This is a genomic window from Streptomyces hilarionis, assembly GCF_024539675.1.
GTDB classification, from domain to species: domain Bacteria; phylum Actinomycetota; class Actinomycetes; order Streptomycetales; family Streptomycetaceae; genus Streptomyces; species Streptomyces hilarionis.
On record NZ_JAHHIT010000051.1, the window covers coordinates 13,146 to 69,531 of the forward strand.

Genomic DNA, 56,386 nt, shown 5'->3' on the forward strand with positions numbered 1-56,386 from the left:
AGATGTGTATAAGGAGACAGTGAGTACGCGTACTCACGCGCGGCGGGCGGCTCGGTCCAAGACTTGGCGCATGACGCGAACCTCGCCCCAGGGCACCTCGGTTGCGGGCCTCCCCCGCCGCTCACTCACGCTCGTGACCACGGCTGTCGCCGCGCTGGGCCTCGCGGCCTGCGGCGCCGAGAAGACGCACACCGACGGGTCGCCGAGCAGGCCCGCAGCCGTCGCAGGGGCCGCCGGGGCGCGGACCGACCCGGCCTTCACGGCGATGCTGGACGAGGTCGCGCGGTCGTGTCCCCCCAGCGCCCCGCCCGAGGCGCCCCCGTCCGGTCCGGCGCACACCCTGCCGCCCGGCTCGGCCGTGACGCCGGACGTCGAACCCGTCGCCCCCACGGCAGGTCCGGAGGTCGAGTTGAACGCCCGCGACTGGTGCGCCGGCGCCCTCCACGAAGAGCGCCTCACCCAGGCGCTGTGGAATCTGGCCGATCCCACCCCGACCAAGGTCAGAAGGATTCTCCACGACCTCGGCTATGTCGACGCGCGCATCCACGACCTCGAGCAGTCCGGCGCCACCACGCGGTTCTTCCTCGACCTGCGGGACAGGGGCGGACGGCTCTGCCTGGAAGGCTCGGCCGCCGGCGAGGACACCGTCGTCGACAGGTGCGTGGCCCCCGCCGCCGGCCCTTTCACGGCCGGCGAGCGGCTGCGGTGAGGTCGTGAGCGGACCGGCCGGGCCGGCGCCCGAAGGCGTGCACCGGCCGGGCCGGAGCCGCGGTCGGAACCCCGGTCGGTCAGGCCGGGATCACGGGCGCCTGCAGCTCCGTCACCCAGTCGTCGCGATCGTCCGGGCACTCCAGGTTGACCTCCCGCGGATATCCCGTCGACCGGCAGCCGTTGGCGTCGATCCAGTGGGCCAGGGCCTGGGCGGTGGGGAGCACGGTGTCCATCGAGCCGTGGTGCACGATGGTGGCCGCCCGGTCGACGGCCGGCAGGTCGAGGATGCGCACGGCGCCGTCCTGGAGCGGGGCGGAGACCTGGACGGCGGCGTGGACGCTGATCCTGCCCGCGCCCTCGGGGGCGTCCTCGTAGTACGCGACGCCGGGACCCGTGGGGGTGATGCCGGCCGCGTCCAGGCGCCGGAACAACTCGTCGTAGAGCGGCCCGATGACCGGGCCGATGTCCTCGGGCTGGTAACTCGCGGCGGTCGCGGTCAGCTCCGCCACCCGGACGGAGGGGAGACTCTTGAGGACGACGTCGTTGGTGGGCATGTGCCCCTCGCTCTCGATCGCTCGGAGCCTCGCCTCGACCTGGGTCAGCCGTGCGCCCGCCGCCGCGATCGCGCTCTCCAGTTCGGCCCGCCGCAGCCGCAGCATCCCGCGCAGCTCCTCGGGGCCGACCTTGTCGTCCACGATGGCGTGGACCTGCTGGAGGGTGAAGCCGAGGTCCTTGAGCGCGATGATGCGGTTGAGGCGGGCCAGTTGGGCCGCGGTGTAGTGGCGGTAGCCGGTGGCGGGGTCGACGTGGGCCGGGTGCAGCAGTCCGGTCGCGTCGTAGTGACGCAGCATCCGGACCGAGACGCGGCCGTGCCGGGCGAAGTCTCCGATGGTGAACATGATGTCTCCGAGTCGACCGCCTGACACGGTGTGAGGGTCAAGAGCCGTCCCGTCCGGCCGGCGGGGCTGTGGGTGGATCGTCTCGCCGGAGGCCGCCCACGCCGTCGCGGGCGTCGGCTCCTCCCCGTCTAGCCGAGTTCGCCGCGTCGGAAGGCGTCCCTCATCTCGTGGAGCCTCGCGGTCGTCGCCGGGGTCGGCTCCGGTGCTCGTTCGGCGAGCCGGAGGGCAGCGTCGATCTCGCTGAGCTTCCTGGAGGACAGCACGGCCGCCCGCTCCACCAGGTCGTCCCGGGACACGACGGTCAGCCACGTGCACGGGGTGAACCCCGGACGTGGGAACGCGAGCCGCAGCACGCCTTCGAGCGGCAGCCCGTCACGGGCGCCGACCGTCACTTCGATGCCCAGACCGCTGATGTCGACGCCCGACGGAGCGACGACCTGCATCACCTGGAACCCGGTCGTGGCGTCTCCTGACAGCAGGACGACCAACCTCCGCTCGTCGAACCGGACCCACCAGACTTCGCCACGTTGCACAAGCCCTCCGATGCGCGGGACAGCAGCCGGACGCTCCGCGACCTGACGTGGTGGGGAGACGGGTGCGGCCACCGTTGATCATCGGCGTGCGCGGGCAAACGATCATGGGGTGGCCCCGGGTCACAGCGTAGACCCCGCCTGCCGTCGGGAGGCGGACAGGCGTGAAGCCGCTCGCGCAGGACGATCACGATCCACGGCCGGGGTGCTGGACGGCGGAAGGGCCGTCCGTGCGCAGGGCGGCGCGCAGTGCGGAGCGCACGCCGGTGGTGACCACGGTGATCAGGCACAGGGCGATGACCGTCTCGGCCCACAGGAAGGCGAACCAGTCCAGCACACAGCCGATCGGAGGCGTGCCGGGCGCGGTGTTGCGGAACGCCGCGAGGGCGAACAGCGTGGCGGCCATCCAGGCGAGGGCGGGCCAGACCAGGCCCTCGCCACGGCTGGTCAGATACCAGGCGCCGAGCAGCACGGACGCCGCCAACGCCCACATCACCGCCATCATGAAGACGGCGAAGACGAGAAGGCTCGCCGACCGGGACAGCCGCAGCGCCACGACGGCCTCGGGGCCCGACCCGGAAGACGTCGTGGAGGCGGCGAAGAGCGTGGCGTTGTTGGAGAAGTGCATCCGCACCGGCACCTGTTCGCCGCCCAGCACCGCCCAGAACTCGATGTCGGTCTCGTAGGAGTCGAAGGGGTAGTCGCTGATCGAACCGCCCGTGAGCGCGACCTGCACGTTCTTCGGCGCGAGTCGCTCGTGCGCCGGGAACGTCAGGTCGTCGAGGGTCGCCGTGGACGTCTGAAGGCCGAGGTCGGCCACCGGGGCGGTTCCCGCCTCCTCGCCGAACGCCCCGCGCGGAGTGACCCGGACCCGCAGGTCGAGTTCCCTGGCCGCCGCGTCGACGCCCTGCACGACGGCCTCCACGTCCACCCTGTCGGCCGCCTGCGATCCGACCGCGTGGACCGTGTCGTTCGCCTCCCGCTCGGTGTACTGCAACCACGACCCCACGGACACCGCCGTCAGGATCAGGGCCGCGATGGCCAGCAGGGCCGGCAGGATCGACGCCCCGAAGCGGCGGGGGCGACGCGGTCGGGGCGAGCCCGGGGGAGCGGCCAAGGTGACTCCGGCGAAGGGACGAGGGCGGGACGGCTCCCGCCGCTGCGCCGGGAACGGTCCCGTTCGCCCGCGCGGTGTGCGGGGGAGTGCCGGTCCACGGACGGGCACGGCTGCGCAGGAAGCTACGCTCCGGTCGCAGGCACCTACTGTAGGTGTTCGCCGGCCTGCCGCCGGGGAGGCGGTGAGCGCCGTCCGGGGCGTTCTCGCGGGCCGTCCTACGGGCCGCCCCACAACAGGCCGTCGTCGTCCGGGCGGCCGGTGTCCCTCAGCGTGGGGCCGAGGGCGCGGTGCAGGTCCCACGACGCGGTCCCGTCGAGCACCGTCACGCGGAGTCGGCCGTCGTCGGTGAGGGCCAGCGTCGCGTAGTGGCCCTGGGAGGCCGCAGTGGTGACCTCCTCGTAGGAGAAGGCGATCGAGTCCTCGGGGTAGTCGGCCGCGATCCTGCGGATCAGGGGTGTCAGCCGGTCGTCGGCCATGATGTCGTCGGCGAACACGACGGCGAGCCGGCCGGGGGCCAGGCGCCAGACGCGCAGCTGCACGGCGAGCCGGGGTTCGTCGGGAGGCCAGGGGTCCTCGATGCGGATCAGCTCGGGGGTCCCCCCGGTCGTGCCGTGATCGTCCGCCTGCGTCATGTCGTCTCGTCTCCCGTTCGGCCGGCCGTCAGAAGGGGCGGTGCCCGCGCCGCGGGCTGCCTACGCGTGCGGGCCGCGCAGGGTTCGGGCCGTGTTTCCGGCGGGAGCTTCGGTCCTCCGGGCTCCGTGCTCGTGAGCGCGGGCCCCGTGCCATGATCTTGAGGCGCCCGCCCCGGGGCGCCACGGCCCGGACCACCGGGTCCACGGAGAAGGAGACGACGGCCGATGACCGATACCGCTGCGGACGAGATCCTCGCCGACGTCCGCCGGGGCGTCGGCCGGATCCTCCTGAACCGGCCCAGGGCGCTCAACGCCCTGACGACGGACATGGTCGTCGCCCTCGACCGTGTGCTCGCCGAGTGGGAGCACACCCCGCTGACCGCCGTGGTGCTCGCGAGCACCGGCGCGAAGGCGTTCTGCGCCGGCGGAGACATCCGCACGATCCGCGAGCACAGCCTCGCCGGGGATGCCGGGGCCAGCGAGCGGTTCTTCGCCTCCGAGTACCGGCTCAACGCCCGCATCGCCGGGTACCGCGTGCCGTTCGTGTCGCTCGTCGACGGCCTGTGCATGGGCGGCGGTCTCGGACTCTCCGTCCACGGCGCCTTCCGGGTCGTCACCGAGCGCGCTGTGCTGGCGATGCCCGAGACGGGGATCGGGTTCTTCCCGGACGTCGGGGCCAGCCACTTCCTGCCGAGGCTGCCCGGCGCGATCGGCATGTACCTGGGCCTCACCGGGAGCCGGCTCGACGCGGCCGACGCCCTGTACACGGGCCTGGCCACGCACTTCGTGCCCGCCGACGGAGTCGAGGCGGTCGCGGACGCCCTGGCCGACGCACCGGGTGAACCGGTCGACGTGGTCCTGAACCGCCTCGCCGGCCGTTCCCCGGTGGCGGAGAGCGGGCTGGCCGCCGTGCGCGGGGACCTGGACCGGGCGTTCGGCGCGGCGACCCTCGGCGAGATCGAGAAACGCCTGCGCGGCCTCGGCACCCCCTGGGCGACCGCCGCCCTGGCCGCCCTGGAGGCGGCTTCGCCGCAGAGCCTGGAGATCACGCACGACCTGCTGGCCCGGGGCAGGCAGCGCACGTTGCGCGAATGCCTCGACGCCGAACTCGCCCTCACCCGCACGACTATCCGCACGCCGGACTTCCTGGAAGGCGTGCGAGCGGCCCTGGTCGACAAGGACCGCGCTCCTGTCTGGCAGCGGTCACGTCCGTCGCCCGCCGGAGGGACGCACCCGGCCTGAGGAGGCTCGCGGTGCCCGTCCCGGCGGGCGTCGGCAGGCGCGTGACGGCACGGCCGCGTTGGCGTCAGGCGGGCTGCGGGGCGTGCGCTGGCCCCGTGGCCGTGGCCTTGCGGGTCTCGCGCAGGAGCAGCAGACCGTTGACCGTCATCAGCGACGCGGTCAGGCCGTGGACGCCGAACGCGGTGGCCACGGAGCCGTGGTGGCCCAGCACCGTGGCCATGTCGCCGTACGCGGCGAGGGCCTCCACCAGCAGTGCCAGGCCCAGCGCCCGGCGGTGGCCCGTCACCAGCAGGACGCCCAGGACCAGCGCCAGGACGACGTCGCGGATTCCCTTGACGACGAGGAAGCCGTCGCCGTCGCCGGACGGCCATCTCGGCAGGCCGAAGCCGGGCGCCGTCGTCTGCGGGCTCAGGACGAACTCCGTCCCGAACCAGAGGATGAAGAGGATGAAGCCGGTGGCCAGAACGGTGTTGAGCGTCTTGAGGGGCATGGTTCGTCTCCTTGCGGGTCTTCGTCGACGTCGTGCGCTGCGGGGAGCCTGCTGAGCCGTGCCGGGTCCGGTCGGCCGTGCGGGCGCGGCCGACCGCGGGAGGGGTCACGTGAGGGCGGCGACCAGCAGGGCGAAGGCGCCGACGATGACGGCGACGCGGACGTAGTGCCAGCGCTCCCACCGGTTCAGCTGCTCCTTCCAGTCCGCGGGCCGGTTCTCGGGCGTCCAGGTCTTGTTCCGGTTGTTGATCGGGACGAGCAGCAGGACCGACATGATCACGCTGAGGAGCAGCAGTGCGGCGGAGGCCACGACCAGGCCGGCGCCGTCGTGGTGCCGTCCGGCGGCGGCCCAGACCGCCACGAGGGCGAGCGAGCCGATGTACCAGACCGGCATGACGGCGCCGAGCATCCGGCCCCCGTGGGCCTTGCCGAGCTGACCGGCGTCGCCGGGGAGGGCGTCGAAGATCGGGTTCATGACGAAGGCGACGGCGAACTCGACCCCCACCATCACACCGACGACCACGACGGTGAACACCTCAAGTGCGTTGAACATGACGGTCCTTCCGGATATCTAGCGTTGCTAGCTGTCGAGGTAACGCTAGTACTGCTGCCGCTCAGTTGTCTAGCGGTGCTAGGATCGAATCATGTCGGTACAGGAACGCAAGGAACGCGAGCGGGCGGCCCGCGAGCGCCTCATCGTGGCCACGGCCCGCGAACTCGCCGAGCAGCAGGGCTGGGACGCGGTCACCACGCGCCGGCTCGCCGAGCGCATCGAGTACAGCCAGCCCGTGCTCTACAGCCACTTCCGCGGCAAGCGCGAGATCATCGGCGCCGTCGCCCTCCAGGGCGCCGCCGAGCTGGCCGTCGCGCTGCGCGCCGCGACCTCCGCCGCGGACGGTCGCCGCGCCCGGGTCACCGCCCTCGCCCGCGCCTACCTCGACTTCGCCGAGCGCCATCCGGCGGTCTACGACGCCCTGTTCCAGCTCGACGGCGGCCTCGCCTACGCACGGGAGGACACCCCCGAACCGCTCAAGGACGCCTTCGCCGCCCTGCTGGAATGCCTCGGCGAGGTCGCCGGGGACGGCGTCCACCCGGGGGTCTTCACCGAGGTGGTCTGGGCGTCGCTGCACGGGATCGCGACCCTCACCCGTGCGGGTCGCCTGCCTCCGGAACTGGCCGCGCAGCGGGTGGAGCTGCTGGTGGACCGTCTCCCCGTGCTCTGACACGGCACTCCGGCGCCGTGCTCGGACACGGCGCTCCGCCCCCCCCCGCCCGCGGGGCCGCGCCGGCGGCCGGAGGACCGGATCCCTCGGACGAGTGCGGCTCAGGCCGCGGTCGGGTCCGCCTCCAGGCGGCATCGCTAGCGTCGGTGGCCAGCGACGATCGCGCGCGTGACGCCCATGCCCGTGCGGCCCGCCCGTGGACCCGCGTGAAGCGTACGGCCGGCCGTGCCATGAACGAACCGAGGAGTCCGATGTCCACCAGCGGATACACGTACCTGTGCCGGATCGAGGCGCTTCAGGAGGGGGTTCCCCGGCGGTTCGAGGCGCAGGGGGTGCCCGTGTCGTTGGTGCTGACGGGTGGCGAGGTGTTCGCGATCCACGACCTGTGCTCGCATGCCGCCGTCTCGCTGTCGGAGGGGGAGGTGGAGGACTGCGCGGTCGAGTGCTGGCTGCACGGTTCCCGCTTCGACCTGCGCAGCGGAGAGCCCCTCGATCCGCCGGCGACCCGGCCCGTCCCGGTGTATCCCGTGACCGTGGAGGACGGATCGGTCCACGTCGACGTCCGCGACAGCGTGCTGTCGCCTCAACTGGACGGCGGCGCACAGCAGTAGGAGCGGCCCGGGCGGCGAACGCGTCCCGGGTGGGCGGCGGCGCGATGCCCTGCTTCCTCACGGGGCCGAGCATCACCGTCCCACGGGACGTGTCCATGCCGCACGGCAACGGCCTCGCCCAGGTGGACAAGGCCGCCGACGAACCGCGCGAGGCCGGGCCCCGGACGAGGTCGCGTCGTCCGCGCACGCGGTCATCGGCCTGCCCGGCGATGCCGCCGACGCCGCGGCCTCGCCGGGCCGCCCGCCGGCCGTCGACCGCGGGCCGGGCAACCGGACCCACACCGTGCCGCCAGGCCCGGCAGGACCGCCTGCGGCGGACTCCGAAGCGATGGCCGCCACCGTGGCCTGTGCCGTCGCTCTCCGCGGCGACCGGGGAGAGCCTGCCGACCCCGGAAGAACCCAGGCGGTCGACTGCCCCGGCGCCCCGGCCGTGCCCGCCCCGGCCGTGCCCGCCCCGATCCGCCGGGGCGGCTCTCAGCTCTCGGGGGCGCCCGCCCCACGGGACGGTGCCAGGGTTCGCAGGACGTCGAACTCGTTGCCCTCGGGGTCGGTCATGACCACCCAGCTCTGACCGGGTTCCCAGCCCACGGGGGCCCTGGCGGCGCCGAGGCCGAGCAGTCCGGCCACCTCGTCGTCGGTGCTGCCGTCGATCGGGCTGACGTCCAGGTGGAGCCGGTTCTTCACGGTCTTGCCTTCGGGCACCTGGACGAAGAGCAGGGCGGGCGGCATCTGGCGGGCCCGGAGGGCCGGACCTCCTCGGCGGTCGGCTCCCGCGAGCCGATCTCGACCTTGCCCTCACTCCGGTCGATCACCTCGAAGCCCAGGACCGCACACCAGAAGGCCGCGAGTCGCTCCGGATCGTGGGAGGGCCTTGCCGGTGTCCTCCGTCGCACCGGCGATTCTTGTGCGGTCTTGGTGCCGCCTGGTAGGACTGTGACACGCCGTCACCGTCACATGTTCGATTCTGCGGGGGTTGCATGTGGCCGCCACGGCCTTGACTTCTTCGCCTCGGCCACGCCCGGGCGCCCCGCGCCCTCCTCGACGGCGGCTGCCCGCCGCGGTCAGGCGGGCCGCACAGCACGGGCCGGCGCTGGCCGCCGTCTCGCTGACCGTGCTGCTGTGCGCCACCGCGCTGGCCGCGCTCGCGGCCCTGGCCGGGAGTTCCGTGCAGGCAGGCGCCGTGCGGAGGCTGGCCGGCCACCTCGACGCGCAGGTGAACGTCACCGCGTCCTTCCGGGCCGGCGGAATGGCCGCCGCCGACCGGGACGTCCGGGCCGCCGCCGAGCGGGTGTTCGCCGGGGCGCCGCAGCGGACCTACGTCGGCCTGCTGGGCGTCTCGCCGGTCTCGGTGACGGGGATCGGCGACCGGGCCGACCCGCCGCGCGCTCCCGGAGCCGGTGGGCTGCACCCCGTCGCCGTCCAGAGCGCCGGCACGTTCGGCCGGCTGGTCGCCGGGCGATGGCCGGCCGGTACGGCCGACGCGCCGAGCGCCGCGTTCACCTCCCTTCCCGCCGTCAGGGTCGCCACCGGATCCACCGCCCCGGTCGACGCGGCCGTGCCCGACGCGCTGGCCCGGCGTCTGGGCGTCGGGCCCGGTAGCGCCGTGCGGGTGGAGGACGCCTTCGGGCGCGCCATGACCGTACGGATCACCGGCGTCTTCCGGGCACGCGGCGCCGTCGGGTTCTGGCCTGCCATGGCCGGTGACCTGACCCCCGGCGAAACCGCCGACCAGAGCCTGCTCGTGGTGTCGGCGCAGGCCCTCAACGGCAGCGCCGTCCTGAACGGACACCTGACGGCCCGCTGGAGCGTGCAGCCCGACTTCCCCCGGATCGACGCGGACAGCCTCCCCGGGCTCCACGAACGGCTGCGCGCGTTCTCCGGGAGCCGCAGTCGCGTCTCGGTGTTCGGCGGACGGCAGCCGTCGCTGGACGACCTGACCGTGGTCTCCGGCCTGCCGCGAGCGATCGACGACCTGACGGTGCCCACGGTCGCGGCCCGCTCCTCGCTGTACCTGCCGAGCGTGATGCTGGCGGCCCTCGCCCTGGCCACCCTGGTCCTGGCCGCACGTCAGCTGACGGTGCGCCGGCGCGACGAACTGGCTCTCCAGCGGGCCAGGGGCGCCGGCGCCGCGCGGCTCCTGGCGGGCGCCGCGGCGGAGTGGGCGCTCACCGGCGTCCCGGCCGCTGTCGCCGCGCCCTTCCTCGCCGGACTGCTGCACCCCGGCGCCCGGGGCACGGGCGCGTGGGCGGCGGTGGGGCTGACCCTGCTGGTGCATGCCGCGGCGGTGCTGCTGCCCGTACTGCCGTCGACACGGCAGCGGCCGGCCCGGGGCGCGCGGGCCGCCGCCGCGCAGCGACTGGGCGCCGACCTGGCCCTGGCGGCCGTCGCCGTCCTGGGGTATCTGGAACTGCGGCGGCGCCACTCGCTGCTGGCGGGCTCGGGGACCGGCGGCGCGGCCGCGGACCCGGTGCTGGTCCTGGTGCCGACCCTGGTGGCGGGCGCCGCGGCGCTTGTGCTGTTACGGCTGCTGCCGCTGGGCTCCCTTGCGCTGGACGCGTTCGGACGTCGTAGCCGGGGCCTCGTCCTCGCGCTGGCCGGCTGGCAGCTGGGCCGGCGGGCCGCGCGCAACGCGGGACCGGTGGTGCTGATGTGCCTCGCCGTGTCGGTGAGCGCCTTCGCGACCACCGCCCTGGCCTGCCTCGGCGCCCTGGCCCACGAGGAGGCCGCGTTCACCGTCGGCGCGGACCTGCGGATCGCGCCTTCGGCGGCCGGCACCTACCCCTCCTCCGTCCTGGGCGCCGCCTATCGCGCGCTGCCGGCGGTGACCGCCGTGACGCCGGTGACGCGGTCGACGGTGAACCTGCCCGGCGGCGCCACCGAGGACCTGGTCGGCATGATCGGCGGACCCGCGCCCCGCACCCCGTCGCCGGACGTCCACGGCATACGGCTGCCCGGGCGTCCGACCGCGCTCCTGCTGGACGAGCGGCTGAGCAGCGACGGCGACCGGGCCGCGCCGGGCATCGAGCTGACCGTGCAGGACGCCTCCGGTCTCGTGAGCACGGCGACCGCGCACCTGCCCCCCGCCGACGGAGCCCGGCACACCGTCGTCGTCCCCCTCGCGGTGGCGCTGAGCGGCGGCCACCCCAGGCAATACCCGCTGACGGTGACCGCCGTCGGCCTCAGCCCGCAGCCCGACACCCGCCCCGCCCGACTGGACCTGGAACTCCTCCGGTTGGGCGCGCGCGGCGCCGTGGACGCCTGGGTGGCCCGGCTGCCCCGTGGACAGGCCTGGGCCGACGGCACGGACCACGCCGCCGACTCCACCTCGGGCGCATGCGCGGGAAAGCCCACCGGCGGCTACGAGCCCGGCACCCCCGGGGTGTGCTCCGTCGGTCCCGCCGGCTCCGACGTGCTGCGGACCACCGTCAGCACCGGTGTCAGGCCCTCCCGTGCCGTCGACGACGCCCTCGGCGGCGGCCTGACCGACAGCGACTACGACACCCGGCCCGCCGGCCGGGTACGGCTCGTCGCCGGCCCGGCCGGCCGGCCCGCGCCGCTGCCGGTGCGCGCCGACGCCACGACGCTGAGCGCCGCGCGCCTGAGCGTGGGCGCCACCACCACCCTGGATCTGGGAAGCGCCCGCATCACGGCCGAGGTGGTGGGCCGCGTCGAGTCACCGCCCGGACTCGGGCGCGGACAGGGGCATCTGATCGCCGACCAGCGTCAGCTCGCCGCCGCGATGACGCGGGCCGGCGCCGACCCGGTGGATCCCGCGTTCTGGTGGCTGAGCAGCACCGACAGCGCGCGCACGGCCGCCGCCGCCGAGGCGCGGCCCGCGCTGGGCCGCGTCACCACCACAGCGCGTACCGCAGCCGCACTGCAGGCGGACCCGTTCCGCGGCGGACTGCGCCGGGTGCTGGAACTCGTCCGCTTCATGGCCCCCGGCTTCGCGGTCATCGCCTTCACCGTGCACGCCGTGGTCTCCACCCGGCAGCGCCGCAAGGAGTTCGCCCTGCTGCGGGCGATCGGCGTCCGCGCCGGAAGCCTGTCCGCGCTGCTGGGCGCCGAGCAACTGGGCCTCGCCCTGTTCGCGGTGGTCCCGGGGGCGCTGATGGGCATGGCCCTCGCGTCGGCGGTGCTGCCGCTCGTCACCGTGGACGACACCGGACAGGCGCCCTATCCGCCGCTGCCCCTGGTCATGCCCTGGGCGACCGTGGCGCTCGTCGCGGTGGCCACCGCCGTCGCCATCGGCGCGGTCGTGCCGGCGCTGGCCCGGCTGCTGTCACGGGTGGACCTGGTGCGGGTGCTGCGAGCGGGGGAGGACCGATGAGTCCGCGGCCCGACACGACGCACGGGGACGGCCCCGGGCACGACCGGAGAAGCGAGGACGGCCTCGGACACGGCCGGAAGGGACGTACCGTGACGGGAACCGCGGGCGCGGGCGCGGCGGTGACGCGGCGTCTGATACGCAGGGAGACCCGCGGCGATCTGCCGCTGCTGGCCTGCCTGGCGGCCGTCGTCCTGGCCCTCTCGGCGCTCTGCGCGTGGGCCCCCGCCTACGCGGGCGGCCAGGAGGACCGGGCACTGCGGCAGCGCGTCGACGCCTCGCAGGCACAAGCTCCCCTGATCAGCCTGAGCACCACACCCGAGGTCTTCGACACCGTGCCGCCCGCGCTGGACGCGGCCGGCCTGCTGCGCGCCGGCGCCACCCTCACCGAGCAGCTCACCGGTCCCGCCGCGCGTCACGTGAGCGTCATCGGCGGCAGCTACGACTACGACCAGGCGTCCCTCATCTCCCCGCGGCCCCCGGGTCCGGCGAACACCGGCACCCGGCTGGGGCTCACCTACCTGCCGTCCGCTCGCGCCCACCTGCACTACGTCAGCGGCCACCCGCCGGCCGACCGCACGCCGTTGGGCACGGCGCCCCAGATCGGGTTGTCGCAGGCCTCCGCCCGGGCGCTCGGGGTGCGGGCGGGCAGCCGGCTGACCGTCGAGTTCGCCAGGACCCTCGGCGTGCAGGACGCACCGCCCCACGCGACGCTGCTCGTGAGCGGCGTCTACCTCGCCACGGCCGCCGGTGACGACTTCTGGTCGGGCCGCGAGACACTGGACCAGCCGTCACGCTACCCGGCCGAGCACTCCGCCGGCACGGTGCTCGCCGTGCGCGGACTCGTCGGCCTCGACGCGGCCGACCTGCTGGCCGGCGCCGGAGTCGGCGGCCCCCGGACGACCTGGCAGCTGCGCGCCGACCTGTCCGGGCCGGCGCTCGAGCGGGCCCGCGCACTGACCGGCCCGCTGTCCCACTACAGCGCGGACCTGAGCGCGGCCCTGTGCCAGGGAGCCGACCCCGTCACCGGCGAGCTCGGCTGCCACGTCGGCGGCCAGGCCACCGGCCCCCTCCTGGTCGTCGACTCCCTGACACCGCTGCTCGCCGCCTTCACCGCGCAGGACCGACAGGCCAGAGACCTGGCGACGTTCGCCGTCGACGCGCTGGCCGCGGTCGCCCTGGCCACCGTCACCGTCGCGGTACGGCTGCTGCTGCGCCGGAGGCAGGCGCATCTGCGACTCCAGCGCGCGCGGGGCGCGTCCACCGTGCGGCTGGTGCTGCTGCGCTGCGCCGTCGCCTGGCCGGTCGTCGCGGTCGCCGCACTGCTCGGCTGGGCGGCCGGAGAGGCCCTCGCACCCGGCGGCACGTCCGGATCGCCACAGCCGGCGACGGCCGCCCTCGTCGCCTCGACGGTGGCGCTGACGGTGCCGCTGATGACCTGGCTCGCGGTCCGCGAACCGCGCAGAACCGCCCGACCGCGCCGCTCACGCCCGAACATCGCCGTCGGCCGGCGCGTGGTCCTGGAACTGACCGTGCTGATCGCGACGGCGGCGGGCGTGGTCGCGCTGCGCTCGCAGGGCCCCGACGGCATTCTCGGCGCCGTGCCGGTCCTGGTGGCGCTGACCGTCGTCCTCGCCCTGCTGCGGTGCTACCCGTTCGTGCTGCGCCTGGTGCTGCGGCAGGCCCGGCGCAGCCGGGGCACCGTGGGCTTCATCGGGGCGGCCCGGGCCGCCCACGACGCCCCGGCGACCGGGCTGGCCCTGTTCGTCCTGGTCCTGACCCTGGGGACGGCCGTGTTCGGCGGCCTCGTGCACCGTACGGTCGACGACGGTCTGGCCACGGGAGCGGCCTGGACCACCGGCGCCGACGCGAGCGCGACCGTGGCCGGGACCGTCACGCCCGCATCGGACACCCGCGCCGCCGGAACACGCACCGCCCTCCAGCATCTGTACACCCTGAGCCTGGCGGGCCGGGCGGACGGCGCGGTGATCTCACCGGTCGCCGTGGTCGCGGTGGACCCGGAGCAACTGGCCGCCGTCGCCCCGAAGTCACCGCTGGCCGCCACCCTGCGGGCCCGGCTGACCACGGGCGCCCGAGCCGACGAGAACGCGCCCCTGCCCGCCCTCCTCTCGCCCGACCTGCGGGCGAGCGAGCCCACCGGAGGCTTCACCGGCACGGTCGTGCCCGACGGACAGCGCCCGAGGGACCTGACCTTCACGCCGGTCGGCACCCTCGGTACCGCCGCACTGCACGACCCGCTCCTGGGGCCGGTCACGGCTCAGATCCCCGCCGGGACACCCCTGCTGATCACCACCGCCGGAGCCGCACGCCTGATGCCCCCACAGCCCTCGGGGAGCACCGTCCTGCTCCTCGAGGGCGACACACCCGCCGCCGCGCGACCCGCCGCGCTGCGGTCGGCGGCGGCCAGGGCGCTGGGGCCCCAGGCCCGCATCCGCGTCCGCTCCGAGACGCTGAGCGCTCTGCGCGAGGACGGCCTGACGCGGGGACTCGGCACGGTCTACACGGCCGGCTCGATCCTCGCCGCCCTGGCGGGCCTGCTCGCGCTCGTCCTGGAACTGACCCTCACCTCGCACGAGCGCAGCCGCACGACCTCCTTCCTGCGCACCCTCGGACTCGGCGCAGGGGAGGCCGGGATCCTGCACTTCCTGCAACTGCTGCCGCTGGCGCTCGCCTCGGCGGTGGGCGGCACCCTGCTCGGACTGCTCGAACCACGTCTCCTGGCGCAGACGTTGGACCTGCGGCAGTTCACCGGCGGGCCGGCCCAACCGGCACTGCACACCGACTACTCACTGACCGTCGTCCTCATCGCCGGCGTGACCGTGCTGATCCTCGCCGCCGCGGTCACCGAGGCCTTCGTGGCCCGTCGACGCGGGCTCGGAGCCGTACTGCGCCTCGCGTGACGCCACGGGCGGTGACGCCCGCCGGACCGCCCGCCCCGGCGCGCTCACCGACCGGAGCCACCGCCCGCCGCGACGTCCTGCGCGTCCAGCGCCTCCTGTGCGTCCGACGCCTCCTGCGCCTGTGCCCGCGCCCGTCGCGCGGCCTCGTCGGGCCACACCCCCACGTGGTCGCTCTCCAGCACGAGCCGCACCCGCTTGCGCAGGTGCAGCCGCTCGGTGAACTCGCCCGGCAACTGGAGCCGGCCGCTGCCGTCCAGCACCGCGTACTCCTGCGCGGTGCGCACCTCGACGCCGTCCTCACCGGTGGCGACCCGGCGCAGCACCTCGGTCGACGTGCGCCCGTCGCGGATCCGCACGGTGCGCTGCACCTGCTCGGACACGAGTGCGTCATGGGTGACCACGACCACGGTCACGCCCAGCTCCTCGTTGGCCCGGCGCAGCGCGGCGAACACCTCGTCGCTGGTGGCGGTGTCGAGTTCACCCGTGGGTTCGTCGGCGAACAGGACCCGCGGCTCGTTGGCGTTGGCGACGGCGATGGCGACCCGCTGCTGCTCGCCGCCCGAGAGCGTGTCGGGAGTGCGGTCCCGGCAGTGGCCCACGGACAACAGGTCGAGCAGTTCCTCCGCCCGGGCCCGGCGCCGGGAGCGCCTGATCCCGGCGTACGTCATCGGAAGCATCACGTTCTCGGCCGCCGAGAGGTACGGCAGGAGGTTGCGGGAGGTCTGCTGCCAGACGAAGCCCACCGTGCGCCGCCGGTAGTCGAGCCGCGCCCTGCGCTTCATCGTCAGCAGGTCGTGCCCGGCGACCTCGGCGCCGCCCGCGGTGGGCACGTCCTGGCCGGAGAGTATGCCCAGCAGGGTCGACTTGCCCGAACCGGATGCGCCGACCACCGCGATCATCTCGCCCTCGGCCACGGTCAGGTCGAGGCCCTGGAGGGCCTGCACCTCGACGCCCTCGCTCCGGTAGATCCGCACCAGGTTCTCGCACACGACGAGTCCCGCCTCGCGCCGCGGGGCGGCGGCCACGGCCCGCCGCCGTAGCTCGTCCAAGTCCGTTGCCCCGGTGGGGTGTTCGTGAACCGGCACACGGCCCTCCGGGGTAGGTGAGATCTGTGGACAACGCTGTCGGGCAGTGGTCAGGGTAGTGCGGAAGCCGGCACGAGGGGCCGGATCGGCCGGTTCGGTGGCGTGCGCGCCGATCACGCGGCACGCCGGGCCGCTGCCGGAGCCGACGAGCCGAGCGGCGTCCACGCGGACACCCTCCGCACGTGGAGCAGCGGCCGTCCTGGCTCGGCGAGACGACGTCGACGTGCGCCCGGCCCCGCTTCGGTCGTTCGTCGGCGCGCAGGTGGTCAGGCGTCCTCGACGATGCGGCCGTCGCGGAGTTCGAGCACGCGGTCCGCCAGTGCCAGGAGCTGCGTGTCATGGGTGGCGACGAGGGCGGTGACGGATTCGCTGCGGACGACGGCGCGCAGCAGGTTCATCACCGTGAGGCCGGTGTCGGCGTCGAGCTGGCCGGTGGGCTCGTCGGCGATGATCAGGGCCGGGTTGTTGGCGAGCGCCCGGGCCACCGCCACCCGCTGCTGCTGACCCCCGGAGAGCTCGCCGGGCCGCTGGCCGGCATGCTCAAGGAGGCCGACCAGGGAGAGCAGCAGGCTCACGCGGGCCTCGCGTTCGCGGGCCGGGACCTTCCGCAGACGCAACGGAACCCCGACGTTCTCCGCGGCGGTCAGCACAGGGATGAGACCGAAGGACTGGAAGACGAAGCCGATGCGGTCGCGGCGCAACGCCAGCAGGCCGTCCTCGCCGAGCCCGGCCACGTCGGTGCCGTCCACGGTGATCCGGCCGCCGTCCGGAGCGTCGAGGCCGCCGACGAGGTTGAGGACGGTGGTCTTGCCCGAGCCTGAACGCCCCCTCAGAGCGACGAGTTCGCCGCGCGCAACCGTGAACGACACACCGCGCAGGGCGTGTACGGCGGTGTCGCCGCTGCCGTAGGTACGGCGCAGGTCCTCGACCACCACCATGTCCCCGGCCGGCTCCCTGACGCCCGACGCGGCGCCGTGTCCGCTCGGTTGCTCGCGCATGTGCCCTCTCCCGCCCCGCCACGATCGGGGCGGTCCTGGATCCGCACCGTAGGCCATGCCGGGCCTCCGCCGGAAGGCCGAGCAGTGACACACCGCCGGGGGACGCCGCCTCGTCAGTCGCGGGCGGTCCGCTCCCGCATGGCGTCGAGGAGGTGGCGGGCGCCCCACATCGGTCCGCGCCGGCGGACCTCGCGGGAAAGCCGCGTGACCGCCGGACGGGTGGCGGCCAGTGCGTCCAGGGCGGCCGGGACATCGCCGGGGGCCAGCGCGTTGGGATCGGCGACGACGCCCACGCCGGCGCGTTCGGCGTCGCGCGCCACCGCGAACTGATCGCTGGAGAACGGCAGGACGAGCGCCGGGACTCCCGCTCGGACGCACTCGGTGAACGAGTTGTTGCCGCCGTGATGCACCATGGCGTCCACATGCTCCAGGAGCGCCTGCTGCGGGACGACGGGCTCCACCACGGCCCGGTCCCCGACGAGGTCGTGCAGCCGGTCGCTCCGCCCGCCCGCCGCGGCGATGACGGCCGTGTCCTTCGTGCCGTCCAGGACGCCGGCGACGATCGCGCGCAGCACGTCGTCCCGTGCGGACAGGAACGTGCCCAGGGCGACCAGGACGACGCGCTCGTAGCGGCCGCGCAGCCGCTCGACACGCGCGCGCCACCCGGCGTCCAGGGCGGCAGGGGCGAGGACGGTGTGCCCGGTGTACAGCGCCCGTGGGCCCGGGGGCGGCCCGGGCAGCCAGGGCAGCCGCGGATACGCGTAGACGACGGCATGCGGCGAGGTCAGGGCGAAGGCCCGCCCGGGCGGGGGAGCGGTCGGCGCGTGCACGCGTGCGAAGTCCTCGAACAGGGCGGTGAACGCCCGGTCGTTCGCCCGGGCCGCCGCCAGCACGGCGGCACGGTCCTGAGGGCTCGGGCGGAGGGCACGAGGCCAGTCGTAGGGCACGCCGAAGTACGCCTCGTCGTCGGAGAGGACGTAGCTGGGATGACCGGGGCAGAAACTGGCGTGGCGAAGGCGCAGGCAGTGCAGCGCCAGGGTGACGGCGTAGCTCAGCTGGTCGACGACGTACCAGTCGGGACGCACGCGTTCGTGCAGCTCCGCGATGCCGCGGAGCACCCCTTCGGGGTCCGCGAGCATGTCGCGTCGGCGGTGACGGGCCTGGGTGAGCAGCGCGGCAGTGGCGCTGACACGCGTGGCGTCGAGGAACTCGGCCAGGCGGGCCTCCTCCTCGCTCTCCTGCCGCGTCGCCTCGGCCACCCCCGTGTTCGCGTTGCGTGTCACGACGAGCGGTTCGAAGGCGACGCCCGCCTCGTGGGCGAGGCCGGCGAAATCCGGGGCGCACGCGAAGTGCACCGCGGCCCCGTTCTCGCGCAGCGCCGCCGCCAGTGCCGCCAGCGGCCGGGCATGCGACAGGAAGGGAGGGCTGACCACCACGATGCGCTCCACGGCGTCCTTTCGTCCGGCGGCCCGCGTCGCCGTCCCGGGGCCGGGACGGCAGGCGCATCGTAGCCGCGCCGACGGCTCGCCCGCGCGTGGCGTCGGACACCCCCGCGAGGTGCATCCGGACCGCGGCCGGATGACGAATACCCACGTCATCCGTACCCGTGCCGACAGGAGTGCACCGTGTCTCCCGCCGCCTTCGCCGACGGTGCCGCGCCCGCGTACGCAGGGGCGACGGCCGACCGCGATCTTCTGGACGCCGACCCCCTGATCGCCGCCCGCGCAGCGTTCTTCGTCCACGACCGGCACACCGCCCCCCGCGGCCCGCGCACGGACCAGGGCCTGCCGTCCGCCACCGAGCGCGACGAGCTGACATGCCTGCTACAGGCCGAGTACGGCCCTCGCCGTCCGACGCCGTGCGACCGTGCCGACGCGGTCGGACGCGAGGACGCGGCGGTCGCCGTCCTGCGCCGGGCGTGCCGTATGGCGCTGCCCCTGCCCGCCGAATCGCTGCTCGCCCATGTGCCGTGCGGCCCGCGGCTGACCGCCGTCCTGACCGAGATGTGGCCCGAGACCGTGCACTGGCACGGCCCCCGGCACGCACAGACGCTCCTTCGCGCTGCGCTCACGAAGACGCCCGGCGCACCGTCCACCGCTCTCCTGCTCGACCTGGCCACCTCGTCCCGGCTGCTTCCGCTGACCGCCGCCGAGGCCGCGGCCCTGGCCGCCGACGCGCACGACCGCGCGGTACGGCACGCCGCCTGGCGCTACCTGCACGCGGTCCCCGGCGGCGCCCGACACCTGCCCGCGCCGACACAGGCCGCCGACGTCTACGAACGCCTGCTGCTCAGCCCGCCCCGGCCCCACATGGATCACGCCGACGCCGGCACGGGCCTGACCGTCGCCCAGGGCATGCTCCTGGGCGCTCTGGAGACGCCGGGCCAGGGGCTCAGCGGAGGGCTCTCGGTGCTGCTCGGCGGCCTGGGGGACCGGCTGGCCCGGACCGACGGCATCGACGCCGTCGTCACCGTGGTCACGGCGGGGCTCACGGAACTCGAGCGGGACCCCGCACCGGTGTACCGGCGCGGGCCCGGACACTGGGTGCTGCGCCTGCCCGTGGACAGCCGGGAACCCCTGCAGCAGACGGACATGCACCGTCACCGGGCGGCGCTGACATGGTGGACCGTGCGCATGTTCGCGGCCATGCCGCGACCCCTCGACGTGCTGCACGTGCGCTACGCCGACGACGGGAGCATGGCCCTCGCCGACGCCGCCGCCCGGCTGGGCGCCCGCCTGGTCTTCACCGCGACCCCCGACCCCCACCGGCAGCTGGCGGACCGCTACGCGCTCGCCGCTCCCCCCGAGGCGTCGCAAGGGCTGCGTGACGACCTGCACCGCGTGTTCCTCGCGGACAGGCTCGTCGACCGCGCCGACACGGTGGTCGGCATTCCCGCCCGCGGGGGCAACCGTGAACTCGTCCGGCACTTTCCCGCACTGGCCCGCCTCAACGACGGCTCCGGTCCGGCCGTGCCGCCCGAGGGCATCGCCGCGTACCGGCCCGCCGCGGACGAAGGGGACCGCCGCCGAGCGCTCCTGGCCCGGCTGTTCGCGGGCGGCGACGCACCGGACGCCCTCGACCCCGGCGACCGGCGTCTCCCGCTGCTGCTCACCGTGGGCAGACTGCATCCGCTCAAACAGCAGGACGTCCTGGTGGAGGCATGGCTCGCGGCCGGGCTGCACACCTCGACGACCTTGGCGGTCATAGGAGGAGGACCGGGAGAGGGGAACGCGAGCGAGTCCCGGGTGCGGCGGCGCATGGAGGAACTGCTGGACCCGCACCCGGAAGCCCGGACACGCATCGCCCTTCTGCCCGCGCTGCCCAACGACTCGGTGAGGCGTCTGCAGCGGGCTCTGGCGGACCCGGAGCACGCCCTGCGCGCCTGGTACGTCTGCCCCAGCCTCAAGGAAGAGTTCGGCATCGCCGTCCTGGAGGCGATGGAGGCCGGTCTGCCTGCCGTCGGACCCCGACTCGGCGGAGTCGGTCACTACCTGCGCGACGGCGTCAACGGCCTGCTCTGGGACACCTCGGGCCCCGACCGGATGGCGCACGGACTGCGCCGGATCATGAACGTTCCGGAGGCACGGCGGCGACGCTTCGCGCGGGCCGGCAGCACGCTGGTGAAGGAGAAGTACTCGGTGGCGGGAATGGCCGAAGCGCTGGCCGCGCAGTACGCGGCGCCGGCCCGCCGACCGCGTTCGCTCGCCCCCTGACTCCCGTCTCATCGCATGCCCGAAGGAGCAGGGGACCGCACGGCCGCCCACCGCAGACCGCACGCCCCCGGCAAAAGGCGCGTCGGCCTGTGCCGCGTGGCCGCGACCCGGACGGCCTCCGACCGGCTCGTCGGGGAAGAGGAAGGAGCATGACAGTGACCAGCGAGCAGACACCTGCCGGAACGTCCCCGTCCTGGCGCTTCTACGCGGCCACCGGCGCCGCCGTCGCCGCCACGGCCGTGGTCGGCGGCAAGGCGGTCGACGCCGACAGCGTCTGGTACAAAACGCTCGACAAGCCGTCGTGGCAGCCGCCCGGCTGGGCCTTCGGCGTCGTCTGGACACCGTTGTACGCCTCCGTGGCCTGGGCCGCGGGTCGCGCCCTGGCGAAGTCGCGGGGTGCGGCGCGTCGTCGTCTGGTGACCGACCTGGCGACGGACCTGGCGCTGAACGCGGGGTGGAACCTGGCCTTCTTCGGGCTGCGGAGCCCGTCCGCAGGCGTGGCGGGCACACTGGCCCTGGACGCCGCCAACGTGCGGCTCCTGCGCACGGTCGCCCAGGTGGACAAGGCGGCCGGCCGGGCGCTCGTTCCGTACACCGTGTGGTGCGGTTTCGCCACCGCCCTGAACGCGTCCATCGCCCGCCGCAACAGCGCCGGGCGTCGTTCGTGTCCGTGATCTCAGCACGAGCGACGTAGGGGTGCGCGGGCGGTGTTCGCCCACCCGGGGACCTGTCCGGCGGCCGGCGCGGCTGCCCTCGCCCGCCGAGGAGCGCCGTACGGGCGCGCGCCGGGCCGGGTGCGCGGCCCGTCCTGTGGTCACCGGCCCGTCCGCTCCGGACGCCTTCACCCTGATCGCTTGCGCCCGTGAAGGACCGGTGGGCGTCCGCTCGTAGTGCGGACCGGGCCCCGACGCCGCCGCGTGCGGGACCCGGGAGCGCCACGCCTCCCGTATCCCTCGCGCGGCGGGCACTCGAACGGGAACGAGTCCCGAACCCTCACCGCCTCTTCGCAGGTAAGAGGCACACCGGATGCACCCGGAGAGAAGATGTCGCGCACCGGTCCGCGAAGCGGCGCGCCTGGCCGGCATCGCTCGAAAGAAGGCGGTGCGAGAAGCGGTCAACGGGACACTCATGACTGCATGAGCGATCGCAACGACGGCCCCGACGCCTCCCACCGCCGACCGGACGGCGTGTCCGACACCACCGTGGAGGCCCTCGGGGCCCTGTCCAAGGCCCTGGAGACGACCGAACGCGCCCGCGGCCACCTCTACGCCTTCCACCAGCTGACCGGCACCGCCGACCTCGAACTGGACCGCGCTGTCGAGCTCCTGCGCGAGGCCGGACACGCGGACTGGGCGGGGCGCGTCCAGGAGGAGATCCTGGGCCGCAACGTCATCCCCGGCCACTGGACCTTCCAGATCGTCGAGTCCTACAACGACACCTACTACGAGCCGTTCAAAGGCCTCGAGAAGAAGGCCCGCCAGGACCTCGCCGAAGGCAAGGACCACCTGTACGAGGCGGAGCTGAAGGAGGAACGCAGGACCACCGGACATCCGCACCACACCGCCACGCCGGACGACTCCGCCACGTAGGGCCTGTCGTTCGGATCAGGTCGGCGTCGCGAAGCGCAGGTCCTTTCGGCCGACCTGATCCGAACGAAAGACCCTGGCCGCGCCCGGGCTCGTCACGGGTGGAAACGCCACCGGCCCTCGGAGACGACGTTCACCTCGCCGTCGCGGACGCGAAGAGCCGTGTCGTCGTCGATGAAGTAGAGCGGGAAATCCGCTCGTGCGGCGATGCGATCGGCCCAGGCGTCGTCCCGCTCGGGGAAGTCCGGCGAGTGCAGATGAGGCTTGAGGTACCAGTCGAAGAGGCCGAACGGCGGCTCCACGGTCGTCGCGCCGAGTAGGTGGAGGTCCGCGGTGTCCCCGATGACGTCGGCGGAGTGGGCGGTGAGGTGACGGCTGAAGATCATCGATCCGGCGCTGACTCCCACGTAGACGCGCTCCTCCAGCGCCTTCAGGAAGCCGTCGGCCAGCCCGTTGCCGGTGATGCTGCGCGCGAGGTGGTAGTGGTTGCCGCCCTCGACATGGATGACGTCCGCGTGCAGCAGTCGGTCGAGGACCACCTGCCGGGGCAGTCCGTTCAGTTCCAGGACGTCGAACTCCCGCCAGCCCAGGCCGTGCACCCGGTTCATGTTCGCGACGAACCACCCGTGGTCCCCGGGCTCGGCGACCGACGCCGTGGGAACGTACACGATGTTCGCCGATCCGAACGGTTTTCCCAGCATGTCCCGCAGGGACTCCCGCAGTGTCTCGTTGCGCAGGCCGCTCGCCGTCAGCAGAAGGTTCATCGGGCGAGCCAAGCACGGCCCGGCGGGTGCGTGCAACGGACCTCGAACCCTGCGGATCCCCCACGGCCCACCTGCTCGCCGAGGCCCTGGTGCGCGCGGTGGCGGCCGGGCAGGCTAGCTTGCTCGGATGAGTCTCCTTGATGACGTGGCCGAGCGCGACGGCTGGCGGTGCTGGGTGTGCGACGAGCCGGTCGACCCCGACAAGTCCGTGAACGATCCGCGAGGGCCGAGCGTCGACAGCCGGACCGCCGACCGGAAGGCGAAGGTCCCCGAGCGGCTCGCGCACCGCGCCTGCAACACCCGCAAGGGTGCGGTCACGCCGGTCATCGCCTGGCCGGACCACCTGTACGTGGTCGAGCCCGCGCCGCTGCTCACCGTGGCGGGCAGGCTGGAGCGCAAGGGGGGCCGCGAGATGGTGGGCCGCTGCCCGACCCGCCAGGACGCCCAGGAGACGGCGGACTGGCTCGTGGACCGGTTCTCCCGGCTGGCCCCGGGGCTGCCGGTGACCGCGGCCGTCGAGGCGGGCGGCGGCCAGTTCCTCGTCGTCCTGTCCGCCGGACGCCGCTGACCGGGCGGGGCCACCGCGCGCGGGCGACGACCTCGTCGGTCCCGTCCGGCGGATCGGCCGGGCGACGCGGCCCGGTCGGTCCGCCTCCGTCGGCGGGGGATGATGGGGAGGGAACGACGGCACGCGAGATCAGGAGCTCCGATGGCGAAGCGGGTTCACCAGCCCCGTGAGGACGCGGAGTTCGACTTCGTCCTCCGGATGAGCGCAGCTCCGGTCCTCGCGTACTTCATCGGCGCCTGGCCCAAGGCGATCGAGCCCTGTCGGGTGATGGACCGCGTGGTGGCCGCCGTCGCCGACGAGTACACGGGCCGTCTGACGGCCGTCCGCACCGACATCACGCGTTGTCCGGCCGCGACGGAGCGGTACGGGATCACCGGAGCCCCGTCGTACGTCCTGTTGACGGAGGGCGAGGAGGTGGCGCGCGGCGCGGGGCCCGTGACCGTCGCCGACCTCCGGGACCTCCTCGCCGGCCACCTCTGAGCCGCCGCCTCGACCCGCTCCTCGGCGCGGACGAGACGCCACGGGGGAGGGGCTAGGGAACCCCCAGTTCGAAGAGGGCGTACCCGGCGTACGAGCCCGATGCGACCGCCGTGAGGGCGAGCAGTGCCGTCAGGGTGGGCAGGCCGAGCCCGCGCAGTTTGACGGCCAGGGGGATGAACAGGGGGAAGGCGGGGAGCAGGTAGCGCGAGACGTTGCCGAAGATCTGCTGGCTGCCCAGGACCAGGGCGAAGGTCAGGATCGTGTACACGGTCAGGACGGCCGGCGGGCGCAGCCGGATCAGGAGAGGGAGCAGGAGCAGGCCCAGCAGCACGGTCATCGCGCCGATCATGTCCTCGACCGGGCAGGGGAAGAGGTAGTCGGAGCGGCCGACGGCGAGTGAGGTGAAGACGTCGATCGTCTGCTTCCCGAAGTCGAAGGTGTGGGCCCAGGCGCCCTTCTGAAGGATGAAGTAGCCTCTGAGATCGCCCATGTGGTCGCCCACCCACAGCAGATAGCCGACGAGCCCGAGCGGAGCGATCAGGATCGCGGTCCACGGGCGGGCGAAATCCCCTCGGCGGCGGTGGAGCGAGAGCAGCGCGGCGACGGTGAGCGCGGCGATGAGTGCGACGGCGGTGGGGCGGCCCAGTCCGGCGGCGAAGACGAGGACGCCGGCGGTGAGCCAGCGGTCGCTCATGACGGCGTGGCAGGCCCAGACGGCGAGGGCGACGTAGAGGGACTCCGAGTAGCCCGACCATTCCGTGCCGGAGCCGGGCCACACGGCCCACAGTCCGGCCGCGGCGAGACCGGCCCGGCTGCCGCCGAACCGGGCGGTGACGGCGTGGACGCCGAGGGCCGCCGCGAACGACGCGACGACCGAGACGAGCATGCCCGAGCCGTACAGGCCGAGTCCCGTGCAGTCGGAGACCAGTCGCATCGTCGCCGGGTAGAGGGGGAAGAAGGCCGCCGAGTTGCCTTCCAGGGTGATCAGGCCCCTGCCGTTGGGATCCGTGACCAGCGCGGGGGTGTAGCCGTGCGCGGCGATCTGCTGGTACCACCAGCCGTCCCAGCTGGCCAGCACGTCCCAGGTGTGGGCGCCCCCGCCGAAGCGCGGGTGTTTATGCCGGAAGTCCCCGGCGGAGTCCAGCAGGTACATGAAGACCGAGAAGCCGATGAGCTTGAGTCCGCCGTACAGAGCCAGTACCGGCGCGTAGTGAGCGACGGCGCGGCGCAGCCGCGGGCGACGGTCCGTCCCGGGCCCGCGGGGGCGGAGTGCGAGGGGGCCGGCGTCGACGCCGGTACCGGTGTCGACGCCGGCGCCGGAAGGGGCGCTCGGCGGGGCGGGGTGGTTCATGCGGTGACGTCTCCCGTCCGGCGTCGGCGAACGGCGGGGAACACCCAGGCCCGCAGGAGCAGGAAACGCAGGAGGGTCGCCGCGAGGTTGGCGGTGACGAGGATCCCGACCTCCGCGCCGTGCGAGGCCCCGGGCGCGGCGTGATGCAGGGCGGCAAGGGATCCGCTGGTCAGGGCCAGGCCGATCACGAAGACCAGGAGACCCTTGGTCTGGTGGCGCAGCGCACCGTCGCGGCCGCGCAGCCCGAAGGTGAGCCGCCGGTTCGCGGCGGTGTTGGCCAGGGCGCAGGCCAGCAGCGCCAGCGCGTTCGCGCCCTGGGATCCGGCGGCCGGGCGCAGCACCGTGTAGAGCAGGACATGGACGACGGTGCTCACGGCGCCCACGGCGGCGAAGCGCAGCAACTGCCCGGCCAGCCCTGCGCGCACCGGGACGGCGGCGCGTCGGCGCAGTCCGGCTGCCGGAAGGGCGCCACGGCCCAGGTCGCGGCCGATGCGTGCGATGCCGCGCAGGTCGGCCAGCGCCGTGGCCATGAGGTCCACGCGGCTGTCGGGATCGTCCACCCAGTCGACCGGCACCTCGTGGATGCGCAGCCCGGCCCGCTCGGCGATCACCAGCAGTTCGGTGTCGAAGAACCACCCCGAGTCCTTCACGAGGGGCAGCAGCCGCTCGGCGACGTCGCGCCGCACGGCCTTGAAGCCGCACTGGGCGTCGGAGAAGCCCACGGCGAGGGTGGAGCGCAACAGGGCGTTGTAGCAGCGGGAGATGACCTCACGTCGGGGGCCCCGCACCACCCGGGAGCCGCGTGCCAGGCGGGTGCCGATGGCGATGTCGGAGTGCCCGGAGATCAGCGGCGCGACCAGCGGCAGCAGGGCCGCCAGGTCGGTCGACAGGTCGACGTCCAGGTAGGCGAGGACCGGCGCCGGTGAGGCGGACCATGCGGTGCGCAGCGCCCGCCCGCGCCCCTTCTCGGCCAGCCGCACGCACTGGACCTCGGGCAGCTCGGCGGCCAGCCGGGCCGCGATCACGGGGGTGGCGTCGGTACTGGCGTTGTCCGCGACGGTGATCCGGAACGGGTAGGGAAAGGTCTCGCGCAGATGGGTGCGCAGCCGCAGGACGCTCGGCTCCAGGTCTCTCTCCTCGTTGAACACCGGCACGACCACGTCGAGGACGGGCTCGTGGTGATGCGCTTTCACCGGTGTGCGCAGGGGGAGGGGGGTCACCGATTTTGTCACGTTCTCTCCACTTTCGTGTCCTGCCTCGGGGCAGGCTGCGGTCACTCACGGCAGGGGGCTCACCGGATCGGGGTCCGCTGCCGGACGGAGGGGGAGCGGGCGCTGCCGCGCCTACCCGGAGCCGGCGGCTGTCGCGTTCGACGTGGTGTCCGTCGTCGGGCTGGTGGTCGTCGGCGCCGGCGGCGCCGTGGCCGGTGCGTCCGGTGTTCCGGTGCCGGAGGGGAGCGCCGTGCCGGTCCCGGTCGCGGTCGGCTCCGACGTCAGGCGCGAACTGCCGGGCGAGGCCGGTGCCGTGGACGAGGCGGCGGTCCCGCCGGGGCTCGCGGAGGCGGGGGCGCTCGACGAGGCTTCCGGCGTCGGCGACGGGGGCGTCCGCGGGGACGTCGGGCTGACCGCGGGCCGGGGGAGGGGGGCCTGCGGCCGGGTCTCGGCGGAGTCGTGGGGCAGGAGGAGGAAGCCGAGGCCGAGTCCGGCCACGGCCAGCACCGAACCGACGGCCTTCTGGACCGCGCGGGCACGCCGTCGGGCCCGCACACGGGTGTGGAGGCGCACTTGGCGCTCCGGCCCGAAGGGGGTGTGCTCCTGGGAGTCGCGCATCATCCGCGCCAGCTCCTGCTCGAAATGGTCCATGGCCCTCCCCCTCATCCGACCGGTTCGATGACGTCGCCCAGAATCCGGCGCAGCCGCGCCACACCGCGCGACGCGTGCGAGCGTGCGGTGCCGACGGGGCATCCCAGCGCCTCCGCGACCTGCTTCTCCGGCAGGTCCTGGTAGTAGCGCAGCACGACCGCGGCCCGCTGCCGCGGCGGCAACTGGGCCAACGCGGCCTCCAGCCGCGTGCGTTCGGCGACGGAGGCGGACACGTCGCCCACCTCCGTCACGTCGGGCAGTTGCTCGACGGGGCGCTCGCCCCACCACCGCCGCCGCGCCGACCGGGCCGCCGCTCGGGCCAGCACCTTGCGCACGTAGGCCTCGGGGGCCTCCTCGGCGATGCGGGGCCAGACGAACCAGAGCTTGACCAGGGCCTCCTGCAACAGGTCCTCGGCCCGGTGCCGATCGCCTCCCACGAGCAGACGGGCCAGGTGGAACAACGCCGACCAGCGGGCTGCCACGAACCCGTCGAACCCCTCGGCTCGACTCTGCTCCATCCCCACCGTCCTCGCTCCGGCCGTCCCCCTACACCTGGAGAAAGACGCCGGCCCCCCTGCCACGCTGCACTCGCTGGGCATGATCCAGGTCACATCTGCCTGCCACGCACACTCCGTTGCGCCGCCGCCCGCACCGCCGCCGTGAAGGGCCACCCGGCCGGCCTCGCACCTCCGCGTCCGAGGCAGCCATGCTCGATTCCCTCGCTCACACGCTTGATTCGAGCGTAGGAATCGGGCATGGTGCTCGAAACGAACATCTGCTGTGCCGACCGCGCGGAGAGGGCTGCGGCTTCATGGACGACATCGACCGGGCCATCCTGCGCGAGTTGCAGGTCGACGGCCGCATCCCCTATGCCGAGTTGGGTCCCAAGGTGGGGCTCTCGCCCTCGGCCGCGCGGCTGCGGCTCCAGCGACTGATCGACGCCAAGGCGGTCCAGGTCGTCGGCGTGACCGACCCGATGGCCATGAGCCGCCAGGCGATGGCGCTCCTGGGCCTCAACACCGGGGGCGATTCCCGGGCCGTGGCCGACGAACTGGCCGGACACGACGAGGTCGTCTACACGGTCCTGACCTCCGGCCGCTACGACCTGTTCGCCGAGGTGGTGTGCGCCGGACCCGGTGACCTGCTGGACTTCGTCAACGACGTCGTGCGGGCCGTCGAGGGCGTCACGGCGGTGGAGAGCTTCCCCTACTTCGCCATCCACACCCACCGCTTCCTCTGGGACGTCGACTAACGCCCCGCGCACGGATCGGCCCGTAGGGCACCGGCGGCCCGCACCGCACCGCCCCGGCCTCCGGCCCGCCGGCTCACGCGTGCCGCCCGCCGACCCTCGCCGCCCTCCGCCGTCCCCCGCACGCCCGCTCACCCAGCCCGAGGACTTCCGCATGCCGCACGACGAGCACCGCACCGTCGACTTCTTCGCCCGGGACGCCCTTCCCGCGCCCGAGGTGACCGTCGCCCAGGCCGAGGGGCTCGCCGACCGGCACCTCGGCGTCGCCGCTCGCGCGACGGCGCTGGGAAGCCAGCAGGACGCCAACTTCCTGCTGCGCCCGCACGACGGAACCGGCCCGGTGATCCTCAAGATCGCCAACCCGGCCTTCGGCCTCGTCGAGATCGAGGCACAGGACACCGCGGCCGACCTGATCGCCGCGGCCCACCCGGAACTGCGCGTCGCGACGGTCCTGCGTCGGGCCGACGGCTCCCCGCGGCGCGCGACGGTGGACACCGGCGACGGCCCGGCCGTCGCCCGGCTGCTGCGCCACCTGCCGGGCGGCTCCCTCACCGGACCACGGCACCTGTCCCCGGCCGTGGTCGCGGCCATGGGGACGATCGCGGCGAAGGTGAGCACCGCGCTGCGGGACTTCCGCCACCGCGGCCTCGACCGCGTCCTCCAGTGGGACCTGCGGCACGCTTCGCGCGTGGTCGCCGCCCTCGCCGAGTACGTCGACGAGCCCGACCGGCGCGCCGCCGTCCGCGCCGCGACCGCCGAGGCCCGGGCGCGCGTCCAGGAGGTGGCGGACGCGCTGCCCTTTCAGGCCGTGCACCTCGACCTCACCGACGACAACCTGATCCGCTCGCCCGGCGCCCGCCCGCCACTGCCCGACGGCGTCATCGACTTCGGCGATCTGACGACGACCTGGGCGGTGAGCGAACTCGCCGTGTCGCTGTCCTCGATGCTCCACCACGACGGCGTCGAGCCGCACCACGTGCTGCCCGCCGTCCGCGCCTTCCACGCCCTGCGGCCGCTGTCCGCCGAGGAGGCGGAGGCGTTGTGGCCGCTCGTCGTACTGCGCGCCGCGGGCCTGGTGGTCAGCGGACGTCACCAGGCCCGAGTGGACGAGGACAACGCCTACGCCAAGGCCGCCCTCGCGCGCGAGTGGCGCGTGTTCGAGCAGGCCACCCGCCTGCCGCAGCGGGTGATGACCCACCTCGTGAAGGAAGCGGCCGGCCTCGGCGCCGCACCGGCGGCGGCCGGGCCGCCGGAGTGCTCCGTGCTGCGCGGCGTCGCCGCCGCCGACATCGCCCTCCTCGACCTGTCCGCCGACGCGGACTCCATGGACCACGGCGCCTGGCTCCGGCCGGGCGTCGAGGACCGGCTCGCGGCCCGCGCGCTCGAGACCGGCGTGGCCGCGGTGGCCACCCGGTACGCGCAGGCCCGGCTCACCCGCACTCCCTCCCTGTCGGCCGAGTCGCCCGCCACCGTGCCCACCGGCGTCGACCTGTGGCTCGGCCGGGACGTCGTGGCGCAGGCCCCCGCCGGGGGCGAGGTCCTGGCGGCGGCGCCCGGAATCCTGAGCATCGCCCTGGGCGGCCGCGTGCTGACGCTGACCATGCCCGCCACCGTCACTCCGCGGGTCCGCACCGGAACGGCGGTGCGCGCGGGCGAGGACCTCGCCGAGGTGCCCGCCGGGGCCGCGCTGCACCTCGCGCTGCTCGACGCCGACGGGCCCGCCGCCCCGCGCCTGGTCCGTCCCGAGTACGCCGCCGGCTGGCTCGCGCTCAGCGCGGACCCAGCCCCGCTCGTCGGACTCCCGGCCGCGCCCCCCGCGCGCCCCGACGACCTGCTCCGGCGGCGTGCGGCCGTGTTCGCGCCCGTGCAGGAGCACTACTACGCCGACCCGCCCCGCATCGAACGCGGCTGGCGCCACCACCTGCTCTCCGCCGACGGCCGCTCCTATCTGGACATCGTCAACAACGTGACGCCGCTCGGCCACGCCCACCCCCGGGTGGAGGAGGCCGTCGCCCGGCAGTTGCGGCGGCTCAACACCAACTCGCGCTTCCACTACGCCTCGGTGGTGGAGTTCACCGAACGTCTCGCCGGCCTCCTCCCCGAGCCGCTGGACACGGTGTTCCTCGTCAACTCCGGTTCCGAGGCGGTGGATCTCGGTCTGCGCCTGGCCATCGGGGCCACCGGCCGGCACGACGTCGTCGCGCTGCGCGAGGCCTACCACGGCTGGACGTACGCGTCCGACGCGGTGTCGACCTCGCTCCAGGACAACCCCAACGCCCTGACCACCCGGCCGGACTGGGTGCACACGGTGGACTCGCCCAACCCCTACCGGGGCAGGCACCGCGGGGCGGACGCGGCACGCTACGCGCCCGAGGCCGTCGCGGTGATCGACGCGCTGGCCGCCTCGGGCCGCCCGGCCGGCGCCTTCGTCGGCGAGACCTTCTACGGCAACGCCGGGGGAGTGGCCCTGCCCGACGGCTATCTCGCCGAGGTGTACGCGGCGGTCCGCCGGCACGGCGGCGTGACCGTCGCCGACGAGGTCCAGGTCGGGTACGGCCGGCTGGGCCACTGGTTCTGGGGTTTCGAGCAGCAGGGCGTCGTGCCCGACGTCGTCTGCGTGGCCAAGGCCATGGGCAACGGCCATCCCCTCGGCGCGGTCATCACCTCCCGGGCGCTCGCCGACCGGTACCGCGACCAGGGCTACTTCTTCTCCTCCACCGGCGGTAGTCCGGTCTCCAGCGTGGTGGGCCTCACGGTCCTGGACACCCTGCGCGACGAGGACCTCCAGGGCAACGCGACGCGTGTCGGCGGCCGGTTGAAAGGCCTGCTGGAGGAACTGGCGTCCCGCCACGCCGTGATCGGCGCCGTCCACGGCTCGGGCCTCTACCTGGGCCTGGAACTCGTGCGCGACCGCGGCACGCTGGAGCCCGCCACCGAGGAGACCGCCGAGCTGTGCGACCGGATGCTCGACCTCGGTGTCGTCGTCCAGCCGACCGGCGACCACCTGAACATCCTCAAGATCAAGCCCCCCTTGTGCATCGACGCCGACGCGGTCGACTTCTTCGCCGCCATGCTGGACCTGGCGCTGACGCAACTCGCCGACGACCGATAGGTCCTGAACGGACGACCGTGCGCGTGCCGCTCGCACGGGACCCGCACTCCGGTCGGGGGCCCGTGGGGGCGGCGGACCGCAGGGCGGACCGGACGGGTCCCCGACACGCGGCGCAGGGCGCCGACCCCTCACAGGGCACGAGTGCGCGGCACGGGGCACGAGGCACGGCAACGGGGGTACACGGAGCAGCGACCTGGCAACGGCACACGGCTGAAGGCGGCGCTCCATGCAGTTCGACGACAACGCCTCCCTGGACACCTCCGAGGTGCGGGACGAGCGCGGCAGCCGGATCCCCGGTGGCGGTGCGACCGTCGGCGGCGGAATCGTCGGGATCGTCGTCCTGGTCGTGGGACTCGTGTTCGGCATCGGCCCCGACCAGTTGGGTCTTTCCTCCGGCGGCGACGGGTCGGCGCCGTCCTCGTCCTCCGCCGCCGGGGTCGAGCAGGCCTGCCGCACCGGACGGGACGCCGACACCAAGGACGACTGCCGCGTCGTGGCCGTGGTCAACAGCGTCCAGGACTTCTGGGCCCAGGAGTCGGGACGCCGCCACGTCGCCTACACCAAGGCGCCGACGGTGCTCTTCACCGGGCGGGTGAACACGGCGTGCGGCGACGCCACGTCGGAGGTGGGGCCCTTCTACTGCCCCGCGGACCGCACCGTCTACCTCGACCTCGGCTTCTTCGGCGACCTGCGGACGAAGTTCGGAGCGAGCGCAGGGCCCTTCGCGCAGGCGTATGTGGTGGCCCACGAGTACGGGCACCACGTCCAGGACCTGCAGGGGACGCTGGGCAGGTCCCAGAACGGGCTGACCGGTGCCGACAGCGCCTCGGTGAAGACCGAACTGCAGGCCGACTGCTACGCGGGCGTGTGGGCGCACCACGCGACGACGGTGAAGGACGAGTCCACGGGCCGGCCGCTGATCACCAGCCTCACGGAGGCGGACGTCCGGGACGGACTGGACGCGGCCGCGGCGGTCGGCGACGACCGCATCCAGGAGGAGTTCCAGGGCCGGGTCACCCCCGACACCTGGACCCACGGGTCGTCCGCACAGCGGCAGCAGTGGTTCGGCGTGGGCTACCGCACCGGCGACATGGCCCGGTGCGACACCTTCCGCTGAGCGCCGCCCCGAGGCCGGAGCCGGAGCCGCGCCCCACGCCTCGCCGATCCCTGCCCCGGGACCGCGCCCCGGTCAGCCGCGCGGCGGGCCGGAGGGCAGGTCGTACCGTACGAGTGACCGCGCGAAGGGCTCACCGCTGCGCCGGGCGTACGTCATCCGCTCGCGCACCTCCCGCAGGCTGCGCGGACGGTATCCGGGGCCGCCGCAACAGCTCTTGTGGAAGCGGACACCGGCGTTGAGCAGCACGGAGAGTGTCCGCCAGGCCGCGGTGTCCCGGCGGCGGGGCGGGGCGAAGGCGGAGCCCACGTGGACGAGCGGTCGCGTGCAGCGGGGGCAGGTCCGGTCCCTGTCCGCGTCGTGGGGCTGCTTGTACGACGCCCGGCAGGGCAGGCAGACGTACGAGGTCTTTCCGTGGGCCATGGCAGCAGAGTAGGTCCCGTCCGTGCGGAACTCGACGGGATTTCGGGTCCGTGGGGGCCGAGTGGTCCCTGCGGTCGACGCCTCGGTTCCCCGGCGCCGGTGAGGTGCGGGTTCGGCCCGGCCGTCCCTGCCCTCACCCGGCCGGACGCCCGACCTCCTCGATGCGGGTGGGGCGGCCCGCGTCCGGCGGTCGTCCCCACGGCGCTCATCGGGCGGCTCGTGATCCGGGTGCTCGGACGCCCGGCGGTTCCGGCTCGGGCAGCAGCTTGTGCGACGTCGTTCGTTCGTCCGGCGCCAGCGCGTGCAGGACCCGCGGAGTCGGGTCGACGACGGGGGGCGGGCCGTCGCCCGCAGGGTCGAGGGCCGCCCGCAGGGCGCGGAAGTCATGGGGCCGGCCGGCCGCCACGACTCCCACGGGGCGCCCGCGGGCGGTGGCCAGGGCGGCGAAGTCGAAACCGGCGAGGTCGCCCCGCACCGTCAGGGAGTCGGCGTCGGTGAACCGGCCGGCCGTTTGCAGCATGACGCCGTACTGCTCGGTCCACGACCAGGGGTCCGCCGTGAAGGGGACCCGGGCGCCGATCATGTTCCTGGCCACCGCGGCGGCGTGCTGCTGGGCGTGGTTCCACTGTTCCACGCGTACCCGTCGGCCCGGAACCCGGTCGGGGCGCAGAGCCACGTCTCCCGCCGCGAAGACGCACGGATCGCTGGAGGCGCCCAGGGCGTCGACGACGATGCCGTCCCCCACGGCCAAGCCCGCCCGGGCGGCCAGTTCGACGTCGGGCCGTATGCCGACGGCGACCAGCACCGTGCGGGCCTGCCAGCTCCTCCCGTCCCGGGCGGTCGCCACGAGCGCGCCGCCCCGCGGGGCGAGTGCCGTGAGCGTGACGCCGGTGTGCACCCGAGTGCCGTGGCTCCGGTGGAGTTCCAGGACCGCGCGGCGCAGCGGGGCGGGCAGCACGCGCCGCAAGGGCTCCGCGCCGGATTCCAGGACGGTGACGTCGAGGCCCTTCGCGCGGGCGCTCGCCGCGACCTCCAGGCCGAGGAGTCCCGCACCGACGACCAGCAGGGGGCCGCCGGACTCCAGGTCGGCGCGGAGTGCGGGCACGTCACCGAGGCCGCGCAGGGTGTGGACGTGATCGTGTCCGGCGGCGTACGGCAGGCGGCGCGCGCGTCCTCCGGTGGCCAACAGCAGCCGGTCGTACGGCACTCGGCTTCCGTCGGAGCACTCCAGGACGCCGTCGGCGATGTCCGTGACCTTCGTGCCGGCACGCAGTTCGATCCCCAGTTCCTCCCAGGCCGTCGGCGGTTTCAGACGGAGCCGTTCGGGCGTCGGGCGGCCCTTGAGGAGGTCCTTGGACAGCGGCGGCCGCCGGTACGGGGGGTGGGGGTCGTCGCCGACCAGGAGGAGGCGGCCGTCGAAGCCCTCCTGGCGCAGGGTGAGCGCCGCGGTCGCGCCGGCGACGCCGGTGCCGACGACGGCGATCGTGCGCGGCGCGGTCTCAGGCACGGGAGGCCTCGACCATCCGGAAGTCGGCCTTGGCGGCCCCGCAGTCGGGGCAGGACCAGTCGTCCGGGATGTCCTCCCAGCGGGTGCCGGGGGCGATGCCCTCGTCGGGCCAGCCCTGCGCCTCGTCGTAGACGAGACCGCACACCAGGCATTCCCAGACCTTCATGCCGGCTCCTCGAAGTCGATCTTCTCGCGGACCCCGCAGTCCGGGCAGGGCCAGTCGTCGGGCACGTCCGTCCAGGACGTGCCGGCGGGGAAGCCCTCGCGCGGGGCGCCCGCCCGTTCCTCGTACACGTAGCCGCAGACAGGACACGCGTAGCGGCTCATGTGCGGCTCCCGCGGCGGGCGAGGAGTCCGGCCCCGGTGCGCGGGTGGACGTTGGCCCGGGTGAGGTCGCCGTCGTAGTGGGCGAGGAGTCTGGGGTCCATCACCCGCCGCCACAGCGGCGGCACGACGGCGAGCAGGATCATGCCCGCGTAGCCGGTGGGCAGTTGCGGGGACTCCTCGAAATGGCGCAGGGCCTGGTAGCGGCGGGTGGGGTTGGCGTGATGATCGCTGTGCCGTTGCAGGTGGTAGAGGAAGATGTTGGAGGCGATGTCGTCGCTGTTCCAGCTGTGCTGCGGGGTGCAGCGCTCGTAGCGGCCCGAGGCGGTCCTCCGGCGCAGGAGTCCGTAGTGCTCCAGGTAGTTGACGACCTCCAGCAGGCAGAAGCCGATGACCGCCTGGGCGGCGAGATACGGCAGCACGCCCGGGCCGAACGCGGCGGTGAGCGCGGCGAAGAGGACCGCTGACATCGCCCACGCGCCGAGCACGTCGTTGTGCGGGGTCCACGGGCCCCTGCCCAGGCGTCCGAGCCGCTGCTTCTCCAGATGCCAGGCGGAGCGGGCGCTGCCGTGGACCGAGCGGGGCAGGAAGCGCCAGAAGGACTGGCCGAGGCGGGAGCTCGCGGGATCCTCGGGAGTGGCGACCCGGACGTGGTGGCCGCGGTTGTGCTCGACGAAGAAGTGCCCGTAGCAGGTCTGGGCGAGGGCGATCCGGGCCAGCAGCCGTTCCAGATGCTCCTTCTTGTGGCCCAGTTCGTGGGCGGTGTTGATGCCGAACCCGGCGACGATGCCGACGGTGAGGGTCAGCCCCGCCCGGTCCGCAACCGACAGACCGCCGTGGGACCACAGCCGGCAGGCGAGCACCAGCCCGGCGTACTGGAGGGGCAGGAACAGGTAGGTGCACCAGCGGTAGTACCGGTCGGACTCGAGCCGCGCGAGGACGCTGTCGGGCGGGTTGTCGGAATCCTTGCCGATCAGCAGGTCCAGCACCGGGATCAGGCCGAAGACGACCGGCGGCAGGAGCCACCAGAAGAAGCCCCGGCCCGTCAGGGTCGCCAGGCCCCACGCCGCGAACGGGAAGACGGGCAACACCAGTCCGAGCAACCACAGGTAGCGCTTGCCGTCGCGCCACGCCGCCTGCGGCGACGGCGCTCCGGGCGGATACGAGGTCTCTGCCATGCCCCACCTCTACTGGACACTATGACGGTGAACTGTCCAGAAACTAGACAGTGACCGTGTTCTCCGTCAAGACGTGGGGTGCGGCTCGTTAGGATGGGCGCCGATGACGCGCTATCGAGAGTCGGTCCGTTCCCTGCTCAAGGAACGGATCCTGGACGCCGCCCACGAGCGGGTCGCGGCCGACGGCTGGGACCGGCTGAAGATGACCCACATCGCCACCGCCGCCGGAGTGAGCCGGCAGACCGTCTACACCGAGTACGGCTCCAAGGCGGCCATCGGACAGGCGCTCGTCATGCGCGAGGTGGAACGCTTCCTCACCGGCATACAGGACCAACTCCTCGCCCATCCGCAGGACATGAGGGCCGCCATCACGGCCGCCATCGGGTACACCCTGCGCACGGCGGCCGACAACTCCCTGCTCAAGGCCATCCTGACCAGCAGCCGGGGCGGTGACGAGGACCTGCTCACCCACCTGACGACCCGCTCCGAGCCCCTGCTGGACACCGCCATCGGCATGCTGACCGCCTACGTGGCGCAGGCCTGGCCCGAGATCGACGCCCACTCGCGGGGCCTGGCCGTCGAGGCGGTGGTGCGCCTGACGGTCAGCCACCTCGTCCAGCCGGTCCTGCCTCCCGACCTCTGCGCCGAGCGCATCGCCGAGGTCACCATGCGCGTCGCACAAGCGTGAACGGCGCGCACCGGGAACGCTTTTCGCGCGCGCTCGCCGCTACCGCGCCGGCGCCGGCGCGTCGCGCGCGGTCCTGTGACGGGCCAGCACGCGCGTGGTGCTTCCGTCCTCCTCGGTGACGTCCCGGACATGCGCGAAACCGAGCCTGTCCAGCAGCGCCAGTGACGCCGTGTTCGGCGCGGCGACGGTGGCGTACACCTCGCTCAGCCCGAGGGCCCCGAAACCATGGGCGACGACCGCCTCCGCCACCTCGGTCCCGAGGCCGGAGCCCCATGCCGCCGGGGCCAGGGCGTAGATGATCTCGTGGCCCGCGACGACGTCCGTCGGCTTGATCTCCGCATGCCCGACCAGGAGCCCGTCCCGACGGACGGCCCACACGTCGAACAGGTCCCGGGCGTAGACCTTCGTGAAGATCCGCCCGAACAGAGCCCGGTCCTCGGCTTCGGATGCGGAACCGTCCCCCATCCACCGCGACACCCTGGCGTCCTGGAACAGGGCGACGAAGTCCTCTTCGTCCTCGGGGACGTACGGCTCCAGCAGGAGGCGCTCGGTGCGCAGGGTCGGGGTCACGCACAGCGACGCTACCCACCCGGCCTGCGGGTCGGCAAACGCATTACGGCCCCGTGCGGCGGCGCGGATCCGCGCCGCCGTCGGCGGTGCGATCCCGAGAACGGCTGACGCGCCCCGCCGGCCCGCCACGCGACGAGGGCGGGGCCGGCCGGCGCCGGACCCGGGGCCGAACGGCCCCCGGGCGGCCCCATGCAGCCCATGGGCCTCCGCGCCGCCGCGCAGGACGATCGAGGCGTCGAGGAGCCACGGAGGAGACCTGCGATGACGGACGACCTGCTCGACCGGCCCACGGTCCACGCCCTGCTCGCGGACGGCGCCACGGTCCGCATCCGGCCGGCGGCTCCGGGCGACCACGAACAACTCCAGGGGTTCTACGAGGAGATGTCCGCCGAGAACCTGCGTCTGCGGTTCTTCGCGCCCAGCCGGCGCTCGGCGGTCCAGGCGGCCGACCGGGCGTGCGCCCGCCCCCACCCCGGCTACCGGGCGCTGCTGGCCGAGGCGGACGGCCGGGTGATCGGCATCGCCGAGTACGACACCGGCGGGGAGGAGGACGTCGCGGAGATCTCCGTCGCCGTCGCCGACGGCCTGCACCACCGGGGCGTGGGCACCCTGCTCGTCGAGCACCTGGCCTCGGCGGCGCGCGCGGAGGGCATCACCACCTTCACGGCCGACGCGCTGAGCGAGAACCACGAGGTGCTCCGGCTCTTCGCCGACCTCGGCCTGCGCACCGAGCGCCGCTTCGAGGGACCGGAGGCGCGCTGCGTCATCCACCTCGACGAGGACGACGACGCCTATCTGACGGCCGTGGAGGCCCGGGGACGCGCCGCCGACGTCGCCAGCCTGCTGCCCCTGCTGCGACCGGCCGCGGTGGCCGTGGTCGGCGCGGGACGCACCCCCGGCTCCGTGGGCCGTGCGATCCTCCACCACCTGCGTTCGGGCGGCTACACGGGCCGGCTCCTCGCGGTGAACCCGCGTGCCGCGTCGGTGCTCGGCGTGCCGTCCCACCCCTCGGTCGCGGCCCTGCCCGTGACCCCGGACCTGGTCGTCGTGGCCGTCCCCGCCGCCGCGGTCCCGGGCGTCGCCGACGAATGCGGCCGGGCCGGAGCGCGCGCGCTCGTCGTCGTCACCGCCGGTCTCGACCACACGCAGGCCCAGGCCCTGCTGACCGCCTGCCGCACGTACGGCATGCGGCTCGTCGGACCGAACTGTCTCGGCGTGTCCCACACGCAGCCCGGGCTGAGCCTGGACGCGACCTTCGCCGCCGACCACCCGCGACCGGGAACCGCCGGTGTCGCCGTGCAGTCCGGCGGGGTCGGCATCGCACTGCTCGACGGACTGTCCCGACTGGGCGTCGGCGTCTCCTCGTTCGTCTCCCTCGGCGACAAGTTCGACGTCAGCGGCAACGACATGCTCCAGTGGTGGGAGAGCGACGAGCGCACCGACCTCGCCCTGCTGCACCTGGAGTCCTTCGGCAACCCCCGCGCCTTCTCCCGCACCGCCCGGCGCGTGACACGCCGCATCCCGGTGCTCACCGTCGACGCCGGCCGCACCGACGCGGGCCGCAGGGCCGCCGCCTCGCACACCGCGGCGGCCGCCACCCGCACCATGACCCGCGGCGCACTGTTCACCCAGGCCGGCATCACCGCGACCCGATCGGTCGGCGAACTCCTCGAAACCGCCGCGCTGTTGCACTCCCAGCCGCTCCCCGAAGGCAGCCGCGTCGCCGTCGTCACCAACGCGGGCGGCGCCGGGGTGCTGGTGGCCGACGCCTGCGCGGAGGCCGGCCTGTCACTGCCCCCGCTCACGCCCGCCACGATCGACGAACTGCTCGCCGTGCTGCCCGACGGCGCCGCTGTCGGCAACCCGGTGGACGCCACCGCCGCCGTGGCGGAGGAGCAGCTCACGGAGTGCGTCGACCGCCTGACCCGGTGCCCCGGCGTCGACGCCGTCGTCGTCGCCCTCGTCCCCACGGCGGTCGCCGCGGCGACCGGGGACGACCTGGTGCGGGCCGTCACCGCCGGCCCCGGTCGCCGGTCACGACCGGTGCTCGCCGTACGCCTCGACCAGGACCGGTCCGTGACGCTGCTGCCCGCCGACGGCGGCGGCGCCGTACCCTCCTACGCCGAACCGCAGGCGGCGGCCCGCGCGCTGGCCCACGCCGCCGAGCGCGCCGCCTGGCTCCGCCGGCCCGCCGGCGTCGTGCCCGCCCTCGACGACGTCGAGACCGCCCGGGCGCGCACCGTCGTGGCGGAGTATCTGGCCGCGCACCCCGACGGAGGCTGGCTGGACCCGGCCACCTGCGCCGATCTGCTGGCCTGCTACAGCGTGCCGCAGACCCCCTGGGCCTGGGCCGAGACCGAGGACGAGGCCGTGCTCGCCGCCGACCGGCTCCGCGGCCTCGACGGCCGGGTGGTCATGAAGGCCCACTGGCCCGGCCTGCTGCACAAGGCGCACCAGCGGGCGATCCACCTGGACCTGCGCGGCGAACCCCAGGTGCGCGCCGCGTTCCGCGACCTGGCCACCCGCTTCTGCGGACTCATGACCGGCGTGGTCCTCCAGCCCCTCGCCGCGCGCGGCGCCGAACTCCTCGCCGGCGTCGTCCAGGACGAGGTGTTCGGCCCGCTCGTCCTGTTCGGACTCGGCGGAACGGCCACCGAGGTGCTCAAGGACCACGCGGCCCGCCTCGCCCCGCTCACCGACCACGACGTGCACGACCTGCTCACCGCCCCGCGGTGCGCCCCACTGCTCCTGGGCGCGGACGCAGACCCGCCCGTCGACCTGGAAGAACTGGAACAACTGCTCCTGCGGCTCTCCCGGATGGCGACGGACCTGCCGCAACTCGCCGAAGCCGACTTCAACCCCGTCCTGGCCACACCGGCGGGCGCCACCGTGCTCGACGCACGCGTCCGGCTGCTGCCGCGCCGCCCCCAGGACCCCTACCTGCGCCGACTGCGCTGAGGAGGGAACCGCCGTGCGACAAGGAGGTGGCCCCGCAGCCCGCGACCCACGGCATCGGCGGACCGCCCGTGGCCGACGAGGACGACGGGGGCAGCGGGGCCTCGTCGTCGGGGTCCTGTCCGAGACACAGTCCGGGACGGACCTGCTCCCGCACCCGGCGACCGTCCCCGACCCGGGTGCGGGGCACGGCGTGGCCGACGACCGGCCGCGCCGACCGTGAGCCGACCGTGAAAGGAGGCGCATCACCATGACCGACACCGTGCTGGTCGCCTACGGAACGACGAACGGATCCACGGCGCAGATCGCCGAGGCCGTCGCCGATGTGCTGCGCAAGGCCGGACTGAGCGTCGAGTCGACGCCCGCCCGGTCCGTGACGGGTGTGGACGGCTACGACGCCGTCGTGGTCGGCGGCGCGCTCTACGCGGGGCGCTGGCACAAGGACGCCCGGCGGTTCGTCCGCCGCCACCGCGTCGCCCTCGCGCGGCGTCCGGTGTGGTTCTTCAGCAGCGGCCCGCTCGACGCCTCCGCCTCCGAGCGGGACATCGCGCCCGTACGGGGCGTACGCCGCGCCATGGACCGGTTGGACGTCCGCGACCACGTCACCTTCGGCGGGCGCCTGGAGGAAGGCGCCGAAGGGCGGGTGGCCGGAATGATCCTGCGCTCGGGCAAGGGCGGGGACTTCCGGGACTTCGCGGCGATCGAGACGTGGGCCGAAGGCGTCGCCGACGCGCTGACGCGGGCCTGAGAGGAGGGCCCTGACGCAGGACGGCGCGGGACGGCGCGCACGACGCGGTGACCGCCGAAGCCGTGCCGTGGCAGGGGCCGACCGGGCCGGGCCTGCCCCCTCCGAGGCGGCTGCGGCCGAACCCGGAGTCCCGCGACCGGCCCACCGGCCGGGCCGCCCGCCCACCGGTCAGGGCCGGTCCGGGCAGGCGATGAGGGCCGGACGGCCCAAGCGGACCGGACCGAAAACCGACAACCTGGAGATGTCAGGTCATCCCGGCAACCCGAAAGGGACGGTGAAGGACATCATGAAAGGCTTCGTCTTCCACGGCCCCGGGCAGTCCGCCTGGGACGAGGTACCGGACCCCGGCATCAAGGAGCCCACCGACGCCATCGTGCGGGTGGGCGCCGTCACCATCTGCGGCACGGACCTGCACATCCTCAAGGGCGACGTGCCCGAGGTGCGGCCGGGCACCGTCCTCGGACACGAGGCGGTCGGCGAGATCGTGGAGGTCGGCAGCGACGTCCGGACCGTTCGTCCGGGCGACCGGGTCCTGGTCTCCTGCATCAGCGCCTGCGGCCGCTGCCGCTACTGCCGGGAGGGCGCCTACGGCCAGTGCCGGGGCGGCGGGGGCTGGATCCTGGGCCACCTGATCGACGGCGTCCAGGCCGAGTACGTCCGCGTCCCCTACGCCGACCTGTCCGTGCACGCCCTGCCCAGCGCGGTGGCGAGCAAGGACGCCGTGCTGCTCGCGGACATCTTCCCGACCTCCTACGAGGTGGGCGTGCTCAACGGGCGGGTCCGGCCGGGAGACACGGTCGCCATCGTCGGAGCGGGCCCCATCGGCCTCGCGGCGATCGCCACGGCGCGCCTGTTCGCTCCCGAGCGGATCGTCGCCGTCGACCTCGCCGTGTCCCGGCTGGAGGCGGCCAGGCGACTGGGCGCCGACGCGGTGGCGGACGCCCACGAGGACCCCGAGCAGCTGATCGCCGATCTCACCGACGGACTCGGCGCCGACGTGGTCATCGAGGCGGTCGGGGTGCCCGAGAGCTTCGAGATGTGCACCCGCATGGTCCGCCCCGGCGGCCACGTGGCCAACGTCGGCGTGCACGGCAGACCCGCCACGCTGCACCTGGAAGACCTGTGGATCAAGAACGTGACCATCACCACCGGTCTGGTCGACACCCGTTCCACCCCCACCCTGCTGCGCATGGCCGCAGCCGGCCGGCTTCCCACCGCGCAGCTGGTCACCCACACCTTCCCCCTGGACCGCATGGAGGAGGCCTACGACGTCTTCGCCCGGGCCGCCGACACCGGCGCGCTCAAGGTGGTCCTCGGCGAGCAGTCGCACGAGGAGGTCGCTGTCCGGGCGGCCTGACGAGAGGACGTGAGAGGTCATGACCGAACAGCACACGGCGAAGGCGCCGCAGGGAAAGCCGGCGGGGGATCTGGGCCGACGGCTCGCCACCCGCCGCGCGCAGCTGGGCCTGACACGCGAGGAGACGGCCGACCGCGCGGGCATGGCCCCCGGGTACCTGCGGCACCTGGAGGAGCATCCCGACGCCTCGCCCAGCCACGGCTCGCTGCTCCGCCTCGCGGCAGCCCTGGAGACGACGCTCTCGTCGCTCACCGGAGGCGACGCCGACCTGCCGCCCGGCCCCGGACGCGCCGGGCACTCGCCCGTGTTCACCGAGCTGAGCAGAACCGAGTGCGGAGACCTGCTCTCCACCCACGGCGTCGGACGGCTCGCCGTCCCCACGGAGCACGGGCCGGTGATCGTCCCCGTCAACTACAGCGTCGTCGACGGCACGATCGTCTTCCGGACCGCGCAGGGCGCCACCCCGTCCCTCGCGGCCGGCTGCCCCGTCGCCTTCGAGATCGACCGCATCGACGACGCCTTCAGCCAGGGCTGGAGCGTGCTGGTGCGCGGCCACGGCCGCCGGGTGACCGACCCCGGCGAGGCGCAACTGCTCGCGCGACGGGCGCACAGCACGCCGTGGGCCGGTGGCCGGCGTGACGTCTGGGTACGCGTCGAACCGTACGCCGTCACGGGACGCCGCATCACGGTCTGAGGCCGCGCCCCCTTCCCGCGCGGGGGGAAGGGGGCCGACGGTTCCCGGCCTGGCCCCGCGCGGCCCCACCCGGCGCGGGGGCGGCGCGTTCATCCCGGCTGAACGGGCCCTGAGGAAAGGGCCGTTCAGCGTCAGGGCGGGCCCGTTCGGCGGATGCCCGTGGCCTCGGAGCCCGCAGGAACATCGTCCCCGAGGCCGGCGTCCACCGCACGCGGCCTCCACCGGGCAGGGGCCCGGCGCATGCGACCAAGGGGAGGGACGGCCATGACGTCACGACACATCACCGTCGGAGTGGACGGCTCCGTGATCTCGGTACGGGCCTTGGACCGGGCCGCCGAGGAGGCCGTACGGCACGGCGTCGCCCTGCGCGTGCTGTACGCCGTCCCCGACCGGGACGAAGCCGCACCGGTCCTTCGTTCCGCGGCGTCCCGGACACGGCGCAGGCACCCTGGTCTGCCCGTGGAGACCGTGGCCGTGGAAGGCGGTGCGGTGCACGCCCTGGCGCGGGAGAGCGAGAGCGCGGACCTGACGGTCGTGGGAAGGCGCGGCTCGGGACCGTTGACCGGCACGGCGTTCGGGTCGGTCGCCACGAGACTCGCCGCGCTCGTCCGGGGACCGCTCCTGGTCGTGCGCGGGGACCGCCCGTGCGACCTCGGACGGGACGTGCTGCTCGGCCTGGCGGACGACACGGACGCGGAGGCGGCCGCCTACGCCTTCCAGGAGGCCGAGAGGCGTGGCGCGACGCTCCGCGTCGTGCGCTCCCGCAGTCCCCGCCGCGGCACCCTCCACGGGCCGCCCCTCGAACCCGCGCACTCCACCGGACGCACGGGACAGGAACGCCCAGCCCGCGAGGGCGAGCGCGGGGGCGACGGCAAAGGCGTGGGCGGAAGGGCCGTGCCCCGGTATCCGCTCACCCGCCTGGGGGAGGGGCACCCGGACGTCGTGGTCGACACCCGCACGGACCGCAGCGACCCGGCGGACATCCTGCTGGAGGCGACCCGGGAGGCCGCCGTCGCCGTCATCGGCGTCCGGCGCCGCACGAGCGTGTTCGGCCCGCGCCTGGGCCCGGTGGCGCACCTGCTCCTGCAACGGTCGCACTGCCCGCTGGTCCTCGTGCCGCACCCGTGACGGCTCGCCCGAGCGCCCTCGCGGAGGCCTCTCGGCCGCGTTCCGTCGGGCGGACCCCGCGACCAGGTGAACGGAGCGACACCGCGGGGGATCGGTGCCGCTCCTGATGCCATTGTCCCTCGGACCACACCGTTACCGCTGGTGCCGAAGGTCCCGGCAGGGGGGCCGGGTGTCCCCCTGCCGGAGATCGTCCGCCCCGCGGGCGCCGCTACCGGCGGTGCATGGTCTCCAGCGCGGCGACCAGGACGCGCGGATCGTGGTGGCCCTTGTAGACCTCGGGCGGGCGCCTGTCGAGCTTCAGGAGCTGCGCCACCGCCGTCCAGGCGGTGCGCACGGAGTACTCCACGGTGAAGACGACGTCGTCGGGGACCTCAGCGAACTGTCCGACGAAAGCGAGGTTGACCGATCCCTCCGGGACCACCAGGGGCCGGTCGTCGCGGCGGCGGGCCAGGAACTGGCTGGTGATGTACGGCATCACACAGGGTACGACGGTGGAGGTCCGCAGGATCCGTTCGCTCGTCCGCCGGTCGAACGGGAGGTGGTGCAGGACCTCCTGGAGGATCTCGCGGCCCGAGCACATCGTCATGGGCTTGGGGGTGTGGCCGCCCGCACGGTCGGGGAACAGGCCGTAGCCCCACCAGACGCCGACGTCCTCGGGCTGGTCGCGGTACACGGGCTGGCGGTTGGCCACGAGGGTGATCAGCCACGGGGAGCCGGTGAGGGTCATGAGGCCGCCCCGGCCGGCCGGACGGCCGCTGAACTCCTCCAGTGCCCGCAGGAAGGCGGGGTCCTTCGAGGTGACGGTGAACGACTCCCAGCGCGACTCCTTGACGTGTTTGTCGAAGGCGGCCGGGTTGCCGAAGTCCTCGCGTCCGCGGGCGAGCCGGTGCCACAGGAGCCAGGCGTCCGACCGCCGCGGAGCCGGCCGTGGCGCGCTGGTGTGCGAGCCGAGGCTGGAGGCGTCCGTCATGGATCCGTTGGTGACGAAGACCAGGTCCCCGGGCCCGACGGCGATCTCCTCGTCCCGGCCGTTGCGGCTGAGGTGCAGGGACGCGACCGTGCCGCTGCGGACGCCCCGGGTGAACCCGAGGTCGGTGACCCGGCAGCCCGTGTGGAAGGCGACGCCCCGCTCCCGGAGCCAGGCCGCGAGGGGCGTCACGAGGGAGTCGTACTGGTTGTAGCGCGTGCGGTGGATGCCCGACATGCCGGCGAAGCCGGGGAAGAGGTGGACGAAGCGCTTGAGGTAGCGGCGGAACTCGATCGCGCTGTGCCAGGGCTGGAAGGCGAACGTGGTGCACCACATGAACCAGAAGGTGGTGGTGAAGAAGTGCTCGCCGAAGCAGTCGGTGATCCGCTTGCCGTCCAGGCGCCTCTCCGGGGTCGCGAGGCAGCGGACCAGTTCCAGGCGGTCGCGCTCGGAGAATCCCATCGAGGTCGTGTCGACGATCTTGCCGTCGGCGTCGACCAGCCGCGCGATGTCGTCCCAGGGGAAGTCCTCGTGTCCGGCGAGGATCTCCTCGGTCACGGAGACGGCGGGGTCGTCGAGGGTGGGAATGCCGGACAGCAGGTCGTACGTGCAGCGGAACTCGGCCTCGAACATCCTCCCGCCGCGCATGGTGTAGCCGGCGTCCGGCGTGCCGCCCGCGTCCAGGCTGCCGCCGATGGTCCGGTTCTCCTCGAAGAGGTGGATGTCGGCTCCCTCGAAGCCGCCGTCGCGGATCAGGAACGCGGCCGCGGCCAGTGCCGCCATCCCGCTGCCCACCAGATATGGCTGCGCCATCACACCACTCCTCGTTCCGGGTTCAGCCGGTCGATCGGGAACCGGGGTGACCCACGGTCTTCGGCCGGCAGCGCTCTCGTCATCGGGCCGTCGGGTCACCGGACGGGGCCGGACGGCCCGCGAAGGGCGGCCCGGTCGGCGGATCGCCGCCGACCGGGCCCGTGTTCACGGCTCAGGCCGTGCTGTCGGGCAGCCACAGGTCGGGGCCGAAGACCTCGTAGCGGATGCGCTGTGCGGGGACCCCGGCGTTGAGCAGCCTGCCGCGCACGTCCCGCATGAAGGGCAGCGGCCCGCACAGGAACACGGTTGCGTCGTCGGGGAGTTCGACGCCGCCCAGGTCCATCAGGCCGGTGCGGGCGTCGGGTTCCTGGGCGCCCGGGTGCTCGTACCAGAAGACGGCGCGGGCGTGCGGCAGTTGGGCCACGAGGTCGTGCGTCTCGGTCCGCAGGGCGTGGTCGGCGGGGGAGCGGTCGGCGTGCAGGACCAGCACCGGGCGGGTCGAGCCGACGGCCGCGAGGTGGGCCAGTATCCCCGTCATCGGTGTGCAGCCGATGCCGGCCGAGACGAGGACGAGCGGGGCGGCGGCGGCCGGTTCGTCGAGGAAGACGTCGCCGAACGGGGCGGACAGCAGCAGCTCGTCCCCCTCGCGGACGGTGTCGTGCAGCAGGGTGGAGACCTCGCCGTCGGGGCCGTCGGCGTCGCCCGTGACCCGCTTGACGGTGATGCGTCGCCGGTCGCCGCCCGGCGCCGAGGACAGGGTGTACTGGCGCAGTTGGTGCGTGCCGTCGGCCACGGCCACGCGGACGCTCACGTACTGGCCGGCCCGGGCACGCGGCGCCGGTTCGCCGTCGGCCGGACGGAGCGCGAACGACACCACGTCGGAGGTCTCGACGCGGCGTTCGACGACCGTCCAGGGCCGCCAGATCCCGCCGGGCTGAACGCCGGCGTCCTGGTAGAGAAGGGCCTCCCGGCTGATCAGGGCGCCGGCCATCAGCCAGTAGACCTCGTCCCAGGCCGCCGCCACCTCGGCCGTGACCGCGTCGCCGAGGACCTCGGCGATCGCGCCGAACAGGTACTTGTGCACGATCGTGTACTGGTCGTCGGTGACGCCCACGGCGGCGTGCTTGTGGGCGATGCGGGACAGCAGCGCGTCCGGGCGGGCCGTGGGATTCTCCAGCAGCGCGCCGGCGAATCCGGCGATCGACCCGGCCAGTGCCCGGCGTTGGGCGCCGCTGGCCTGGTTGCCGCGGTTGAACATGCCGTCGAGCAGTTCCGGCCGGTCGTGGAACATCGTGGCGTAGAAGCGGGCGGTGATCTCGTCGAGCGCTCCGGCCACGGCGGGCAGGGTGGCCCGTACGAGGGCGGCGGATTCCGCGGACAGCATGGAACCTCCCGGGAAGGGTCATGAAGGGGTGAAGGGTGAGTCGAGCCGCGCCGCTTCGGGCCGTGGCGTCTGGGTGACGTCCTCTGTGTAGCAGGCGAGAGACCGCGCGTCGGCGCTGTCGGGGCCGTCGGGCCGAAGCAGGGCCGACAGGCCCCGTCGGTCGGGCGCATCGGCCCTGAGCACACCGGCCGATCGGGGCCGGACGGCGCGGTCGCGGCGGCCGGGCGGCCCCTGCCGCCCCCGCCGTGCCGCGCACCAGCTGGTCCCCCCCCGGCACCTGCGGGCTGTGCGCGGCTGCCGCGCCGGAGGCAGGGAACAGGGAGCCGGGAGCTGGAACCCGGAAGCCGGAAGCTCGGGGTATCGAAGCGGCAAGCGCCGGGCTCGCCGGTTCCCGTCACGCGGCCGGTCGGCAGGCGAAAAACCCGGCCACTCGGACCCATCCGCTACCGCGGTCTCCGGCCGGAGACTAACGTGACACCTGAACGGACCGGTGGGCGTCCGAGCGTCGGACCTGGAGGGACGCAGGTGGGAAGCCCCGAGGAGGCCCGTGTACGGCTGCCTCAGCTGCGGCTGGACGAGCTGCTGGAGGAGTTGCAGGCGCGGCTGGACGCGGCCCGCGGCACCCGGGACCGGGTGCACAGCCTGCTGGAGGCGGTGCTGTCGGTCGGCAGGGAGCTGGATCTGGAGCAGGCCCTGCACAGCATCGTGGAGGCCGCCGCCTCGCTCGTCGACGCGGAGTACGCCGCGCTCGGCGTGATCGGTCCGGACGGACGGCGGCTGTCCGCCTTCCACACGGTCGGCGTCAGCCCGGAGCAGATCGCCGAGATCGGGCCGTACCCCGAGGGCCACGGCATCCTGGGCGAGCTGATCCGGCACCCGGAGCCGCTGCGCCTGGCGAAGATCTCCGAGCATCCGGCCTCGTACGGCTTCCCGGCGCACCACCCGCCGATGAACACCTTCCTCGGCGTCCCGATCCGGGTGCGCGATCATGTCTTCGGCAACCTGTACCTGACCGAGAAGCGGGGCGGCGCACAGTTCGACGAGGAGGACGTCTCGGTCACGCAGACGCTCGCCGTGGCGGCCGGGGTCGCCATCGACAACGCCCGGCTCTACGAGGAGTCCCGGCTGCGGGAGCGCTGGTTGCGCGCGAACGCGGAGATCACCCACAGCCTGATGTCCGGCCGTGACCGGACGGAGGTCCTTGCGCTGATCGCCGAGCGGGCCGGCGAGATCACCGGATCGGCGCTGACGGCGGTCGCCCTGCCCATGCAGGACACCGGGTCGCTCGTGGTGGAGATCGCGGTCGGCATGGACGCGGAGGCGCACCGGGGTCTCGTCCTGCCCCTCCAGAACAGTCTGATGGGGCTGGCCTTCTCCCGCGCGTCGCCGGTCTCCAGCGCCGAGGTGGGCCGGGACGAGCGGATCTCGCCGGAGCCGCCGCGCTTCGACGGGCTGGGCCCGGCCGTGGCCGTGCCCATCGGCACCGGGTCCGCAGGTCCCCGCGGGGTTGTCCTGCTGGCCCGCAAGATCGGCGAGCCGGCGTTCACGGCGACGGAGACCGATCCTCTGAAGGCCTTCGCCGGGCAGGCCGCCCTGGCCATGGAGCTGGCCGAGCGCCGTGAGGACGCCGAGGAGGTCGCGGTGCTCAAGGACCGGGACCGCATCGCGCGAGATCTCCACGACCTGGCCATCCAGCGGCTGTTCGCCACCGGGATGACCCTCCAGAGCGCCGGGCGTTTCATCGAGCACGAGGAGGCCGCCGAACGCGTCGTGCGCGCGGTCGACGACCTCGACGAGACGATCAAGATCATCAGATCGACGATCTTCGGTCTGCGCACCCGCGAGAGCACGGGGGAGGCCGGCCTGCGGGCGCGGGCCGTGCGGGTGGTCGGACAGGCCGCCACGGTCCTCGGCTTCGCTCCCAGCGTGCGGATGGAGGGCCTGCTGGACACCGACGTGCCCAAGGACATCGCCGATCACGTGGTGGCGGTGCTCTCCGAGGCCCTGACCAACATCGCCCGGCACGCCCACGCGGACCGCGCCGACGTGCTGCTGGCCACCGACGGCCGCCAGGTACGGCTGTCGGTCGTGGACAACGGCACCGGCATCCCCGCCGGCGGCCGGCGCAGCGGGCTGCGCAACATGGCCGAGCGCGCGGAGCAGTTGGGCGGCCGCCTGGAACTGGACACTCCCGAAGGCGGCGGCACCGCGCTGACCTGGCGGGTGCCGGCGCGCAAGGAGTAGCTCCGCAGGCCCACGGCGACCGCGCCGAGGCCGGGGGAAGCGAGACGCGAAGCCGGGCGGACGTAGGGCAGGGCCCGCGCGGAAGCGACGCCGTCGGCCGTCCGGCTGGACACCACCGAGACCGCCCGGCCGCCAAGGGCCGGACGGCCCTCCTCAGGAGGAGTCCGACCCGCGGCGAGCCCCGTCGGCCGACCCGTCTCCACCCGGGGCCGTGGGGAAGCCCCCGCCATCGGCCGTGGGGGCCGTACAAGGACTGCTGCCACGCGCCGGCGCCGGGCCCCGTCGACGCATGTGGCGCGGGCCGCGCCGGAGTTCCGGGAACGGAGCGCGCGCGGTACCGCGCGTGTCGGCGGTGGGCCCGACACGCCGCCTCACCGCCGCCCGCTATGGGCTTGCCGGCCGCCTGACGCGCCGCCGAGCGCGCAGGGCGGGGCGTCCCTCGGCGAGAGCGCGGGTCGTGCCCCCGTGCCCCCGGCCCGCCACCCCGCCGAACGACGGCGCCTGCGCCGGGGCCGATCGGCTCAGGGCGGGGGACCTCCGGCCCCTGCTACGACCTCTGTGCGGCTCGCAGACTGGTGGCGCATCCCTGAAGGAGGTCCGCACATGCCCGCCATCATCGTCGGTCTCGACGGCTCGCCCGAAAGCCTGGCCGCCGCCGACTGGGCCGCTCGCGAAGCCACGCAGCGGGAGGCGCGACTGTGTCTCCTCCACGCCGCGGACACGGTGAGCTCCCTGTACGTCCCCTACATGGGAGTGCCCGCGCCGGGCGCGATCGAGGCGCACCGCGAGTGGTCCGCGCGTCTGCTGCGCGAGACCGAGTCCCGGCTCACGGAACGCCACCCCGGTCTGCGGGTCACGACGCAGCAGGCCGAGACGGCGGCCGTCGCGGCCCTGCCGGCAGCAGCTGAGGACGCGGAACTCCTGGTTCTCGGCTCCCGGGGCCTCGGCACGGTGGCCGGGTTCCTGGTCGGCTCCGTCGCCCTCGCCGTCGTGGCGCGCTCCGCGCGACCGGTCGTCCTCGTACGGGCCGGTGAGCAGGCGCACGACGAACACCTGCCGAACGCCGAGGGAGGCGGAGGCGGTCCGGGCATGACCCCCTACCGTGACGTGGTCCTGGGGCTCGACCTGGCGGAACCGGACGACGCGGTCGTCGAGTTCGCCTTCGAGAGCGCCCGTCGCCGCGCGGCCGGCCTGCGCGTCGTCCACGGCTGGAACCCGAAGGCCGCCTACGGATACGGAGCCGTCCTCGATTCGGGCCTCGAGGCCGAACTGGCCGCGGAGACACGGCACGGCCTGAAGGACGTCCTGCGCCCCTGGGAGGACAAGTTCCCCGGGGTCGAGGTGCGCGCACAGGCCGTCGTCGGCAGCGCGGGCCGCCATCTCGTCCACGCCTCGCGCGACGCGTCGCTGGTCGTCGTCGGGCGAAAGAAGAGCCACGCGCCCGCCGTGGGCCGCATCGGCCCGATCGCGCACGCGGTGCTGCACCACGCCTGCGCGCCGGTGGCCGTGGTCCCGCACGACTGACGCGAGCCGCGCGGTACGAGGGCGGCACAGCGACCATCAGGTCCCGGCCCCGGAGGGGAGAGCGGGCGCCAGGACCGATCCGGGTGCGACGCGGCTGAGGCAGGGCGCGTCGGGTCGCACCGGGTGTGCGCGGCCGGTGGATCACCTGCCGCGCACACCCTGACGTTCGTCCCCGCGCACACCCTGACGTTCGTCCGCACACCAGGACGGCACGGGCGCTCGGGGCCCCGTGCAGGGCCCGGCGACGGCCGCCCTGCTGTGAAGGCGGCGGACCAGGCCTGCTTCGTGGGCCCGGGGTCCCGTGGGCTGAGCGGCTCCACCGGATGCCGCGTGGGCTCCGTGGCGCTCGGCGTGGTCGCGCGGTCGGCCCGTCCCGTCGTCCTCGTTCCGCGTGCGGTGGGGCGGGGATGGAGTGATTCTCGAAGAAGGGAAGCGGCGTGTCCGGCGTTCCGGCGTCCCGGCTGCCTCCGGAGGACCGGGCCGTCCGACCCGTGACCGTGGGGCGCGTCCCCCTCCCCCTCGTACGCCCTCATCCGCCGTCGTATCCCTCTTCGCAACAAGACGGAGGCCGCTGCCATGGAACCGGTCGTCACCCCGGGCCCCGAGGGCTCACCGGAGAGGCTCGCCGCCGCCCGGTGGGCCGGCGACGAGCCCCGCCTCGGACCGGCCGCCACTGCCGCCGTCGCCCCTCATGACTGAGCCCGGCGGCCCGGGGAGCCGGCCGTCACGCGCGGAGGTGTGCGAGACGCACACCGCGGTCGTCTTCTTCGCCGGGGACCGCGCCTACAAGGTGAAGAAGCCGGTGGACCTGGGATTCCTCGACTACACCACGCGCGCGGCGCGCAGAACCGCGTGCGAGCGCGAACTCGCCCTCAATCGCCGCTTCGCCCCCGACGTGTACCTGGGCCTCGGCGAGTTCAGCGGCCCGGAGTCCGACGCGCCCGAACCCCTCGTGGTGATGCGCCGCATGCCGGCCGAGCGGCGTCTGTCCCGTCTGGCCCGGGAGGGGGCCGTCCTGGACGACGTCCTGCGGTCCGTCGCCCGGCACCTCGCCGCGTGGCACGCCGACGCGCCCCGGAGCGCGCAGGCGGACGAGCAGGGCACGCGAGACGCCCTGTCGTCGCGGTGGGAGGCCGGTTTCGCGCAGGTCCACGCGCTGGCCGACGACGGCCCCGGACTCGTGGAACCGGCGGAGCTGGCGGAGACGGAACGGCTGGTCCGTCGCTATCTCGCCGGCCGCGAGCGGTTGTTCGCGTCCCGCATCGAGCAGGGACGGGTGGTCGACGGCCACGGAGACCTCCTCGCCGACGACATCTTCTGCCTCGACGACGGTCCCCGTGTCCTGGACTGCCTGGAGTTCGACGACCGGCTGCGCCAGGTCGACGGCCTGGACGACGCCGCCTTCCTCGCCATGGACCTGGAACGACTGGGAGTGCCGGAGGCCGCCGCCCAGTTCCTCGCGCGGTACAGCGAGTACTCCGGCGACCCCGCCCCCGCCTCGCTGTGGCACCACTACGTCGCCTACCGGGCGTTCGTCCGCGCCAAGGTGTCGCTGATCCAGGCCCGGCAGGGCGTGTCGGGGGCGCGGGGCGCGTCGGCGCGACTGGCCTCGATGGCGCTGAGACACCTGCGGACCTCAGCCGTCGGCCTGACCGTCGTCGGCGGACTGCCGGGCAGCGGCAAGTCCACCCTCTCCGGTGCGCTGGCCGACCGGCTGGGGGTCACGCTGCTCAGCAGCGACCGCGTCCGAAAGGAACTGGCGGGCATCTCCGCGGAGGAGTCCGCGGCCGCCCCCTACGGTGAGGGCCTGTACACGGCGGAGTGGACGGCCAAGACCTATGCCGCTCTCCTCGATCGGGCAGCCGCCCTGCTGTCCGCCGGCGAGTCGGTCGTCCTCGACGCGACCTGGTCGGACGCGGCACAGCGTGAGGCCGCACAGCGCGTGGCCGAACGCGCCGGCGCCGATCTGGTGGCGCTGCGCTGCCACGTCGCGGACGAGGTGTCCGCGGCACGCCTGCGCACGCGCGTGCGCGGCCCGTCCGACGCCGGTCCCGGCATCGCCGCCGCCATGGCCGCCCGGGAACCCGCGTGGCCCGAGGCGGTCGCCGTGGACACCGGCGGTCCGCTGGAGTCCGTGGTCGCCAGGGCGATGGCAGCCGTCCGCCCGTGGGGGACGGGCCAGGCGCCGGTCTTCCGGCGTCCGTACATGGAGCCGGACTGACGGGAACGACGGGCGCCAGGGCCCTTCGCGGCGCCGCCGGGCGACCGGGCCGGATGTCGTCGCGCCCGTGGCGGCCGAGCAGCCCCGGGTGAGCGCCACCGGGTACGCCTGGAAGGACACCAGGCGTAGTGGTGGACGCTGCGCCGACCGTTTCGACCCCTGACCTGCCGAGCGGCCCGGGCGCTGCCGAACCTGCCGGGCTCATGGATCACGGGGCCGGTGATCACGGTGGGCTCCCGATCTTCGTGCCCCGTCACCGCCCGCCCGGCCCCGCCGCCCGCGGGGGCTACCCGTCGGTGACCTACGTCACCTACGTGACCTATGTGACCGACGGGATCGATGGGATCGAAAGCGCGATGGCCCAGGCCAAGGCCGCCGCCGGGACAGGGACGGGCAGGTGCGTGGCGCGTGCACGGCGCAACGGGCGCTCGAGGCAGGGGTGCTGGATGAGGTGCGGATCCACCAGTACCTGCTCGGTGTGGCGGGTCGGGCTTGGCTCCGTGCGGCCGCGGGTCAGGAGGGCGGTCGGGGGTCGTCGGGTTCGGCGCCGCCCATGTCGAGGCGGAACGGCGGATAGACGTCCGTCATCAGGGTGGCGTAGGCGGCGACGCGCAGCACCCAGCGGTTCAGGCCCGTGATCAGGTCGAACAGGTCCCGGGGGTATTTCTCCGTGAAGGCGAGGACGACGGCGGCGATCAGGGCCAGCACGTCGACGAGTCCGCCCGTCCACCAGCCGAGGTGCCATCCTCCGACGAAGAAGCCGATGACGAGGTAGTGCGGGATGGCCAGCAGCCACCACTTCACCAGCACCAGGCCCCGGGAGAGACGCTCGGGACGGGCGATGTCCAGGCGCGCCGGGTAGTCCGGCTCCTCACCCAGGCTGAAGGGCGGGTAGCGGTCGGTGGCCAGCGCGCCGTAGGAGTAGTAGGCGACGCGCCAACTCCAGCGCAGGACGCCCAGGTTGAAGTCGAAGAGGGCGCGTGGGTAGCGCTCGGTGAACAGGATGGAGAAGAAGGCGATCACGGTGACGACGGCGAAGGCGATCCAGAGGAAGAACAGCACCACGCAGTGCGGGATGATCAGGATCCACTTCACCAGCCACAGCCATCGGGAGAGCGGTGCGTCGAGCCGGGCGGTGACCCGGACCGGGCGGTCGGGCAGGGCGGCCGCAGGGCGCATGGCGATCAACTCCGTGTCGTGTTCAGGTGGCCAGGCCGGTGCGGCGTGACGCCTCGGCCTCGGGCTCCGGGGAGGTGTCGTCGACCCGGTGGGACAGCTCCGCCGAGACGTCGACGACTCCGTCCACGCCCTGGCACAGGCGTACGGCGACCGGGACGAGGGATCTGCGCTCGACGGCGCCCTTCAGCGACACCCGGCCGTTGACGACCCGCACGGTGATCGCGTCGGGCGGGATGCCCAGGGTGCGCAGCAGGACCTCCCCGCAGATCTCCTCCCGGATGGCGCTGTCGCCGCGCAGGAAGACGCGCAGCAGGTCGGCCCTGCTGATGACGCCGACCAGCCGGTCGGCCTCGTCGACGACCGGCAGCCGTTTGACGTGGTGGCGCTCCATGACCTGCGCGGCCTCCACCGCCGTCCACTGGGGTCGCGCGGTCACGGCGGGCGTGTTCATCAGCCCCTCGGCGGTCGTCGCGTCCGCCTTCGCGCGGGATCCCGGCTTCGCGTGCAGGACCGGGAGCAGGCCCGCCGGGTCCAGGTGGGCGGCCTCCTTGCGCAGCAGGTCCGCCTCGGAGACCACGCCCACGACGCGCTCGTCGTCGACGACCGGGACGGCGGTGATGTCGTACTCGGCGAGCAGCTTGGCGATCTCCTTGAAGCCGGTGTCCCGGTCGACCCGGACGACCGGGGTGGTCATGAGGTCACTCACCATCCGGTGCCACATGGCTTGCGTCTCCTCACGTCGTGGGGTCTTCTCGTCGGAGGTGTTCCTCTTTCCACTCTCCGTCCGGTGCGAGGGAGGCGCATGTGCCGACCGGCCTCCGCGGGCGCCGATCCGCCCGGGCCGCCCGGGCCGACCGGCCCTCGGCGCGCCGGGAGCCGGCGCGGCGGGGGCTGCGGGCCGAGCGGCGCAACTCCCGGCGTTCTCCCCGTCGTGCGGTCGGCGGCGGACCGGCCGGTCAGCCGAAGAACACCTCGAACTCGTCGTACAGCGAGGGATCGACGACTTTGGCCTTCGCCGTTGCCTCGGCCAGCGGGACATGGACGATGCGGGTGCCGCGCAGGGCGACCATGACGCCGAAGTCGCCGTCCCTCACCGCGTCGATGGCGTGCAGCCCGAAGCGGGTGGCCAGCCAGCGGTCGAAGGCACTGGGCGTGCCGCCGCGCTGGACGTGCCCCAGCACCGTGGTGCGCGCGTCCTTGCCCGTGCGCTCCGTGATCTCCCGCGCCAGCCACTCGCCGACGCCGGACAGCCGCACGTGCTCGAACTCGTCCCGGGACTGGTCCTTGAGGATCACCTGCCCCTTCTTCGGGGCGGCCCCCTCGGCGACCACGACGATCGGCGCGTAGTTGATCTTGAAGCGGTTCGTCACCTGCTCGCAGACCCGGTCGACGTCGAAGGGCCGCTCGGGGATGAGGATCACGTTCCCGCCGCCCGCGATGCCGGCGTGCAGGGCGATCCAGCCGGAGTGCCGTCCCATGACCTCCACCACCAGCGCGCGCATGTGTGATTCGGCGGTGGTGTGGAGACGGTCGATGGCCTCGGTCGCGATGCCGACGGCGGTGTCGAAGCCGAACGTGTAGTCGGTGCCGGAGACGTCGTTGTCGATGGTCTTGGGCACACCGACCAACGGGACTCCCTGACGGCTCAGTTCGGTCGCCACGCCGAGGGTGTCCTCGCCGCCGATCACGACGAGGGCGTCCACGTCGTGCGCCGCGAGGGTGTCCCGCATGCGTCGCAGCCCGTCCTCGTGCGCGAACGGGTTGGTGCGCGACGATCCGAGAATCGTGCCGCCCCGGGGCAGGATCCCGCGCACCCTGGCGATGTCCAGGGGCACGACGATGCCCTCGAGCAGGCCCAGCCAGCCGTCGCGGAACCCGACGAAGTCGATGTCGTATGC

Annotated in this window: 49 protein-coding genes and 1 pseudogene (1 of these 50 running past the window's edge); 24 read left to right on the forward strand and 26 right to left on the reverse strand. The window is 74.1% G+C overall.

Features of this window, described 5'->3' with window-relative positions; genetic code table 11:
• The first annotated feature begins 70 nt into the window (after positions 1-70).
• Positions 71-709, forward strand: coding sequence for a hypothetical protein (locus KMS84_RS12700; RefSeq protein WP_256916280.1), 639 nt, complete (start codon positions 71-73; stop codon positions 707-709).
• Positions 710-788: 79 nt separating this feature from the next.
• Here the strand turns inward: KMS84_RS12700 and KMS84_RS12705 are convergent, their stop codons facing one another.
• The 4 genes from KMS84_RS12705 to KMS84_RS12720 form a co-directional block, all read right to left on the reverse strand.
• Entirely contained in the window at positions 789-1,610 is an 822-nt protein-coding gene (locus KMS84_RS12705; RefSeq protein ID WP_256916281.1) for a MerR family transcriptional regulator, read from the reverse strand.
• 128 nt (positions 1,611-1,738) lie between these two features.
• Complete coding sequence (locus tag KMS84_RS12710; protein WP_256916282.1) at positions 1,739-2,143, reverse strand: type II toxin-antitoxin system PemK/MazF family toxin; 405 nt, start codon at positions 2,141-2,143, stop codon at positions 1,739-1,741.
• A 184-nt stretch (positions 2,144-2,327) separates the two neighbouring features.
• Positions 2,328-3,257: a DUF4436 family protein gene (locus KMS84_RS12715; RefSeq protein ID WP_438818924.1), complete on the reverse strand. Its 930-nt coding sequence runs from the start codon at positions 3,255-3,257 to the stop codon at positions 2,328-2,330.
• 215 nt (positions 3,258-3,472) lie between these two features.
• Entirely contained in the window at positions 3,473-3,889 is a 417-nt protein-coding gene (locus KMS84_RS12720) for a hypothetical protein (protein ID WP_256916283.1), read from the reverse strand.
• A 225-nt stretch (positions 3,890-4,114) separates the two neighbouring features.
• Here KMS84_RS12720 and KMS84_RS12725 point away from each other — a divergent pair, with 225 nt between their 5' ends.
• Complete coding sequence (locus KMS84_RS12725; protein ID WP_256916284.1) at positions 4,115-5,131, forward strand: enoyl-CoA hydratase/isomerase family protein; 1,017 nt, start codon at positions 4,115-4,117, stop codon at positions 5,129-5,131.
• A gap of 64 nt (positions 5,132-5,195) precedes the next feature.
• On the opposite strand, the gene KMS84_RS12730 is transcribed toward KMS84_RS12725, so the two are convergent.
• Positions 5,196-5,621 (reverse strand): DUF4267 domain-containing protein, encoded by a 426-nt coding sequence (locus tag KMS84_RS12730; RefSeq protein ID WP_256916285.1) that lies wholly within the window; start codon positions 5,619-5,621, stop codon positions 5,196-5,198.
• A gap of 105 nt (positions 5,622-5,726) precedes the next feature.
• Complete coding sequence (locus KMS84_RS12735; protein ID WP_256916286.1) at positions 5,727-6,173, reverse strand: anthrone oxygenase family protein; 447 nt, start codon at positions 6,171-6,173, stop codon at positions 5,727-5,729.
• A 91-nt stretch (positions 6,174-6,264) separates the two neighbouring features.
• Between KMS84_RS12735 and KMS84_RS12740 the strand changes: the two genes are divergently transcribed.
• Entirely contained in the window at positions 6,265-6,843 is a 579-nt protein-coding gene (locus tag KMS84_RS12740; protein ID WP_256916287.1) for a TetR/AcrR family transcriptional regulator, read from the forward strand.
• 251 nt (positions 6,844-7,094) lie between these two features.
• A complete protein-coding gene (locus tag KMS84_RS12745) occupies positions 7,095-7,454 on the forward strand; it encodes a non-heme iron oxygenase ferredoxin subunit (RefSeq protein WP_256916288.1) in 360 nt (119 codons plus the stop codon).
• 474 nt (positions 7,455-7,928) lie between these two features.
• On the opposite strand, the pseudogene KMS84_RS12750 reads toward KMS84_RS12745, so the two are convergent.
• Positions 7,929-8,347 (reverse strand): annotated as a pseudogene (locus tag KMS84_RS12750) (VOC family protein).
• 101 nt (positions 8,348-8,448) lie between these two features.
• Between KMS84_RS12750 and KMS84_RS12755 the strand changes: the two are divergent.
• Together KMS84_RS12755 and KMS84_RS12760 are read left to right on the forward strand one after the other, a co-directional pair.
• Positions 8,449-11,784: an FtsX-like permease family protein gene (locus KMS84_RS12755; protein WP_256916289.1), complete on the forward strand. Its 3,336-nt coding sequence runs from the start codon at positions 8,449-8,451 to the stop codon at positions 11,782-11,784.
• A gap of 89 nt (positions 11,785-11,873) precedes the next feature.
• A complete protein-coding gene (locus tag KMS84_RS12760) occupies positions 11,874-14,702 on the forward strand; it encodes a hypothetical protein (protein WP_256916290.1) in 2,829 nt (942 codons plus the stop codon).
• A gap of 44 nt (positions 14,703-14,746) precedes the next feature.
• On the opposite strand, the gene KMS84_RS12765 is transcribed toward KMS84_RS12760, so the two are convergent.
• The 3 genes from KMS84_RS12765 to KMS84_RS12775 all read right to left on the reverse strand — a co-directional run bounded on the left by KMS84_RS12765 (position 14,747) and on the right by KMS84_RS12775 (position 18,233).
• On the reverse strand, positions 14,747-15,751 hold the full coding sequence (locus KMS84_RS12765) for an ABC transporter ATP-binding protein (protein WP_256916291.1): 1,005 nt from the start codon (positions 15,749-15,751) through the stop codon (positions 14,747-14,749).
• A 302-nt stretch (positions 15,752-16,053) separates the two neighbouring features.
• Positions 16,054-16,785: an ABC transporter ATP-binding protein gene (locus tag KMS84_RS12770; RefSeq protein ID WP_256916292.1), complete on the reverse strand. Its 732-nt coding sequence runs from the start codon at positions 16,783-16,785 to the stop codon at positions 16,054-16,056.
• Between the two features lie 113 nt (positions 16,786-16,898).
• Complete coding sequence (locus KMS84_RS12775) at positions 16,899-18,233, reverse strand: glycosyltransferase (protein WP_256916293.1); 1,335 nt, start codon at positions 18,231-18,233, stop codon at positions 16,899-16,901.
• Positions 18,234-18,410: 177 nt separating this feature from the next.
• Between KMS84_RS12775 and KMS84_RS41240 the strand changes: the two genes are divergently transcribed.
• From KMS84_RS41240 to KMS84_RS12790, 3 genes are all read left to right on the forward strand, one after another.
• Positions 18,411-20,498 carry a glycosyltransferase gene (locus KMS84_RS41240; protein WP_256916294.1) on the forward strand — a complete coding sequence of 696 codons (2,088 nt, stop codon included), beginning with the start codon at positions 18,411-18,413 and terminating at the stop codon, positions 20,496-20,498.
• 149 nt (positions 20,499-20,647) lie between these two features.
• Positions 20,648-21,172 carry a TspO/MBR family protein gene (locus tag KMS84_RS12785; RefSeq protein ID WP_256916295.1) on the forward strand — a complete coding sequence of 175 codons (525 nt, stop codon included), beginning with the start codon at positions 20,648-20,650 and terminating at the stop codon, positions 21,170-21,172.
• 462 nt (positions 21,173-21,634) lie between these two features.
• Positions 21,635-22,087, forward strand: a complete 453-nt coding sequence (locus tag KMS84_RS12790; RefSeq protein WP_256916296.1) for a hypothetical protein — start codon at positions 21,635-21,637, stop codon at positions 22,085-22,087.
• A gap of 92 nt (positions 22,088-22,179) precedes the next feature.
• Here the strand turns inward: KMS84_RS12790 and KMS84_RS12795 are convergent, their stop codons facing one another.
• The gene (locus tag KMS84_RS12795; RefSeq protein WP_256916297.1) at positions 22,180-22,848 is read right to left on the reverse strand and encodes a Type 1 glutamine amidotransferase-like domain-containing protein; all 669 of its coding nucleotides are present in this window, start codon (positions 22,846-22,848) and stop codon (positions 22,180-22,182) included.
• Between the two features lie 127 nt (positions 22,849-22,975).
• Between KMS84_RS12795 and KMS84_RS12800 the strand changes: the two genes are divergently transcribed.
• Together KMS84_RS12800 and KMS84_RS12805 are read left to right on the forward strand one after the other, a co-directional pair.
• The gene (locus KMS84_RS12800; RefSeq protein WP_256916298.1) at positions 22,976-23,416 is read left to right on the forward strand and encodes a hypothetical protein; all 441 of its coding nucleotides are present in this window, start codon (positions 22,976-22,978) and stop codon (positions 23,414-23,416) included.
• 141 nt (positions 23,417-23,557) lie between these two features.
• Positions 23,558-23,896 carry a thioredoxin family protein gene (locus KMS84_RS12805; protein WP_256916299.1) on the forward strand — a complete coding sequence of 113 codons (339 nt, stop codon included), beginning with the start codon at positions 23,558-23,560 and terminating at the stop codon, positions 23,894-23,896.
• A 52-nt stretch (positions 23,897-23,948) separates the two neighbouring features.
• Here the strand turns inward: KMS84_RS12805 and KMS84_RS12810 are convergent, their stop codons facing one another.
• The 4 genes from KMS84_RS12810 to KMS84_RS12825 all read right to left on the reverse strand — a co-directional run bounded on the left by KMS84_RS12810 (position 23,949) and on the right by KMS84_RS12825 (position 27,627).
• Positions 23,949-25,247, reverse strand: a complete 1,299-nt coding sequence (locus tag KMS84_RS12810) for a putative hexosyltransferase (RefSeq protein ID WP_256916300.1) — start codon at positions 25,245-25,247, stop codon at positions 23,949-23,951.
• Positions 25,244-26,479 carry a bifunctional glycosyltransferase family 2/GtrA family protein gene (locus tag KMS84_RS12815; RefSeq protein WP_438818925.1) on the reverse strand — a complete coding sequence of 412 codons (1,236 nt, stop codon included), beginning with the start codon at positions 26,477-26,479 and terminating at the stop codon, positions 25,244-25,246. The genes KMS84_RS12810 and KMS84_RS12815 overlap by 4 nt, the downstream gene beginning before the upstream one ends.
• Positions 26,480-26,590: 111 nt before the next feature.
• Entirely contained in the window at positions 26,591-27,109 is a 519-nt protein-coding gene (locus KMS84_RS12820) for a cellulase (RefSeq protein ID WP_256916301.1), read from the reverse strand.
• An 11-nt stretch (positions 27,110-27,120) separates the two neighbouring features.
• A complete protein-coding gene (locus KMS84_RS12825) occupies positions 27,121-27,627 on the reverse strand; it encodes a SigE family RNA polymerase sigma factor (RefSeq protein WP_256916302.1) in 507 nt (168 codons plus the stop codon).
• A gap of 293 nt (positions 27,628-27,920) precedes the next feature.
• Here KMS84_RS12825 and KMS84_RS12830 point away from each other — a divergent pair, with 293 nt between their 5' ends.
• The 3 genes from KMS84_RS12830 (at position 27,921) to ypfJ (ending at position 32,587) form a co-directional block, all read left to right on the forward strand.
• Entirely contained in the window at positions 27,921-28,361 is a 441-nt protein-coding gene (locus KMS84_RS12830; RefSeq protein ID WP_256916303.1) for an Lrp/AsnC family transcriptional regulator, read from the forward strand.
• Between the two features lie 151 nt (positions 28,362-28,512).
• Complete coding sequence (locus tag KMS84_RS12835; RefSeq protein WP_256916304.1) at positions 28,513-31,470, forward strand: aminotransferase; 2,958 nt, start codon at positions 28,513-28,515, stop codon at positions 31,468-31,470.
• Positions 31,471-31,696: 226 nt separating this feature from the next.
• Positions 31,697-32,587, forward strand: coding sequence for a KPN_02809 family neutral zinc metallopeptidase (gene ypfJ / locus KMS84_RS12840; RefSeq protein ID WP_256916305.1), 891 nt, complete (start codon positions 31,697-31,699; stop codon positions 32,585-32,587).
• Positions 32,588-32,659: 72 nt separating this feature from the next.
• On the opposite strand, the gene KMS84_RS12845 is transcribed toward ypfJ, so the two are convergent.
• From KMS84_RS12845 to KMS84_RS12865, 5 genes are all read right to left on the reverse strand, one after another.
• Positions 32,660-33,007: a deoxyxylulose-5-phosphate synthase gene (locus KMS84_RS12845; RefSeq protein WP_256916306.1), complete on the reverse strand. Its 348-nt coding sequence runs from the start codon at positions 33,005-33,007 to the stop codon at positions 32,660-32,662.
• Between the two features lie 205 nt (positions 33,008-33,212).
• Positions 33,213-34,514 (reverse strand): NAD(P)/FAD-dependent oxidoreductase, encoded by a 1,302-nt coding sequence (locus KMS84_RS41245; RefSeq protein WP_256916307.1) that lies wholly within the window; start codon positions 34,512-34,514, stop codon positions 33,213-33,215.
• The gene (locus KMS84_RS12855; RefSeq protein WP_256916308.1) at positions 34,507-34,680 is read right to left on the reverse strand and encodes a rubredoxin; all 174 of its coding nucleotides are present in this window, start codon (positions 34,678-34,680) and stop codon (positions 34,507-34,509) included. The genes KMS84_RS41245 and KMS84_RS12855 overlap by 8 nt, the downstream gene beginning before the upstream one ends.
• On the reverse strand, positions 34,677-34,841 hold the full coding sequence (locus KMS84_RS12860; protein WP_256916309.1) for a rubredoxin: 165 nt from the start codon (positions 34,839-34,841) through the stop codon (positions 34,677-34,679). Before KMS84_RS12860 ends, KMS84_RS12855 begins: the two co-directional genes overlap by 4 nt.
• Positions 34,838-36,016, reverse strand: coding sequence for an alkane 1-monooxygenase (locus KMS84_RS12865; protein WP_256916310.1), 1,179 nt, complete (start codon positions 36,014-36,016; stop codon positions 34,838-34,840). Before KMS84_RS12865 ends, KMS84_RS12860 begins: the two co-directional genes overlap by 4 nt.
• 103 nt (positions 36,017-36,119) lie before the next feature.
• On the opposite strand from KMS84_RS12865, the gene KMS84_RS12870 reads away from it, so the two are divergent.
• Complete coding sequence (locus tag KMS84_RS12870; protein WP_256916311.1) at positions 36,120-36,704, forward strand: TetR/AcrR family transcriptional regulator; 585 nt, start codon at positions 36,120-36,122, stop codon at positions 36,702-36,704.
• 39 nt (positions 36,705-36,743) lie between these two features.
• Here KMS84_RS12870 and KMS84_RS12875 read toward each other — a convergent pair whose 3' ends face one another.
• Positions 36,744-37,274, reverse strand: coding sequence for a GNAT family N-acetyltransferase (locus KMS84_RS12875; RefSeq protein WP_256916312.1), 531 nt, complete (start codon positions 37,272-37,274; stop codon positions 36,744-36,746).
• A gap of 261 nt (positions 37,275-37,535) precedes the next feature.
• Here KMS84_RS12875 and KMS84_RS12880 point away from each other — a divergent pair, with 261 nt between their 5' ends.
• The 5 genes from KMS84_RS12880 to KMS84_RS12900 all read left to right on the forward strand — a co-directional run bounded on the left by KMS84_RS12880 (position 37,536) and on the right by KMS84_RS12900 (position 44,156).
• Positions 37,536-40,232 carry a bifunctional acetate--CoA ligase family protein/GNAT family N-acetyltransferase gene (locus tag KMS84_RS12880; protein ID WP_256916313.1) on the forward strand — a complete coding sequence of 899 codons (2,697 nt, stop codon included), beginning with the start codon at positions 37,536-37,538 and terminating at the stop codon, positions 40,230-40,232.
• A gap of 247 nt (positions 40,233-40,479) precedes the next feature.
• Complete coding sequence (locus KMS84_RS12885) at positions 40,480-40,977, forward strand: flavodoxin domain-containing protein (RefSeq protein ID WP_256916314.1); 498 nt, start codon at positions 40,480-40,482, stop codon at positions 40,975-40,977.
• Positions 40,978-41,263: 286 nt separating this feature from the next.
• Complete coding sequence (locus tag KMS84_RS12890; RefSeq protein ID WP_256916315.1) at positions 41,264-42,334, forward strand: zinc-dependent alcohol dehydrogenase family protein; 1,071 nt, start codon at positions 41,264-41,266, stop codon at positions 42,332-42,334.
• A 19-nt stretch (positions 42,335-42,353) separates the two neighbouring features.
• On the forward strand, positions 42,354-43,028 hold the full coding sequence (locus tag KMS84_RS12895; protein WP_256916316.1) for a helix-turn-helix domain-containing protein: 675 nt from the start codon (positions 42,354-42,356) through the stop codon (positions 43,026-43,028).
• Between the two features lie 264 nt (positions 43,029-43,292).
• Positions 43,293-44,156 carry a universal stress protein gene (locus KMS84_RS12900; RefSeq protein WP_256916317.1) on the forward strand — a complete coding sequence of 288 codons (864 nt, stop codon included), beginning with the start codon at positions 43,293-43,295 and terminating at the stop codon, positions 44,154-44,156.
• A 208-nt stretch (positions 44,157-44,364) separates the two neighbouring features.
• Here KMS84_RS12900 and KMS84_RS12905 read toward each other — a convergent pair whose 3' ends face one another.
• Both KMS84_RS12905 and KMS84_RS12910 read right to left on the reverse strand, forming a co-directional pair.
• Entirely contained in the window at positions 44,365-45,936 is a 1,572-nt protein-coding gene (locus tag KMS84_RS12905) for an oleate hydratase (protein WP_256916318.1), read from the reverse strand.
• 172 nt (positions 45,937-46,108) lie between these two features.
• Complete coding sequence (locus KMS84_RS12910; RefSeq protein ID WP_256916319.1) at positions 46,109-47,320, reverse strand: globin domain-containing protein; 1,212 nt, start codon at positions 47,318-47,320, stop codon at positions 46,109-46,111.
• Between the two features lie 525 nt (positions 47,321-47,845).
• Between KMS84_RS12910 and KMS84_RS12915 the strand changes: the two genes are divergently transcribed.
• The 4 genes from KMS84_RS12915 (at position 47,846) to KMS84_RS12935 (ending at position 53,309) form a co-directional block, all read left to right on the forward strand.
• Positions 47,846-49,564, forward strand: coding sequence for a GAF domain-containing sensor histidine kinase (locus tag KMS84_RS12915; RefSeq protein WP_256916320.1), 1,719 nt, complete (start codon positions 47,846-47,848; stop codon positions 49,562-49,564).
• 603 nt (positions 49,565-50,167) lie between these two features.
• Positions 50,168-51,088: a universal stress protein gene (locus KMS84_RS12920; protein ID WP_256916321.1), complete on the forward strand. Its 921-nt coding sequence runs from the start codon at positions 50,168-50,170 to the stop codon at positions 51,086-51,088.
• 576 nt (positions 51,089-51,664) lie between these two features.
• Entirely contained in the window at positions 51,665-51,787 is a 123-nt protein-coding gene (locus KMS84_RS12930; RefSeq protein ID WP_256916322.1) for a hypothetical protein, read from the forward strand.
• A complete protein-coding gene (locus KMS84_RS12935) occupies positions 51,780-53,309 on the forward strand; it encodes a bifunctional aminoglycoside phosphotransferase/ATP-binding protein (RefSeq protein WP_256916323.1) in 1,530 nt (509 codons plus the stop codon). The genes KMS84_RS12930 and KMS84_RS12935 overlap by 8 nt, the downstream gene beginning before the upstream one ends.
• A 513-nt stretch (positions 53,310-53,822) precedes the next feature.
• On the opposite strand, the gene KMS84_RS12940 is transcribed toward KMS84_RS12935, so the two are convergent.
• From KMS84_RS12940 to KMS84_RS12950, 3 genes are all read right to left on the reverse strand, one after another.
• On the reverse strand, positions 53,823-54,488 hold the full coding sequence (locus KMS84_RS12940; protein ID WP_256916324.1) for a DUF4389 domain-containing protein: 666 nt from the start codon (positions 54,486-54,488) through the stop codon (positions 53,823-53,825).
• Positions 54,489-54,510: 22 nt separating this feature from the next.
• Complete coding sequence (locus tag KMS84_RS12945) at positions 54,511-55,209, reverse strand: CBS domain-containing protein (protein ID WP_256916325.1); 699 nt, start codon at positions 55,207-55,209, stop codon at positions 54,511-54,513.
• Between the two features lie 235 nt (positions 55,210-55,444).
• Positions 55,445-56,386 carry the 3' portion of a 6-phosphofructokinase gene (locus KMS84_RS12950; RefSeq protein ID WP_256916326.1) on the reverse strand. Its footprint extends 84 nt past the window's final position, so the window shows 942 of its 1,026 coding nt (coding positions 85-1,026); its start codon lies beyond the right edge, outside the window; its stop codon occupies positions 55,445-55,447.

Coding starts and splice junctions, on each gene's coding strand:
- KMS84_RS12700 (WP_256916280.1), top strand. CDS start 71: ATGACGCGAACCTCGCCCCAGGGCACCTCGGTTGCGGGCCTCCCCCGC.
- KMS84_RS12705 (WP_256916281.1), bottom strand. CDS start 1,610: ATGTTCACCATCGGAGACTTCGCCCGGCACGGCCGCGTCTCGGTCCGG.
- KMS84_RS12720 (WP_256916283.1), bottom strand. CDS start 3,889: ATGACGCAGGCGGACGATCACGGCACGACCGGGGGGACCCCCGAGCTG.
- KMS84_RS12725 (WP_256916284.1), top strand. CDS start 4,115: ATGACCGATACCGCTGCGGACGAGATCCTCGCCGACGTCCGCCGGGGC.
- KMS84_RS12730 (WP_256916285.1), bottom strand. CDS start 5,621: ATGCCCCTCAAGACGCTCAACACCGTTCTGGCCACCGGCTTCATCCTC.
- KMS84_RS12735 (WP_256916286.1), bottom strand. CDS start 6,173: ATGTTCAACGCACTTGAGGTGTTCACCGTCGTGGTCGTCGGTGTGATG.
- KMS84_RS12740 (WP_256916287.1), top strand. CDS start 6,265: ATGTCGGTACAGGAACGCAAGGAACGCGAGCGGGCGGCCCGCGAGCGC.
- KMS84_RS12745 (WP_256916288.1), top strand. CDS start 7,095: ATGTCCACCAGCGGATACACGTACCTGTGCCGGATCGAGGCGCTTCAG.
- KMS84_RS12770 (WP_256916292.1), bottom strand. CDS start 16,785: ATGCGCGAGCAACCGAGCGGACACGGCGCCGCGTCGGGCGTCAGGGAG.
- KMS84_RS12785 (WP_256916295.1), top strand. CDS start 20,648: ATGACAGTGACCAGCGAGCAGACACCTGCCGGAACGTCCCCGTCCTGG.
- KMS84_RS12790 (WP_256916296.1), top strand. CDS start 21,635: ATGAGCGATCGCAACGACGGCCCCGACGCCTCCCACCGCCGACCGGAC.
- KMS84_RS12795 (WP_256916297.1), bottom strand. CDS start 22,848: ATGAACCTTCTGCTGACGGCGAGCGGCCTGCGCAACGAGACACTGCGG.
- KMS84_RS12800 (WP_256916298.1), top strand. CDS start 22,976: ATGAGTCTCCTTGATGACGTGGCCGAGCGCGACGGCTGGCGGTGCTGG.
- KMS84_RS12805 (WP_256916299.1), top strand. CDS start 23,558: ATGGCGAAGCGGGTTCACCAGCCCCGTGAGGACGCGGAGTTCGACTTC.
- KMS84_RS12810 (WP_256916300.1), bottom strand. CDS start 25,247: ATGAACCACCCCGCCCCGCCGAGCGCCCCTTCCGGCGCCGGCGTCGAC.
- KMS84_RS12820 (WP_256916301.1), bottom strand. CDS start 27,109: ATGGACCATTTCGAGCAGGAGCTGGCGCGGATGATGCGCGACTCCCAG.
- KMS84_RS12825 (WP_256916302.1), bottom strand. CDS start 27,627: ATGGAGCAGAGTCGAGCCGAGGGGTTCGACGGGTTCGTGGCAGCCCGC.
- KMS84_RS12830 (WP_256916303.1), top strand. CDS start 27,921: ATGGACGACATCGACCGGGCCATCCTGCGCGAGTTGCAGGTCGACGGC.
- KMS84_RS12835 (WP_256916304.1), top strand. CDS start 28,513: ATGCCGCACGACGAGCACCGCACCGTCGACTTCTTCGCCCGGGACGCC.
- ypfJ (WP_256916305.1), top strand. CDS start 31,697: ATGCAGTTCGACGACAACGCCTCCCTGGACACCTCCGAGGTGCGGGAC.
- KMS84_RS12845 (WP_256916306.1), bottom strand. CDS start 33,007: ATGGCCCACGGAAAGACCTCGTACGTCTGCCTGCCCTGCCGGGCGTCG.
- KMS84_RS12855 (WP_256916308.1), bottom strand. CDS start 34,680: ATGAAGGTCTGGGAATGCCTGGTGTGCGGTCTCGTCTACGACGAGGCG.
- KMS84_RS12860 (WP_256916309.1), bottom strand. CDS start 34,841: ATGAGCCGCTACGCGTGTCCTGTCTGCGGCTACGTGTACGAGGAACGG.
- KMS84_RS12865 (WP_256916310.1), bottom strand. CDS start 36,016: ATGGCAGAGACCTCGTATCCGCCCGGAGCGCCGTCGCCGCAGGCGGCG.
- KMS84_RS12870 (WP_256916311.1), top strand. CDS start 36,120: ATGACGCGCTATCGAGAGTCGGTCCGTTCCCTGCTCAAGGAACGGATC.
- KMS84_RS12880 (WP_256916313.1), top strand. CDS start 37,536: ATGACGGACGACCTGCTCGACCGGCCCACGGTCCACGCCCTGCTCGCG.
- KMS84_RS12885 (WP_256916314.1), top strand. CDS start 40,480: ATGACCGACACCGTGCTGGTCGCCTACGGAACGACGAACGGATCCACG.
- KMS84_RS12890 (WP_256916315.1), top strand. CDS start 41,264: ATGAAAGGCTTCGTCTTCCACGGCCCCGGGCAGTCCGCCTGGGACGAG.
- KMS84_RS12895 (WP_256916316.1), top strand. CDS start 42,354: ATGACCGAACAGCACACGGCGAAGGCGCCGCAGGGAAAGCCGGCGGGG.
- KMS84_RS12900 (WP_256916317.1), top strand. CDS start 43,293: ATGACGTCACGACACATCACCGTCGGAGTGGACGGCTCCGTGATCTCG.
- KMS84_RS12905 (WP_256916318.1), bottom strand. CDS start 45,936: ATGGCGCAGCCATATCTGGTGGGCAGCGGGATGGCGGCACTGGCCGCG.
- KMS84_RS12910 (WP_256916319.1), bottom strand. CDS start 47,320: ATGCTGTCCGCGGAATCCGCCGCCCTCGTACGGGCCACCCTGCCCGCC.
- KMS84_RS12920 (WP_256916321.1), top strand. CDS start 50,168: ATGCCCGCCATCATCGTCGGTCTCGACGGCTCGCCCGAAAGCCTGGCC.
- KMS84_RS12930 (WP_256916322.1), top strand. CDS start 51,665: ATGGAACCGGTCGTCACCCCGGGCCCCGAGGGCTCACCGGAGAGGCTC.
- KMS84_RS12935 (WP_256916323.1), top strand. CDS start 51,780: ATGACTGAGCCCGGCGGCCCGGGGAGCCGGCCGTCACGCGCGGAGGTG.
- KMS84_RS12940 (WP_256916324.1), bottom strand. CDS start 54,488: ATGCGCCCTGCGGCCGCCCTGCCCGACCGCCCGGTCCGGGTCACCGCC.
- KMS84_RS12945 (WP_256916325.1), bottom strand. CDS start 55,209: ATGTGGCACCGGATGGTGAGTGACCTCATGACCACCCCGGTCGTCCGG.